At 47.7% G+C, this 57,671-nt stretch carries 52 protein-coding genes (2 of these 52 cut by a window edge); 24 read left to right on the forward strand and 28 right to left on the reverse strand.

The features are described 5' to 3' along the window. A protein-coding gene (locus K2Y22_04945) for an aminotransferase class I/II-fold pyridoxal phosphate-dependent enzyme (GenBank protein MBX9877784.1) crosses the window boundary here: on the reverse strand, window positions 1-230 show its start. Its footprint begins 946 nt before the window's first position; only the first 230 of its 1,176 coding nucleotides appear in the window; its start codon is at window positions 228-230; the stop codon falls past the left edge of the window. A gap of 231 nt (window positions 231-461) precedes the next feature. Here K2Y22_04945 and K2Y22_04950 point away from each other — a divergent pair, with 231 nt between their 5' ends. From K2Y22_04950 to K2Y22_04965, 4 genes are read left to right on the forward strand one after another with little or no spacing between them, the layout of a single operon-like run. Next, entirely contained in the window at window positions 462-1,766 is a 1,305-nt protein-coding gene (locus K2Y22_04950) for a galactokinase (protein ID MBX9877785.1), read from the forward strand. Further along, window positions 1,759-2,757: a galactose-1-phosphate uridylyltransferase gene (gene galT, locus K2Y22_04955; GenBank protein MBX9877786.1), complete on the forward strand. Its 999-nt coding sequence runs from the start codon at window positions 1,759-1,761 to the stop codon at window positions 2,755-2,757. Before K2Y22_04950 ends, galT begins: the two co-directional genes overlap by 8 nt. Continuing rightward, window positions 2,754-3,494 carry a hypothetical protein gene (locus tag K2Y22_04960; protein MBX9877787.1) on the forward strand — a complete coding sequence of 247 codons (741 nt, stop codon included), beginning with the start codon at window positions 2,754-2,756 and terminating at the stop codon, window positions 3,492-3,494. The genes galT and K2Y22_04960 overlap by 4 nt, the downstream gene beginning before the upstream one ends. Before the next feature lie 4 nt (window positions 3,495-3,498). Further along, on the forward strand, window positions 3,499-4,572 hold the full coding sequence (locus K2Y22_04965; GenBank protein MBX9877788.1) for an aminotransferase class I/II-fold pyridoxal phosphate-dependent enzyme: 1,074 nt from the start codon (window positions 3,499-3,501) through the stop codon (window positions 4,570-4,572). Here the strand turns inward: K2Y22_04965 and K2Y22_04970 are convergent. The 3 genes from K2Y22_04970 to K2Y22_04980 are packed head-to-tail and all read right to left on the reverse strand — an operon-like array spanning window position 4,569 to window position 6,898. Continuing rightward, entirely contained in the window at window positions 4,569-5,180 is a 612-nt protein-coding gene (locus tag K2Y22_04970; GenBank protein MBX9877789.1) for a hypothetical protein, read from the reverse strand. The genes K2Y22_04965 and K2Y22_04970 overlap by 4 nt on opposite strands. Before the next feature lie 53 nt (window positions 5,181-5,233). After that, window positions 5,234-5,827 carry a hypothetical protein gene (locus tag K2Y22_04975; GenBank protein ID MBX9877790.1) on the reverse strand — a complete coding sequence of 198 codons (594 nt, stop codon included), beginning with the start codon at window positions 5,825-5,827 and terminating at the stop codon, window positions 5,234-5,236. Between the two features lie 3 nt (window positions 5,828-5,830). Continuing rightward, window positions 5,831-6,898 carry a hypothetical protein gene (locus K2Y22_04980; protein ID MBX9877791.1) on the reverse strand — a complete coding sequence of 356 codons (1,068 nt, stop codon included), beginning with the start codon at window positions 6,896-6,898 and terminating at the stop codon, window positions 5,831-5,833. A gap of 71 nt (window positions 6,899-6,969) precedes the next feature. Here K2Y22_04980 and lepB point away from each other — a divergent pair, with 71 nt between their 5' ends. Then, window positions 6,970-7,668 carry a signal peptidase I gene (gene lepB / locus K2Y22_04985; protein ID MBX9877792.1) on the forward strand — a complete coding sequence of 233 codons (699 nt, stop codon included), beginning with the start codon at window positions 6,970-6,972 and terminating at the stop codon, window positions 7,666-7,668. Here lepB and K2Y22_04990 read toward each other — a convergent pair. The 3 genes from K2Y22_04990 to K2Y22_05000 all read right to left on the reverse strand — a co-directional run bounded on the left by K2Y22_04990 (window position 7,662) and on the right by K2Y22_05000 (window position 10,544). After that, window positions 7,662-9,323 carry a glycosyltransferase family 39 protein gene (locus tag K2Y22_04990; GenBank protein ID MBX9877793.1) on the reverse strand — a complete coding sequence of 554 codons (1,662 nt, stop codon included), beginning with the start codon at window positions 9,321-9,323 and terminating at the stop codon, window positions 7,662-7,664. The genes lepB and K2Y22_04990 overlap by 7 nt on opposite strands. Window positions 9,324-9,391: 68 nt before the next feature. Next, window positions 9,392-10,180, reverse strand: coding sequence for a DUF4163 domain-containing protein (locus K2Y22_04995; GenBank protein MBX9877794.1), 789 nt, complete (start codon window positions 10,178-10,180; stop codon window positions 9,392-9,394). Between the two features lie 7 nt (window positions 10,181-10,187). Further along, window positions 10,188-10,544, reverse strand: coding sequence for an arsenate reductase family protein (locus tag K2Y22_05000; GenBank protein ID MBX9877795.1), 357 nt, complete (start codon window positions 10,542-10,544; stop codon window positions 10,188-10,190). Between the two features lie 131 nt (window positions 10,545-10,675). Here K2Y22_05000 and K2Y22_05005 point away from each other — a divergent pair, with 131 nt between their 5' ends. Continuing rightward, complete coding sequence (locus K2Y22_05005; GenBank protein ID MBX9877796.1) at window positions 10,676-11,458, forward strand: ion transporter; 783 nt, start codon at window positions 10,676-10,678, stop codon at window positions 11,456-11,458. A 25-nt stretch (window positions 11,459-11,483) separates the two neighbouring features. Here K2Y22_05005 and K2Y22_05010 read toward each other — a convergent pair whose 3' ends face one another. Beyond that, complete coding sequence (locus tag K2Y22_05010) at window positions 11,484-12,635, reverse strand: SpoIID/LytB domain-containing protein (GenBank protein ID MBX9877797.1); 1,152 nt, start codon at window positions 12,633-12,635, stop codon at window positions 11,484-11,486. Then, complete coding sequence (locus tag K2Y22_05015; GenBank protein ID MBX9877798.1) at window positions 12,632-13,558, reverse strand: hypothetical protein; 927 nt, start codon at window positions 13,556-13,558, stop codon at window positions 12,632-12,634. The genes K2Y22_05010 and K2Y22_05015 overlap by 4 nt, the downstream gene beginning before the upstream one ends. Before the next feature lie 60 nt (window positions 13,559-13,618). Here K2Y22_05015 and K2Y22_05020 point away from each other — a divergent pair, with 60 nt between their 5' ends. From K2Y22_05020 to K2Y22_05030, 3 genes are read left to right on the forward strand one after another with little or no spacing between them, the layout of a single operon-like run. Then, window positions 13,619-14,236, forward strand: coding sequence for an AMMECR1 domain-containing protein (locus tag K2Y22_05020; protein MBX9877799.1), 618 nt, complete (start codon window positions 13,619-13,621; stop codon window positions 14,234-14,236). Further along, window positions 14,223-19,229 (forward strand): hypothetical protein, encoded by a 5,007-nt coding sequence (locus K2Y22_05025; GenBank protein MBX9877800.1) that lies wholly within the window; start codon window positions 14,223-14,225, stop codon window positions 19,227-19,229. Before K2Y22_05020 ends, K2Y22_05025 begins: the two co-directional genes overlap by 14 nt. Further along, the gene (locus K2Y22_05030; GenBank protein MBX9877801.1) at window positions 19,226-19,915 is read left to right on the forward strand and encodes a VanW family protein; all 690 of its coding nucleotides are present in this window, start codon (window positions 19,226-19,228) and stop codon (window positions 19,913-19,915) included. Before K2Y22_05025 ends, K2Y22_05030 begins: the two co-directional genes overlap by 4 nt. Here the strand turns inward: K2Y22_05030 and K2Y22_05035 are convergent. Continuing rightward, window positions 19,859-21,301 carry a hypothetical protein gene (locus tag K2Y22_05035; protein MBX9877802.1) on the reverse strand — a complete coding sequence of 481 codons (1,443 nt, stop codon included), beginning with the start codon at window positions 21,299-21,301 and terminating at the stop codon, window positions 19,859-19,861. The genes K2Y22_05030 and K2Y22_05035 overlap by 57 nt on opposite strands. Continuing rightward, window positions 21,288-22,286, reverse strand: coding sequence for a hypothetical protein (locus tag K2Y22_05040; protein ID MBX9877803.1), 999 nt, complete (start codon window positions 22,284-22,286; stop codon window positions 21,288-21,290). The genes K2Y22_05035 and K2Y22_05040 overlap by 14 nt, the downstream gene beginning before the upstream one ends. Before the next feature lie 172 nt (window positions 22,287-22,458). On the opposite strand from K2Y22_05040, the gene K2Y22_05045 reads away from it, so the two are divergent. The 12 genes from K2Y22_05045 to K2Y22_05100 all read left to right on the forward strand — a co-directional run bounded on the left by K2Y22_05045 (window position 22,459) and on the right by K2Y22_05100 (window position 32,257). Further along, on the forward strand, window positions 22,459-23,232 hold the full coding sequence (locus tag K2Y22_05045) for a hypothetical protein (GenBank protein ID MBX9877804.1): 774 nt from the start codon (window positions 22,459-22,461) through the stop codon (window positions 23,230-23,232). Continuing rightward, the gene (locus K2Y22_05050) at window positions 23,229-23,738 is read left to right on the forward strand and encodes a CAP domain-containing protein (protein ID MBX9877805.1); all 510 of its coding nucleotides are present in this window, start codon (window positions 23,229-23,231) and stop codon (window positions 23,736-23,738) included. The genes K2Y22_05045 and K2Y22_05050 overlap by 4 nt, the downstream gene beginning before the upstream one ends. A gap of 124 nt (window positions 23,739-23,862) precedes the next feature. Further along, window positions 23,863-25,203, forward strand: coding sequence for a phenylacetate--CoA ligase (locus tag K2Y22_05055; GenBank protein MBX9877806.1), 1,341 nt, complete (start codon window positions 23,863-23,865; stop codon window positions 25,201-25,203). Continuing rightward, window positions 25,200-25,640, forward strand: a complete 441-nt coding sequence (locus K2Y22_05060; protein ID MBX9877807.1) for a hypothetical protein — start codon at window positions 25,200-25,202, stop codon at window positions 25,638-25,640. Before K2Y22_05055 ends, K2Y22_05060 begins: the two co-directional genes overlap by 4 nt. Before the next feature lie 24 nt (window positions 25,641-25,664). Then, window positions 25,665-25,988 (forward strand): EthD family reductase, encoded by a 324-nt coding sequence (locus K2Y22_05065; protein ID MBX9877808.1) that lies wholly within the window; start codon window positions 25,665-25,667, stop codon window positions 25,986-25,988. Between the two features lie 128 nt (window positions 25,989-26,116). Continuing rightward, window positions 26,117-27,073, forward strand: coding sequence for an enoyl-CoA hydratase/isomerase family protein (locus K2Y22_05070; protein MBX9877809.1), 957 nt, complete (start codon window positions 26,117-26,119; stop codon window positions 27,071-27,073). A 19-nt stretch (window positions 27,074-27,092) separates the two neighbouring features. Further along, window positions 27,093-27,866 carry an enoyl-CoA hydratase/isomerase family protein gene (locus K2Y22_05075; GenBank protein MBX9877810.1) on the forward strand — a complete coding sequence of 258 codons (774 nt, stop codon included), beginning with the start codon at window positions 27,093-27,095 and terminating at the stop codon, window positions 27,864-27,866. Window positions 27,867-27,884: 18 nt separating this feature from the next. After that, window positions 27,885-28,682, forward strand: a complete 798-nt coding sequence (locus K2Y22_05080) for an enoyl-CoA hydratase/isomerase family protein (protein ID MBX9877811.1) — start codon at window positions 27,885-27,887, stop codon at window positions 28,680-28,682. 121 nt (window positions 28,683-28,803) lie between these two features. Next, the gene (locus K2Y22_05085) at window positions 28,804-29,397 is read left to right on the forward strand and encodes a tetratricopeptide repeat protein (protein MBX9877812.1); all 594 of its coding nucleotides are present in this window, start codon (window positions 28,804-28,806) and stop codon (window positions 29,395-29,397) included. A 26-nt stretch (window positions 29,398-29,423) separates the two neighbouring features. Next, entirely contained in the window at window positions 29,424-29,984 is a 561-nt protein-coding gene (locus tag K2Y22_05090) for a hypothetical protein (protein ID MBX9877813.1), read from the forward strand. 16 nt (window positions 29,985-30,000) lie between these two features. Then, the gene (locus K2Y22_05095) at window positions 30,001-31,749 is read left to right on the forward strand and encodes a VWA domain-containing protein (GenBank protein ID MBX9877814.1); all 1,749 of its coding nucleotides are present in this window, start codon (window positions 30,001-30,003) and stop codon (window positions 31,747-31,749) included. 25 nt (window positions 31,750-31,774) lie between these two features. Beyond that, window positions 31,775-32,257: a hypothetical protein gene (locus K2Y22_05100; protein MBX9877815.1), complete on the forward strand. Its 483-nt coding sequence runs from the start codon at window positions 31,775-31,777 to the stop codon at window positions 32,255-32,257. Here the strand turns inward: K2Y22_05100 and K2Y22_05105 are convergent. Genes K2Y22_05105 through K2Y22_05120 form a run of 4 tightly spaced genes read right to left on the reverse strand, consistent with a single transcriptional unit; the run spans window position 32,254 to window position 36,838 of the window. Further along, complete coding sequence (locus K2Y22_05105; GenBank protein ID MBX9877816.1) at window positions 32,254-33,291, reverse strand: tetratricopeptide repeat protein; 1,038 nt, start codon at window positions 33,289-33,291, stop codon at window positions 32,254-32,256. The genes K2Y22_05100 and K2Y22_05105 overlap by 4 nt on opposite strands. Then, entirely contained in the window at window positions 33,284-33,535 is a 252-nt protein-coding gene (locus tag K2Y22_05110; protein ID MBX9877817.1) for a hypothetical protein, read from the reverse strand. The genes K2Y22_05105 and K2Y22_05110 overlap by 8 nt, the downstream gene beginning before the upstream one ends. Window positions 33,536-33,573: 38 nt before the next feature. Next, window positions 33,574-35,631, reverse strand: a complete 2,058-nt coding sequence (ligA, locus tag K2Y22_05115) for an NAD-dependent DNA ligase LigA (protein MBX9877818.1) — start codon at window positions 35,629-35,631, stop codon at window positions 33,574-33,576. Window positions 35,632-35,641: 10 nt separating this feature from the next. Further along, window positions 35,642-36,838 (reverse strand): acetyl-CoA C-acetyltransferase, encoded by a 1,197-nt coding sequence (locus K2Y22_05120; GenBank protein MBX9877819.1) that lies wholly within the window; start codon window positions 36,836-36,838, stop codon window positions 35,642-35,644. Window positions 36,839-37,040: 202 nt separating this feature from the next. Between K2Y22_05120 and K2Y22_05125 the strand changes: the two genes are divergently transcribed. Together K2Y22_05125 and K2Y22_05130 are read left to right on the forward strand one after the other, a co-directional pair. Beyond that, window positions 37,041-37,601 (forward strand): RDD family protein, encoded by a 561-nt coding sequence (locus tag K2Y22_05125; protein MBX9877820.1) that lies wholly within the window; start codon window positions 37,041-37,043, stop codon window positions 37,599-37,601. A 153-nt stretch (window positions 37,602-37,754) separates the two neighbouring features. Then, on the forward strand, window positions 37,755-39,221 hold the full coding sequence (locus K2Y22_05130) for an SCP2 sterol-binding domain-containing protein (GenBank protein ID MBX9877821.1): 1,467 nt from the start codon (window positions 37,755-37,757) through the stop codon (window positions 39,219-39,221). A 52-nt stretch (window positions 39,222-39,273) separates the two neighbouring features. On the opposite strand, the gene ribE is transcribed toward K2Y22_05130, so the two are convergent. From ribE to K2Y22_05195, 13 genes are all read right to left on the reverse strand, one after another. After that, window positions 39,274-39,759, reverse strand: a complete 486-nt coding sequence (gene ribE / locus K2Y22_05135; protein MBX9877822.1) for a 6,7-dimethyl-8-ribityllumazine synthase — start codon at window positions 39,757-39,759, stop codon at window positions 39,274-39,276. Between the two features lie 2 nt (window positions 39,760-39,761). Continuing rightward, window positions 39,762-41,072: a bifunctional 3,4-dihydroxy-2-butanone-4-phosphate synthase/GTP cyclohydrolase II gene (locus K2Y22_05140; GenBank protein ID MBX9877823.1), complete on the reverse strand. Its 1,311-nt coding sequence runs from the start codon at window positions 41,070-41,072 to the stop codon at window positions 39,762-39,764. 16 nt (window positions 41,073-41,088) lie between these two features. Continuing rightward, window positions 41,089-41,760: a riboflavin synthase gene (locus tag K2Y22_05145; GenBank protein ID MBX9877824.1), complete on the reverse strand. Its 672-nt coding sequence runs from the start codon at window positions 41,758-41,760 to the stop codon at window positions 41,089-41,091. A gap of 201 nt (window positions 41,761-41,961) precedes the next feature. Then, a complete protein-coding gene (locus K2Y22_05150; GenBank protein MBX9877825.1) occupies window positions 41,962-42,513 on the reverse strand; it encodes a hypothetical protein in 552 nt (183 codons plus the stop codon). Continuing rightward, window positions 42,513-42,857, reverse strand: coding sequence for a hypothetical protein (locus K2Y22_05155; protein ID MBX9877826.1), 345 nt, complete (start codon window positions 42,855-42,857; stop codon window positions 42,513-42,515). Before K2Y22_05155 ends, K2Y22_05150 begins: the two co-directional genes overlap by 1 nt. Before the next feature lie 5 nt (window positions 42,858-42,862). Then, window positions 42,863-45,526 carry an ATP-binding protein gene (locus tag K2Y22_05160; protein MBX9877827.1) on the reverse strand — a complete coding sequence of 888 codons (2,664 nt, stop codon included), beginning with the start codon at window positions 45,524-45,526 and terminating at the stop codon, window positions 42,863-42,865. A gap of 21 nt (window positions 45,527-45,547) precedes the next feature. Continuing rightward, window positions 45,548-45,934, reverse strand: coding sequence for a hypothetical protein (locus tag K2Y22_05165; protein MBX9877828.1), 387 nt, complete (start codon window positions 45,932-45,934; stop codon window positions 45,548-45,550). Then, on the reverse strand, window positions 45,934-46,566 hold the full coding sequence (locus tag K2Y22_05170) for a DUF2225 domain-containing protein (GenBank protein MBX9877829.1): 633 nt from the start codon (window positions 46,564-46,566) through the stop codon (window positions 45,934-45,936). Before K2Y22_05170 ends, K2Y22_05165 begins: the two co-directional genes overlap by 1 nt. A gap of 26 nt (window positions 46,567-46,592) precedes the next feature. Beyond that, window positions 46,593-49,847 carry a hypothetical protein gene (locus K2Y22_05175; GenBank protein ID MBX9877830.1) on the reverse strand — a complete coding sequence of 1,085 codons (3,255 nt, stop codon included), beginning with the start codon at window positions 49,845-49,847 and terminating at the stop codon, window positions 46,593-46,595. 30 nt (window positions 49,848-49,877) lie between these two features. Next, window positions 49,878-52,655: a hypothetical protein gene (locus tag K2Y22_05180; GenBank protein MBX9877831.1), complete on the reverse strand. Its 2,778-nt coding sequence runs from the start codon at window positions 52,653-52,655 to the stop codon at window positions 49,878-49,880. 6 nt (window positions 52,656-52,661) lie between these two features. After that, the gene (locus K2Y22_05185) at window positions 52,662-54,575 is read right to left on the reverse strand and encodes a hypothetical protein (protein ID MBX9877832.1); all 1,914 of its coding nucleotides are present in this window, start codon (window positions 54,573-54,575) and stop codon (window positions 52,662-52,664) included. A gap of 17 nt (window positions 54,576-54,592) precedes the next feature. Next, on the reverse strand, window positions 54,593-55,252 hold the full coding sequence (locus K2Y22_05190) for a hypothetical protein (protein MBX9877833.1): 660 nt from the start codon (window positions 55,250-55,252) through the stop codon (window positions 54,593-54,595). Window positions 55,253-55,300: 48 nt separating this feature from the next. Continuing rightward, a complete protein-coding gene (locus tag K2Y22_05195) occupies window positions 55,301-56,362 on the reverse strand; it encodes a hypothetical protein (GenBank protein ID MBX9877834.1) in 1,062 nt (353 codons plus the stop codon). A gap of 339 nt (window positions 56,363-56,701) precedes the next feature. Between K2Y22_05195 and K2Y22_05200 the strand changes: the two genes are divergently transcribed. Next, window positions 56,702-57,671 carry the 5' portion of a tetratricopeptide repeat protein gene (locus tag K2Y22_05200; protein ID MBX9877835.1) on the forward strand. 830 nt of this gene lie beyond the right edge of the window, so 970 of the gene's 1,800 nt are visible here — the first part of the coding sequence; the start codon lies at window positions 56,702-56,704; the stop codon falls past the right edge of the window.

The raw sequence follows: 57,671 nt of genomic DNA on the forward strand, positions 1-57,671 counted from the left end.
GCCTCACGCAAAAGCTTGTCACCCCAGGTGATGGCATATTGATTGACGTCGTCGTTAATAGCTTGGCAAGCGGCTTTCTTCAATTCGGGAGGAGCCGGGAAGTCAGGAAGACCTTGCGCTAAATTGACCGCTTGATACTTTGCGGCCAAACGCGACATTTCGCGGATAACGGATTCGGAAAACTGACTTGCTTTAGCGGAGCTTCTCTTCAGCTCGACGATTGGATTCATGACGACACTCACTGCTTGACAAAGGGCGTAAACAAGCCACTGCGGCTTGTAGGACTATAGTTAAGCACGCGCCACCATCTTTGTCATTTCAATCGAAACTGGGTCAATTGCAGGGGAGCAATGCCTGCCATCTCTGCGCGTTAAAACCAGATAATAGCCATTGGCCGGCACTTTGCGATAATACGCAGCGTCCGATGGTATCCATGTCAGAAGCCCTCGAGGAAACGCGCTGTGGATTTAGCCAGACTCCAGGAAACCTTCATCGATCTCTTTGGAGAAACGCCACGTTTTTTCCGCGCACCCGGACGCATCAATCTTATTGGCGAACACACCGATTACAATGACGGTTTTGTTCTGCCGGCAGCCATCGACAAACAAACAGTGGTGGCAGCCTGTCCGCGCAACGATCGCAAAGTCATTGTTCACTCACTAAACTTCGATCAAACCGTCGAATTTGATTTAAACGAGGCGCCTGGCAAACGCAAGAAAGCAAGCAACCCAAGCTGGCAAGGATACGTTGAAGGTACTGCTCGCGTTCTGGAAGCGGAAGGCTTCAAGCTGACAGGCGCAAATATGCTTGTCCTAAGTGATATCACATTGGGTGCCGGACTATCATCATCAGCGGCATTGGAACTGGCAATTGGTTTTGCCCTGACACAAATTTCCGGACACAGCATCGACAAGCTGAAGCTGGCACAGATAGGCCAACGTGCCGAGCACGAATATGCAGGCACTCGCTGCGGCATTATGGACCAGTATGTTTCAGCTTTTGGCAAAGCAGATCATGCACTTTTGTTAGATTGTCGTTCAATGACTTCTAAGTCCGTCCCTATAGATACGACAGCATTCTCGATAGTTGTTTGCGAATCCAAAGTCGGACACGAACTGGCAGTATCCGAATACAACAAGCGCCGCGCCGAATGTGAACGTGCTGTGCAAATCCTCCACAAGTTTGACCCTGATTTCACATCACTTCGCGATGTACCTGTTGAGATGTTCGAAAAACTCGCACCACATTTACCGGAAGCCATTCGCCGCCGCGTCAAACACGTGGTCACGGAAAACGAACGCACAAGAGAAGCAGCATTGGCTCTCAAAAAAGGCGACATAACCAAAGTTGGCGAATTGATGTATTTGTCACACAAGTCATTGAAAGATGACTACGCTGTCTCTTGCCGCGAACTTGATTTGCTTGTCGATATCGCCCGATCCATTGACGGCACTTTCGGTGCAAGAATGACCGGGGGCGGCTTCGGCGGCTGTACAGTCAACATCGTCGAAAAAGATCTCGTTGAATACTTTAAGCAAACACTTGGACGTCGCTATCGCGAAGAGACAGGAATAATCCCGTCGCTTCATGTAGTCAACGCCAGTAGCGGCATATCGGAGATAAAAGATCTAACCGAGCGCAAGAAGACATTTTCTCTGGGCATGAGACAAAAGAGAACAACCCTTCCTGACGGGCGATATCTCCTTTATTACAGCTTCGATAGCGAAAAAGAAAAAGGCGGGTCGTCAGAGACTACGCATGTCTGAATTACGCTGGAATCCTCTTTTAGGTGAGTGGGTCGCAACGGCCACGCACCGGCAGGATCGCACATTCCTGCCGCCCAAAGACTTTTGCCCCTTATGCCCGACAAAGAAAAATGGTTTCCCCACGGAAATCCCTGAAAAGACTTATGACATTGTCGTCTTTGAGAATCGCTTTCCGAGTTTGAAACGCATGCCCGGTTTGCCGGCTGTTGAAGACAGCGACCTTTACCCAGTCGAACCCGGTCAAGGCTTATGCGAGGTCATTCTTTATTCACCTGATCACAACACATCGTTGGCAGAAGAACCCATCTCACAAATCGAGAAGCTCGTAAGAGTATGGACCGACAGGTTCTTCAAAGCCAGCTCACTTTCCTTTGTCGATTATGTTTTTATCTTTGAAAACAAAGGCGAGGAAATAGGTGTCACTATCCACCACCCACATGGACAGCTTTACGGCTATCCGTTTATTCCACCAAAAATCAAACAAGAATTAGATCAATGTCGACAACACATGAATCGTTTGGGGACATGTCTCATCTGTGACATCATCAAGGAAGAATTTGCCAACGGACAAAGAATCATTGATCAAAACAAGCACTTTGTAGCTTACATTCCCTTCTTCGCACGTTGGCCGTACGAAGTTCACATTGCCTCAAAAAAGCATCTGCAAGCGCTCACCGATTTAAGTGATGTCGAGCAAAAGGCTCTGGCTAAAATACTTAAGTCAATAACCTCTGCTTACGACAAACTGTTTGATAAGAGTTTCCCTTACATGATGGTCCTTCATCAGCGGCCGACAGACGGGGACAATTACGACTATTATCATTTCCATATTGAGTTTTACCCACCAATGCGTGCTGCAAACAAGCTAAAATACTTGGCCGGAAGCGAAACAGGAGCCGGTGTCTTTATTAACGATACCTTGGCTGAAGATAAGGCCAAAGAGCTGCGCAAACGAGTTCGAAAACCAAGCAAAGTAGGAGCATCGAAGTGAGCCTGAATACCCCCAGCGAATTTGTCCTCGAAGGCATAGCTTTTTTCGGCAGAACACTGAATGAATACTTGGGCATGTTTGCCATTACGCTTGATGAATTGAAAGGCAAGAAAATCCTTGATTGTCCATCAGGACCCGCCTCATTTGTGGCTGAAGCGACAAGACTGGGAATAGATGCCATCGGTTGTGATCCGCTCTACAAACAAGACTATCAACGGTTGGCAGACAAAGCACGCAATGACATTATTCGCTCACTGGACAGAACAGCCAAAACACCTGAGCTTTTCTACAGGCAAACTGACGAAGAAATCAATGCTTTCAGAGACGAAAAACTAAAAGCAGCAGAAATCTTTGCCGCCGATTACACAGAAGGATTTAAAAGTGGCCGTTATCTTAATGCTGCTCTTCCAGCGCTTCCATTTGCCGGCAAGAGTTTTGATATTACCTTGAGCGGCAATTTGCTCTTCCTCTACACAGAGCATAAATATGGCGGAATCATAGACGACTCCGTATTTGACTATGACTTTCATCTCAACGCAATAAAGGAACTTATTCGCGTAACCAAGAAAGAAATTCGCTTGTACCCGATTGAAATGCCCAAAGTCGGCATGCATCAGTTTATCGAACGCCTCGTCCCAGATTTGAAAGCTCTAGGCGTCGACTCAAAAATTCAGCGTGGCACATATAGAGACATCCGCGGTGCCGATCATGTGCTGGTCTTGAATCTAGAGGGTTAAGAGAATGAAAGGACTTAACTGGCACGACGATTTAACGCCTGCAGAGGAATTTGAAGAACTTGCAGCATATTGCCGCAAGCACAATATTGAGTCGGACATTTACGGTGAAGGTAAATTCCTCAACGACTTTGAAGAAGAAATAGCCAAATTTCTCGGCCTGGATGCAGCCGTATTTATGCCCAGCGGTACTATGGCTCAACAAATAGCCCTACGGATTTGGGCAGAAAGACTCAAGATAAAAACAGTCGCCCTGCACGAAACAAGCCACGTTGAAGCAAACGAAAAGCGTGGTTATTCTTACCTGCACGGCTTGCAAACTATAACATTGGGCGGCATGAACTCAGCAATTCTTGCCAAACACTTAGACGAAATAAAAGAGCCTGTAAGCACTTTGCTTATTGAATTACCGATGCGCGCACTGGGAGGACTCTTACCGACCTGGGATGAACTTTTAGAACTGTTGAACTTAGCGAGATCTAGAAAAATCAAAGTTCATCTAGATGGCGCACGCATTTGGGAAGCCAGTACCTTTTACGATAAATCCTGCGCCGACATTTGTCAGCTATTCGACTCAGTCTATGTCTCTTTCTATAAAGGAATAGGCGGCATGACCGGCTCCATGTTGCTTGGACCAAATGACTTTATTGAAGAGTCTCGTATTTGGCTCAGACGCCACGGCGGCAATCTCCATACAATGACGCCCTATGTTGTCTCTGCAAAACTCAATTTCGAAAAGCGCATCAACAAAATGCACAAATACCGCAATCGTGCCATATCACTTGCCAAAGCACTCAAGGATATTCCTGGTCTTGAAACAAAGCCGGATCCGCCACAAGTGAACATGTTCCATGTTTTTATTAATGCCTCACTTGATCAACTGCAAAAGGCGCACGAAACGCTTATGAAAGAAGACAACTTCAGGCTTTGCACGCGCTTTGCGGAAACACAAATCCCGAATTGGACGCGTACGGAGATTGCTGTCGGCGATCAGGCTCTATCTCTTTCCAACGAAGAAATCGTTGAGAAATACCGAAAGCTAATAGCTCTTGCCGGTAATCAATTAAAAGTGCCTGTCTAATCCAAGAAGTACGATTTGCCGCTGGCAATCTTTTTCATAGATTTAGCCAATTGACGACGGGCATTATCAAACCCTGCGACATCTTCATACATCGTATGAGCAGCATCTTGTACTTGATCGTCATCACAAGTACTGCCTTTGGCAATGGCTTTTAGTCTCGGCACATCCGCTTGCAAGTCGCCGGCGATGCGTTGCATTTCTTTGACGTCGAAACTGCTTTCACCATCAACCATAGAGGCAACATTATTCACTTCTGTTTGCAGGAGACTGGTCAACTTCTCAATTTGGTAAAGGTATAGATCAAGCCATTCTTTGCGTGGCGGCAAAACACCTGTCGAACCTGGCGCTATCGGTGTAAATAACTGGTCATCAAGAAAAGCTCTGTCAAGAATGTCCGGATCGCTATCTGATCCCTCAATGCGATTTACTTCATTAGCTAATCCTGCAAGCGATCTCTTCAAATTATGAGAGACCCTGCCAAGATCATTTACTGAGTTAACAAGAGTATTGGTGGCACCAGGCGCGACACCACTAACCTTTTCAGCAGACGCAGGTAATGCCGTCAAAGCGACTATGGAAGACAACAAAATGAATCTATTCACTCTCACGCCTGTTACCTCAAAAGCTACGACATGAGAATTGTATCACCGAAGTTCGCTAACTATTTCCCATCCACCATGGTGCTGAGCGATCTTGGTTGACCTTCTACATCCAAAAATTGCGACAGTCGCTTTTGTTCTTCGTCGTGAGCAAGTGCACGCATGGCATCCATGGTCGCGCGATTTTTATCTTCCAGTGCACGCCACCATAACTCACTACCATCCATTAGTGATTCCTGAATCCAGAGAATGTGCAGTTTTTCCGGTTGAGCGGCAAATGATTTGGCTTGGTCGGAAGCCTGCCACCATTTTTGGGCAAATTCAGCGCGCTTGGAATATGGCACGTAAGTAGACATATCCTTTGCCATATTCTGCTTAGACTCTTTCAGGAATTGCGCTTCGGCTATCGCAAACTGCACCTTGTCATCCAGGGATGTTTGTCCATAGGGCGACTTAAAAATTCGCGGTAGCTCGCCGAAATACCAGCCGTCCTCCATTACTCTTTCATGTTTGCCGGCTTCTGCCCGTACTTCGTCAAAGGTTGGATCGACCAAAATACTGTGCGGCGGCGGCGCATGAAACTCCGCACAACCACCAAGGCAAATTGCGCTTATCGAAAAGATTGAGAGCACCAATGAATGTATTTTGAAGTTCATCGCTTACCAGCCGTTAATGGCTTTTACGTCGTTCCAGTAAGGACTTGTTGCCAGCTGCTTTTTGAAGGACTCAACAAATTGCTTTTTGGTAACAGGGTCCTTCTCGCCTTCAAACGTCAGGTCGCGTTTAGGCCACACCTCATCTAAAAATTCCCAGGCTGACTTTCCATTGCCGCTGTAAATAAGCTCAAGCATATTCGTGGGCAAATCAAACGGCATGGTTATCTTATCGCTGTCACGACTTTCACCCTCACCAGCGTCGCCTTCTTTAGGCGGCTGCATCGCCGTCTTAGTTTCGGCAATTATTTTCTTCATGTAAGCTGCGGTCGGTACCGGAGCTTTCATCAGGTCCGTAGCTAAACGAAGCTTACCGTCTTTGATACGTAGAATGACTTTTATACGAGGCGAAGTCGCTGAAGAGAAATTCCAATTGGAAAAGGTATCTTCAACTCCAATTCCCTCAATGCTGCCGTCGCCGCCAATATCAATGAATTCAATCGAATCATTGCCGGTTTCAATCTTAGCCAGCTTCTTGAAGTTCGACCCTAATGAAAATATCGAATACTCATAAAGGCATTTAGCACCACAATTAGCCCGCTCAATGATTATCTCCGGACTACCGCTACCAAATGCGCTAAAGCCGGGAGCCAAAACTTTCAATGGCGCAGGTATCTTTGAAGCGAAGTCTCCAATTGAACCAACGCCTAATTTACGTGGCGGGAAGAAAGTTTTTGAAACTACAACCGGAGCGATGACTGTGAAATAGGTTGAATTGGGCCAATACTCATCCGGAAGACCTTGAGCCAAAACTTTGTTACCACGCTTCAATTTGTAAGCGCCGACATTCCAACATTTTCCCACTTGCGGCACAAAGACATATTCGCCGATGGTTATCTTCTTGTGAGACCGTTTGACACTGTCTTTCGAAACAATGGCAAAGGCGGTGTCATCCTTGGTTGGCTTTCCAGGGACTGTTAATACATTGACAGCTTGTGCTGGGTATGCCAAAGAAGCCGCTGCCAGGGCAGCAAATAGCTGCCTTGAAAACCAGACCCGTCCTATTGTCATCATGATTCATGCGCTCAAAAGAGGAAACGCATATTATTGTATATTAGTTCTTCGTCCGCGCCGGGAGCGATAACATGCAAGAGAACGAAGCAAAAACAAAAAGCACATCGAGTGAATGGATCAAAGAAACCTTAAAGACACTAGCTTTGACGCTTGTCTTATTCGTCGTCATTCGCGGCACAATAGCCGAAGCAAGATATATTCCATCAAGTTCAATGGAACCAACGCTGCAAATATCCGACCGCTTGATTATCGAAAAACTGTCAGGACTTTTCCAACAGCCGATTAAACGCGGCGATATTGTTGTGTTCTATCCTCCGGCAATTGAACTCGGGGGCAAGGACTTAAGTTATGATCCCCTCTCCTTGCTTGGTAGGTTGACGGGCTTTCCATTTCTACCTTGCGAGAAAGCTTTGATTAAGCGTGTCGTCGGGCTTCCTGGAGATCACATTCTTATTGAACATGGTGTCGGCGTTTACATTAATGGGCAACTTTTGGACGAATCCGCATATATTAAAGAAGTACCAGGCTATGACCTCAAGACTTTGTCTGACATTGGTAATCCCTATTTCCACCCATTTCCCAACAACATGAACCCAATCACGGTACCGGAAGGCTGTCTATTCGTAATGGGCGACAATCGCAACAACAGCGCTGATAGTCATGTCTGGGGATTTCTCGATCAAAAGCGCGTCATAGGCAGAGCATGTTTGCTCTTCTGGCGCCCATTTTTAGAGCCAAAGTATTCAACCTACACAAGCTCGGTTCACTGAATTTGACCGGTTTGAGCAAATTCGCGACTCTCCATTTCGAAGAGAGTCCATTTACCTTCTTTCGAAATCGGCTTGTAAGTGCTACCCACAAACCAATGCATTTTCTTGAGCATTTCTTTTGGCACAAGGACAAAATGCTTTTCATGATTGCTTGATGTAAACGTTGCGCAGGCATCTTCATCTTGTAGTCGCTTAACAGGCTTATGCAATATGTAGGGCATCGTCGGCTCTTCCGCCATGAAGATTGCCACGCTGGCATGCTCACCACGTGTCAGCTCAACAAGTCTGTTAAAACCAACTTGCTTATGGTTGTACATCGAGGTTAATGCACCCGGTACATAGAATGCACAACCGAAAAGTAGGGCACCGGCGGTTGATAGAGAAACCCATCGTATTCTACTTTCCTGCGACAGGCTCCTTGCAAATTGCAGAAATACAAATCCTGCCAATAGCCATAAAAACATCACCACGAAAATCGGCCAATGTGCAAAAACAATTCCTTTTAAATAGCTGGACAATTTGCCTTGCACGACAAAAACAACGGCAAGAGCAATAAGAGCAGCACCTTGAACCACCAGCATTGCTTTCGATTTTGCTGCACGTGCAAGATATTCAATTTGGATAGCAGCCATAATGGCAAATCCTGGACATGCAGGAATTATGTACCAAGGCAATTTTGTCTTGATGCAGGTAAACATTCCAAAGATGGCAACGAACCAAAAAACTGACAATCTGAACAGACCATCCATACCATCAACACCAGAGAGCTTGAAAGTTCTTTTTATTGAATCAAAAGAAAAGAGCGGCAAAATGCACCAAGGAGCAAAACCGCCGAAAAATACCGGGATGTAAAAGTACCAAGGCATTTGGTGATTAACGGTGCCAACCATGCGTCCAAAATTCTGTTCGATAAAGAACTTCTGTAGAAATTTCCCTTCCGTCGCTATGCCTGCAGCTGCATACCAAGGCACAGCGATCAGAGTCACCAAAGCCAATCCCAGAAAAGGTTTGGCTCTCAGACAAAGACGAATTGTTTCTTTGACTGAACGTGTGCCTATTAGCAATGCCGGCAAGATAACAACGGCGCTCAGGATAAGAGCAATTGGCCCCTTACACAAAAGTCCCAGTCCAGCTGCCAAATAGCCAATAAATAAATCGCGATTACTTTCTTTGATGAGTCCCTTCCATAAAAACAACGTGGTGGCAGTGACAAGAAGTGTCAATGTGGTATCGGTCAAGCAAATATGTGAGCCAATTGCCACAAGAGGCAAACTCAAGAAAATGAGCCCGGCAAGAAAGGCAGTTGATTGTGACACCAAACCACGGCAACCCCAATAAATACAGAGCGCGGTGAAAATTCCTGAAAGTGCAGCCGGTAATCTGCCGACAAATGGCGATATCCCAAGCAACTTATATGCGCCGCAGACCATCCAGAAAAACAAAATAGGCTTATCAAGCCAGGGTTCATAATTATTGAGCGGCAGTAAATACTTGCCTGTTTCAACCATCTCACGGGCTGATTCCAGAAAGAAACTGTCAGTCGGATCAAGAGGTCCAAAGCCACCCAAAAACGGCAAATACGCCACCAGCCCTAAGACAGCGAGGATGGACGCGTAGGCAAAGCCCGGCACCTTAACTTTTTCTGATGTCATCATTAGCATGTAATGTTACAGCGGAATTAGTGCGATTCCAAGCGTAATTCTCTAAGGTTTTAGGTCCCTTCTTAAAGTTGAGACACAGCACTCTGAGGACTAATTACACTCCTAATCAAGCCATAGGGAACACCTACAGGTTTCTGAATTGGCTCAGCATGAATTGATGCTTGCGCGTCATTGAAATAGAAGCCCATTTCCTTGTCCAGAAAGACGAAATTCTGAAAATTGTCTGGCGTAGGAGCAGTGCCTTCTGCAATGATGTCCGGATTTGGATACTTAAGCATCTTCTTTATTTTTAGAGCTGTCTGCTTGGAGACAATCTGCAAAAACTTTTTCTGATCAGTAGTCAAATTAGTAAGTGTAATAGCAATTGGCGGATTCAATTGTGTGTTGAATACAAAATAGTTATTCACCGGATGTGCAGCCCCGTAGTAGTAGCTGCAAGTGGCAAAACTAACGCTGACAATATCGTCGGTTGATTTGTGCACTTCAAATGACGCAGTAATACTGCTGCCATCTTTTTGCTTTTTTGCCTCTATGCAAATAGGCAAATCATCCGAAACAAAATCAGAATAGTCTTTTGCAGCAGCTTTTGCTTGCCTAATAAGCTCAGCCTGCATTGCACTATTCAACTTATTAACCAAATCAATCTGTGGTCCGGAAAAATATGGATAATTAAATTTGACGGAAAAGCCTAATGGCGGGTTCGGCAAAACGAATTGCTTTTTCACAAAAGTAATGGCGCCTTTAGCGGGTGTTGCTTTGGCGACAATCGGCTTTGCCGGCTCAGCAGCGCTAGAACCGGCAACTGAAAACAGACACAATGCGACTAGAGCTACTCTGACAAAAGTATTCACGATTCACCTATTTAAGAAGTTTTTTGATATTTTCCGTTGGTCGACCAAGCACAGCCTTTGATCCACGCTCAACAATAGGACGTTGAATTAAATCAGGATGCTTCACCATCAACGCAATTAATTCCTTGTCCGACTTTTCGGCCTTAGCCAATTTTAGTTCGCGATAAATCGGTTCAGTCGTGCGCAACAACTCACTAGCCGGTATTCCCATCTTTTTCAAGAGATCTTGCAGCTTATTAGCAGTTAGCGGCTTGATGTAATAGTTGATTTTGTTGTAATCCACACCACTTTCACGCAAAAGCTTGTCCGCCTCGCGACACTTAGTACAAGTAGGCTTTTCGTATACGGTTATCTTTTCCTTCACGACGTAAGTCCTCCGGTATCCCCTGATAATAGCATCTGCCACCCCCTTATCGATACGCACAGACAATCCAGGGTACAAGTACCTAGGAGGCTGCGCTATGCAGTCAGTGTCGCATAATTTCGGGTCTTGCCGTGGCTTCACTCAGACAGAAACTGTACAGACAACTGTCCATCACGGCATGGCCGGATGAGGGCTTGTCGCCGCTTAACAAAATCATTGCGGCCATCATTATCGTTAGTATTGTCATTGTTACTTTAGCTACCGAGCCGACAATTTATGAGCCTTGGCAGCATCAGATTATTGCGGCAGACATAACAATCGGTGTCCTATTTGTCATCGAGTACGTATTGAGACTCTGGGTAGCCGGTGAAGATCCTGAATACAAAGGATTTTTCGGCAGGGTGAAATATGCTTTTACACTTCGCGCCTTACTGGATCTACTTGCCGTTTTGCCTTTCTTCTTAGGTTTTGTCGGCGGAGACATATTTTTGCTGCGACTCTTCAGATTAGTTCGCATCTACACATTGGCAAAGCTTGGTGACTTTTCAATTGCCATAAGACATATTCGCGATGCAATTAAAGAAAGATACATGGAATTATTTCTCGCCTTCATGCTGGCAATGATGGTGCTGCTTGTCTCGTCCACGGTGATGTTCTTGGTTGAAGGTCCTGTCCAGCCAGAAAAATTCGGCAGCATTCCACGTGCGATGTGGTGGGGCATAGCGACACTTACAACAATTGGCTATGGCGACATTTATCCTCATTCAGCTTTGGGCAAGTTCTGCTGCTCTATAACCTGTCTGGCTGCAATTGGCTTAATTGCCATGCCTACAGGCATCATGGCGGCAGCCTTTAGCGACGCCTTTCAAAGGCACAAGAAAACGCTCGAATCCCGGCATAATAATAATCACTGACATTTAGCTTGCACGTCTGGATTAACTACCACATCGCAACAGAGCGTGACTCTTGCACATTAGTGCCCGGGAAATAGTATTGCAGAATGTCCTTATAGGTTTTTCCCTGATGAGCGAGCTCAGCTGAGCCCCATTGGCAGAGTCCCACACCATGACCGGCGCCAGTAGAGAACACTTGCAAGTCACCATTGGGTAAAGTACCTAGTTTGTATTTGGTGCCTGGTGCTTTGTCCCAGCCTGCGGATTGGCCTAAAAGGATCCAGAATTGATAGCCGGATAGCACGCGTCCATCAGGCAGCTTAACCTTTACTGGGCGTCCGGCATCGTCATAATCCAAAATAGCCGGCAAACCTTCGCCGAATGCTTTGGCTGCCACATCTTTGGAAATGCGTCTGACGGTCAATTTACTAAATGGTGATTTCACGCAGTAATCACAGTTGACTTGCTTTAAATATGGTGGCACTGCTGATTTGTTGGAGAAGACGACCTCACCACCGCTTGTCCCACCTGCACATGTTGAGTGATAGAAGACAGCGACAGGACGATTCTCGTGCATGAGCAGTTGTCCCCAAACACTGTGTACCGCTTCGCGTACTTCTTTGCGATTATTGCTCGAACCTAAATACAATTCCCGCTGCGTCGAGTCACCCAATACCATCGAAGGCAAGTGTCTGGCTAATCGTGTTTGGGTAAGCACTGCCTGCGCTTTCAATGCTTCCACAGGCCAATTGGCAGGAGTTTCACTGGAGACAACGCCAATTACATAGTCTTTGACGGCGACAACATTGCGTACTCTTATGGATTGTTTCGGCTGTATAGACATTTCCACATCACCTGGATATGTCCGCTTATCGATGCTATCAATTCCCAACGCAATACCTGAGGCTTGACCGTCGAATACAATTCTCGGCGCCACAACAATTGCTTGAGGAGATCCTTGTTTTGTAAGTTCCAATTGACCGGCTTTTCCCGTAAGCAAATATTTTCCAGGTGGCAAAGATCGCTGCATTGGCATCTTGATGCGCGCAGGACCATAAAGAAAAATCTGTTTGACCGGTTGATGCGCCTCGAACAAGTCCACTTTTACCTTATCCGGCGTTGCCGCCAAAGCAATCTGCCCCATTGCGAAAAATAGAGCGTTGAAAATTGCTATTAGCAAATAAGTTTTGCACTTCATGTAGGCCAATCACTTGCCAGCAGAAATTTGTGTGCCTGTGGTACAGCCGCGTCTTGGCTTGTACCTGATGAAGCTCTTAAGCAAAATGAATACCGCGGCTTATCGAAGGGGAAATAGCCGATTATCCAAGACTGAAATGTGTTGCCGTGTGGGGCGGTGCCTGTTTTGGCAGCTATGTGCAATTTATTTTCCGGATCGAGATTTTTGGCAGTGCCGTTTTCACGAGCAATAATCATGCCTTGTTTCAAAATCTTCCAGGTGTTGTTGGATAACTGCAAGTGCGTCCTGCCTGGTTTATCGGGTGGCGACTCAGCACTGTGCAACAGAGGCAAATCACCTTCCGCACCAATTAAGGCCGCCATGCGCAAGAGTTGAAGTGCATGTGGTTTAAATGAATCGTTCAATCCCAATACATATGATTGCGGACTGCCCTCTGCTTTTTGCGGGAATGGACCTGAGGCTATGCCACAAGCAGGTTCATTTAAAAGAAACGCTTTGGCATGCTCTAAAAACAAATCGGGGCTAATTGACTGGGCTGCTTGAGCGAAGTAAACATTGCAAGACATGCCGATGGCATGAATGAGATCCAAGCGACCGTGCGGTTTCTGACAATGATATGTCTGCGAATTTACAACAACGCTGCCCGTGCAATCAAAAGTTGTTTCCGGACTCAGCAAATGATCTTCAGAAATTGCGCAAGCAGCCACCAACTTCATTAAAGAGCCCGGAAGTCCTGGCGCCATAGACATGCCTGTGGGAAATCCGACTTGACCAGTTTTTAAATCCGCCCAAAAAAAGCTTGGCTTGGTTGCTACAACTGCCGCCCGGGCAGGCTGGGCAACCGGAAAAGCACCGCCAAGACTAAAAAGCGACTTTAAGAATTGCCGCCGACCTGTAGAATGAGGTGCATCAGTAGGTGCCAAAACCAAATACCCGAAAGCCAAACCCTGACCATCATGACCGTTACCAGTTTATCCCGTTTAATGCGCCCAAGTCTACGCCAGTTGTTTAAACTCGGCATCTTAAGCCTGGCTCTTTGTTCACCGGCTTTTGCTGTTCACCAGGAATCCAAAGCTGAGAGCCTGCCGGAGATTGCCAAAAAGACCCTTGCCTTCCATTTTTCCAAGCCGAAAGGCGAGTCGCTCGCGCAATTCGCCAACAGCTTCTACGTACCGCCCGAGTATCGCCGGGCAAAAGGTCTGTTTATAACCTTGTCTTACAAGGGAGAAACGCGTGCCTGCTGGGGGTCGCTTGAGCCACGCTATGAAAATCTCGTCCAGGCAACCGTTTATACGACTGTCCAAGCTCTGAAGTGTGAATATCGCCATAAGCCAATTGGCTACAGCGAGTGGCAACGCCTCAAACCCCAAGTCACAATTGTGAACAACCTTGAACCAATTGTGGGGGGAGCCAGAGGGCTCTCCAGCCAGAATCCCTTGCGGGATGGGCTCTTCGTAAGGTCGGGCGGTAAGACTGGTGTTTTGCTGCCGGGAGAAGTTCGTGATGCTTATTATCAATTAGTTAAATGTAAGCTGAAGGCGGGCATTAACCCAAAAGAACAGTGTCAAATCTGGCGAGTGAAGGCTGATGTCATCCGATAAGAATCTCCTGGTTTCTTGGGAGTTTTTGCTCGTAAAACTAGTGTTGTTTGCCATGCTATTTGTCGCCTTCGACAAACCGTGCGGTTCGGTCATTGGCAAAATCGCCCTCGAGCAAAAGAATTTCGATCTCTATTCATACGACATTGGTGCACAAAAAGTTTACGCATTAGCCGTTGGACCCAGAGGCAAATCGAGCGACGAGCGCGGTGTGTGGATAAAGTCGGATGGTACTTTCGTCTTGCCGCATTTGCCTGTCGGCGAATACACAATTAAATTGCGCGCTCCGGGATTTGCCAGCGAATACATCAACGGCGTTTTTGTTGACGAAGGAAAAGTCACCAAACTCAAATCGCCAATTACACTGGATTTATTGGAACCATCGGTTACATTAGCCTCCAACACAAGAGTTTATACGACCAAAGAAAAACCAAAGCTGTGGATTAATGCTTATGGTGGCACATTGGCTTCCGTTGATGTTTACAAAGCAGACTTTCTTCAGTTCATGAATCAGTGTGCTAAAAATTCCATCGAGGTCAATTCAAGCCTCGATATCTACAAACCAAGCGACAGTACGGAATTGAATTTACAAGGCACGCCGGTTGCCACGATGACGCGCCAACTGGAGCTTGATACATCGGACTGGTCATATGCCGACTTCCAGCTAAGTAATACGCTGCCACCAGGCGATTATGTAGCAAAAGTCAAACTGAAATCACAGCGCGGCGAAAAATCTTCCTGGGATGTGCTCTGGTTTTCTGTCACCGACTTAGGACTCATCGTTAAACAGGCACCGGACAAAACAGTAATACGCGCCATTGATTTAAACACCTTGGGACCACGTAAGGGAGTTGCCCTTAGCATGTTTGATCGCAGAGCAGGCAGCTCCAGAACACTGGGTCAAGCAACAACTGACAGCAATGGCTTTGCCACGATAGGGAGCGGAAAGAATCTGCCGTCCAATTTAACCGGCTCTGTTCTAATAAGCGGAGTGCAAGGAAATGATAGAGCCTATTCCGATGCGTCTTGGTGGCAAGGACGAGCCGGACAATATCGCACTTACTTCTATACGGAGCGGCCTATCTATAGACTCGGCCAAACTGTTTCCTTCAAAGGCATTGCTCGCAAATTCGACGAAACAGGGTTCCACAATCCCAAAGGCGGATTGCCCGTAACTGTCACAATTGAAGATCCGGACAATCAGAAAGTCGCCGAACAACGCCTGCGCACTAACGAACACGGCACATTCAACGGCACATTTGATGTACCTGCTGATGGACATACAGGCGCATATCAAGTGACTGTGAAGTATCCGGATGACACATCCACTTACAACAGTTTTGAAGTTGCTCAATATCGCAAACCGGAATACCAAGTCGAGGTGACACCAGTCACGCCACGAGTCATTGCCGGTTCAACACTGAAAGCACGTATCAAGGCAACCTATTACTTTGGCGCGCCTGTTGCATCAGCCAAAGTGAAGTACTCTGTTTACGCAGGTAATGACTGGCAAGCCAGAGAAAATCTTCTGCCGCGCCCGGAATACTATGACTTCTTTGATGACTGGGGCGATGATGCGGATTATTCGTATGCATCTGATTTCGTTTGTGAAGGATATGCCCAAACTGATGACGCCGGCGAAGCAGTCATTGAATTTAAGACCAAAGACCTAAAGCCACCGACAGACGGTCCATATAGCAACGATTATCAAGACAAAAAATACAAGATCGAAGCAGAAGTTACAGACTTGAGCCGCATTGCTGTCGTTGGCAACGGAAGCGCTTCTGTTGTCGCTGGTGATTACGCCTTATTTGTTAAATCAGACAGCTATGTCGCAAAATCAGGCGAACCGATTAGCGTTAACATCAATGCCATCAACTACGATGGACAACCTGCAACAAACAAGCAAGTAGATATAAGACTCATGCGCTGGGTTTGGGATCAGACAGCAAGCACTTATCGCGGTGTCGACCTATCTGATCATGCCACTGCCACAACCAACGACAAGGGCGTGGCAACAGTCAGCTTAAAAACACAAGATTCATATCCGACAGAGACTTATTACATAACAGCCCAGAGCAAAGATTCCAGCGGACATACTATTTATGACAACGAAAGTATTTGGATAGCAAGCTCCAATTATCCTTATGCACTTTCTGAAAAGGATGCGAATGTCGAGCCACTTTCGTTGAAACTGGACAAGCCGGTCTATAAGCCTGGCGACACTGCCCGCGTGATGATAAGCACACCAACAACAGGCAAGGAAGGCTCAGAAGCAATAGTATCTGTTGAGGGCAAGCGTCTCTACAATTACCGAGTAGTTCCGCTTAAAGCAACAGCCACACTGGTTGAAATTCCAATCACAGAAGAATATGCGCCAAACGCTTTCGTTGCCTGTACTTTCGTTGACAAAAAGCATCAATTTTACAATCAATCGCAAATTCTCAAAGTTTCCCCTGACGACAATTTCTTGAACGTCAGCATTACTACCGACAAACCAAAATACAAGCCGGGCGAATCAGTTCAATACACGATTAAAGCTCTTGATTCACATGGTAAGCCTTCCGCCAACACAGAAGTTTCTCTAGGTGTAGTTGACGAAAGCATTTATGCCATTCGCCCAGAGGCGGCCGAAGACATTCGTAAATTCTTTTACCGCATGCAAGAAAATTGGGTTAACACAGTTTGCTCATTCCCTCATAGTTATTCCGGTGGTCCGGATAAAGTTGAGCCGCGCATGCGCAAAGACTTCAGGGACACTGCAGCCTGGCTGCCGGATCTAGTAACAAACAAAGACGGCATTGCCATTGCCTCAGTTAAGCTGCCGGACAATCTCACAACCTGGCGAGCAACTGCTCGAGCTATCGGCATGGCAACAACTGTTGGCGACACGATAAACAAAATAATTTCCACCCAAGACTTAATAGTCCGCCTGGCATTACCGCGCTTCTTCACAGAGGGTGACGAAGGCTACATCACTGCCATTGTGCACAATTACACTGACGCTGCGGAAAACATTGATCTGTCTTTAACGGCCACAAAGCAATACAAGTTAGCTAAACCGACCGAACAAAGACTTTTGGTGAAAGCAGACAAAGCCGAGCGCTATTCGTGGCCGATAACCGTCGTCGGCTCCGGAGACAGTTTAGTGAGCATTATTGCTCGCGGCAAGAAAACAGGAGACGCAATGGAAATGCATCTGCCTGTGAGATCATTAGGCATAAAAGCTGCCTTGTGTCAGTCCAAAATAATTACCAACGAAAGTCAATCGGCATTTTTGCCCGTGTCACCTGATAATCCAGCGGCCAAAGACATTAAATGGCAACTAGCACTTGCCGCTTCGTCAATTGGTCCTGTTCTGGGAAGCTTCAATTCACTTATAGATTATCCATATGGTTGTACCGAGCAAACCATGAGTCGACTTGTTCCTTCAATAGTAGCAATGAAGCTAAATAAGGAATTAGGTCAAACGATGACATCCAGCGACAAAGAACGCTTCCGTGTCGTCTATAACAAATCCATACAAAAGCTTGCTGAACATAGACATGCAGACGGCGGTTGGGGCTGGTGGAAATTCGACGATAGCGATCCCTCCATGACTTCATATGTTATGGAAGGGCTCATGCTTCTCAAAGAGGCTGGCTACAAAGTAGAGGATACCTGGCTCAGCGAGGGCAAAGCTTGGCTTTCTAAAAATGCTAAAGATCTCTTCAAGCAATTAAGCGATCCCAAACAAGTTGATGTTTATGGCTTGACACGCCAGAGAAGAATAGACTTAACGCGGATGCTTTATGTGCTGAGCAAAAATGGTCAAGCCGTACCGAATAATGTTCGTAGTTGGTATCACAAGAATCTCGAAACAATGCAGCCGGAAGAGCTGACATATCTCACGCTAGCCATCGGCAACAATCAGTTGTCCAAGCCGTTTTACGACCGCTTAATTGCGCTGGCCAACAATAATGATGGTATGACTGATTGGGATCATACAAGAGCGCTTTTGAACAAAATAAAAATCAAATCCGACGAAGACGACTACACATACCAGTTTACAGGCGTGGAGACAACTGCCGTAGCTCTGCAGACGGTTCTTGCTTGCGAACCACAAAACAGTGCTCGCATTGAGTCAATTAAGCGCTGGCTGTTGCTGCAGCACGATAAAGACGGCTGGGAAAACACAAAAACAACCGCCAAGGTATTTCTAGTTCTACTACAAGAAGAGATTCTCGCACGCAAGTCAGGCACTGCCGGTACTAATTACACCGTCAGCGTTAATAGCGGGCAAACGCCGACATCTGCCGAACTCATCGCTCTGCACAAACTGCTTACATTTACTGATGAGAATCGCTATGACGAAGACACGGTAATTTCGGAAAATATCCCTGCGGGCACGCGCATACCATCAACTGCCGTCGAGTTGAAAAAGCAAGGACCAGGCAGACTTTATTACACCAACTTGATTACATACACGCGCAAATTACACCCAGGCGACACCATCAATGAAAAATCACTACCTGCCAATTTGGCTATTAAACGCTCTTTCTTCCGTTTAAAACCAACGTCCATTGCCAGCGATGGCACGACACACTTCAATCTGGATCCAATATCAAATAATGTCATTAAGGCTGGTGAAACTGTTTTGATGAAAGTAAGTGTCAACTCACCGGTTGCCTTGCCTTACGTAATACTTGAAGCAGCACTTCCTAGCGGCGCGGAAGTAGTCTCTGATGACCCACGAGCCGACCTCATTGATCAAGGAAGTTCAAACAGATCCGTGGAAACCGATTGGGGCACCTGGTGGTGGTCGCACCAAGACATCCTGGACGACAAAGTTGTTTTCTTTGCCAAAAGCATGCCGGCCGGCAAATGCGAATTTCAGACGCTTGTTCGCATGGAGCTGCCCGGCAAATTCCAAATCAATCCAATGAGTTTGCACGGAATGTACACAGACCACGTACGGGCTCTGTCAAGTTTAGATTCCATAACCGTAAAAGAATGAAGAAGCCATTCATTAGATTTGCCGCTCTTGTCGCAATTCCTATTGCGCTTGCTGCCTATTTTTTGACCAGCCATCCGTTTACGCAAGAACTTGGAAGTCAGACGATTTACATTGGTGAACTATCGCCTCAACAAATCAACAATGTTCAGGTTGCCGCCAAGTCCATCAATGATGTAGTTCTAAAGCCCGGCGAAGAATTTTCCTTCAACAAGACAGTTGGTCCACGTACATTCAAGCGTGGTTACGATGCCGCTCCTTCCTATTTAAATTCCGATAGCCCGGCAACTTTCGGTGGCGGCATTTGTGTCGTTTCATCAGCAGTTTATCAACTGGCATTAAGCGCAGGCTTTCCAATTATCGAGCGCCTGCCACATCAAAAAACAGTACGCTCAGTATTGCCCGGGCTGGACGCCACAGTTTGGTACGGCAAGGCTGACCTGCGTTTCCAAAACAACCTCAAGACACCTATTCAATTGAAGGCGGAAGTCGATCACAATGACGTGACGCTGAAGATTTTGGGCTCGCAACCAAAAGAGGATGTGACTGTGCGCAGGCTGGTTACCAGAGAAACAGCCGATCAAATTCAAGTCGAGGTCTTTCGGCAGATTAAGGACAAAACGACTTTGGTCTCAAGAGACCTCTATGCGCTTGCTCCTCGCCATGCGTATCAGCATCATAATCACTAAAGGTGCAACTGCGACGATAACACCGGCGGCTATAAGCACTTCCACCTTCGTTGCGGCAACAGCCTCATTGCCTTTATTGACGAGTTCTCCAGCCAAGGTGCCTACAGCAACCATCTGAGCCGGCGCCAAAAGCAAATAGCCTAACGAGCCTGATGTGGACCTAAATGCCACGGGTCCAAGAATTGCAAGCAATATTGCACCGACCATGGTGGCATCAAAGAGTCCGGCTGCGGGTTCTGCATGCAAGAAGAAGTTAGCAGCCAATGGAGCAAAAGTTCCAGCCATTAGAAACAACGCTAATTTAAGCCATCTATCTGTTGCATCGCGCAAGCTAATTGCCAGGACAATGGAAATCGCAAATCCAGCGTAGATTACCGCTCCAACGTATGGATGCAAGATATTCACGCCAGTGACATTAGCGACATAGTCAACCACATAACATTGCAACAGTGCTCTTACAACAAAAAACAAGCCTACACAAAGAGCGACTCCACCCGGTCGAGCAACCAAAGTAGTAATTGCGGCTATGACAAAACCAAGCGTGCCAAAAAGACGAGAGGCAACGACTGTCACACCGGCAATAAGCACTGCCATTGAGAGAAATTGAAAGATTACTGCAGGATCGTTTATTTTGTCTTTGGCTCTATCCTCAAAGTCGCGGAACATATGACTGACAAACATGCTGCCGCCAACCAGCCAGGCATAGTTGCCCGCATTAGTTAAAAGCAAGAGCTTAGTGCAGGCAATGAGCATAACCAATCCGCCCGTTGCCGACATAATAATGCGTTTCAAATACCATTTATCATCAGACATAAATGGGTTTTGAAACAACCTAAGTAGAATTATCGACGAAAACGCAGCAAGCAAAACACCTTCAAAGGTGGATGCATTTCCGGAAGGTAACCCGGTTAGGATCCAGAATAGACCGGCAAGCCAGGCAAGCGGCGGCAAAATATCCTGAAAGTCAGGATCATCGGGAATATACACCATCTCAGAAACTTTCCAGGTAATGAGTCCCAAGCAAGCAGCAACGAGATTATCCCTAGATGTGTCGGCAGGTGCATAGAGCGAATAAGACACAGCAGCTCCAAGCATAGCCAGTCCACGCAAAGGCGCAGGTAGTTTAATTACTGAAAGCAACCACGGAACTGCCACCGCCAAAAGAAAGCTCGGCAAAAACGGCATCACGGCAACGCCCCATTTTTCTCCGACTAAAAAAAGAACACAATAACCTATGGCAATAGCCGCGACAAAGGCTGCCGATCGTCCGGTAACGGTAAAACCGAGCTGCTTGTATATGCCCTGCTTAAAGAAGGGAAAGTAGAATGCCACCAAGCATGTGATACCAAAAAACAATAGCACTTGTTGCAGATTATTTGCTAACACTTTCGATTTCCTTTTCCGAGTCTATCGTCTTGTCACTAGAAATTGAACTTTCAGCCGGCTGGATATCAACTGCTGGAACCACAGTCTCCGCTGGAGTCGATTCGGTTGGCGTGGTTGAGTCCGACACCACACCCGGCGTCGTCACTGGCGGCGTAGAACCGGATGCCACCACAGCACCTGTATTTACCTGCTTAACCAGCTCGACAATATAGTCGTAAATTTTACGAGGCGGATTAACCGTAACGGTCTTCATGAAGCCCATGGCATCAACTGTAACCTCGGCTGTTGTTTCGCCCTTTTCGTCCAGATACATAATTGTTGATCTTGGCTCAACCCAACAAACATCGGCTTTCAACTCAATGCCCTTTATCTTGCTGACATTTAGTTTTCCTTCCGGTGTTTGCATAAAGTCGAAACAAATGCGCTTATTAAATCGCACTCGTTCAATTCTATTTTCGTTAACTTCCTCACTATAGATATCAGCAAGAGCCAATTCATAATGATCACCGTCAACTGTTTTGAAAGACGACAGACCGACAGCACCGGCTTTCTTCAACATTTTAGACGCCTCTTCTCCAAGAGTGTCCACGCCAATTGACTTGTAACAAGAAGAAAGATCGGAAAGCCCCGCCTGCACCTCAGGTGTATCCGGTGTCATTTTCCCATAGGCCGACAAACTATCCTGATAACAGGTTCCTGCTTCCTGCCATTTCTGTCGCAGGCGATGGCAGTCACCAAGATGCTTCAAGCAGCCAGCCAGCATTATTCGTTCTTTGAAATTGTCCGCAGCATCTTGGGACGTCTGCTTGAGCATTTCCACAACCTTATTCCAGTTGCGTGCTGCTTTTGAATACTTGCCTGCATCAAAAGCCTGCTGCCCAGCATCGACCATCTTTTGCCAAAAAGATGTGTCTTCTGCCCATGCGGCACTACTATTTAGGCTAAGAACCAATGCGCCGGCTACCAAAAGAACTTGCTTGTTCATACCAAATCCTCTTTCACCCCTACATTATTCCCCCAGGGAGTACCAAATGGGCGAACGACCGATAAAAACTTCTTCTTTCGTCATTTCCCTCTATCACTGTAAAATCAGCTGTATGTTAGCTCGATTTTTCATAGTTGCCATATGTGGACTGCTCTTTGTAGCAGCCGCTTTCATGCTGCCGACCGTCGAGTTCCCACAATCGGCAGCCGACTTATTCTTGCAAAAAATCCGGGAAGGCAATAGAAAGGCAGCAGTCGAGATGTTTGGCGACAACACCTGCCATTGCCCCCCGCGCGGCGGCTACGAAACCTACCTAAGATACGATATGCATGACCCAACACTTGCCTTTCTCATAGGCAAGCCTTTTGCCTTCACAACAGGCACAGTCACACCGGTCAACGCTGAAATTCCTTATGTCTTCCCTTGGGATAAGCCGTCCACTTGTTACGTTGATGTAGAGCTTAGTTTTCCCAACGAGAAACCTTACCTTCTGCCCATGGAAATGGCTTTTGGGATTCCGATGACAGAGGATCAATTCAATGACTTCACTGTTAACCCAAACAAAAACGGATGGAAAGCGTTTGCCTTACGCCTACGTCCTTCTATTGCGCCCGGATTGATACCAACTAAGCCAAGACAATTCAAAACACAAAGCAAGGACCAATTGGAAAATCTTTTGAGCCCGGAGATGATTCCATTTCTCCGAGCTACAGATGCCGGCGATGTCATTCTCAAAGACAAAAGCAAAATGCCGCTGGCAGAGATTGAGGCAAAATTGCCGCGCTTGGAGAAAGCAAGTTTGCGCCTTCGCGTGGTTAAAAGCGGTCAGCTAAAGCCATGGAAGATTAACAAATTCCGGTTTGAAAAAGCCTCTATTATCGATAGTGGAACCACACCAAAAGAATCTACAATAGAATTCCCTCTCAATTCGAAGTTTGACCTATGAGATTTAAATCTACAGTGATCGCCCTAGCTATTGGTTTTGCTTTCTGTCCGGCATTTGGACAGGAAACGGAAACCAAGGAAATAATGTTCCAGCCGGCAGATTCCAACTTGCAAGCGGTAAGAGACCAAATTGTCAACCTCGTTAACAGCGAAAGAGCAAAAGAAACCACATCAGCTATTCAATTGAATGCAAATTTGACGCGCGTGGCTCAAACATTTGCCGATGATATGGTCGCCAGACACTTTTTCAACCATGTCGACCCGGATGGCAACACCTGCAAAGAAAGGGCAAGGAAGCTAAAACTAGCCAGCCCTCAGGCTGAAAGCATCCTGGCAGGGGTTTTGACTGGAGAAGAAGCAGTCGAGGAATTCATGTCAGATCCGCCCAGAGCCCAGAATTCCAGCCGGGCCAACATTCTCAACCCTGAATTCCGATTTCTAGGCGTGGGAGTAGCCAAAAAACCCAGCGGGACGCTTGTTGTGGTCCTAGAGTTTTCCAAAAAATAGTACAGCGGGATCAATTGATCAGTTCTCGGAGTAAGAACCTGACAAAACACTTTCCGAGAGGATATGATTTCTCTTCGTGTGAGTAAGCCATGTCTTTGAAGTGCCTGTAAAGTCAGAAGTTTTCATGTGGAATCAACAGCTCGAGTGTATATCACGTAGCGAGCTTGCGCTTTTGCAACTTGAGCGCCTAAAGCAAGTCGTAGAGCGCGTCTACAACAATGTGCCTTTTTACAGAGAACGACTTGACAAAGAAGGCCTAAAGCCGGAGTCAATCAAAACGCTTGACGATTTGCGCCGCCTGCCATTTACGGTTAAAGCAGACTTGCGCTCTAACTACCCATTTGGCTTATTCTCCACTGACGTCAAAGATATATCTCGTCTACATGCTTCATCGGGTACTAAAGGCAAACCAACGGTTGTCGGTTACACCAAAAACGACCTGGATATTTGGGCAGAAGCTTGTGCTCGATCTCTTGCGGCAGCTGGCGTGCATCCACATGACATTTTGCACAATGCCTACGGATACGGACTTTTCACCGGCGGGCTTGGTGTTCATTACGGCGCGGAAAGACTTGGCGCAGTTGTTGTGCCGGCTTCCGGCGGCAAAACTCAACAGCAAATAAAACTGCTGCAGGATTTTTCACCGCGCATTCTTAGTTGCACCCCATCGTATGCACTCAATCTTGCCTACACAATGGAAGAAATGGACATTTCGCCGCAATCTCTAAAGTTGGAGATTGGCATCTTTGGCGCCGAACCGTGGAGCCAGCAAATGCGCGAGCAGATTGAAAAGCGCTTGCATATACAAGCGCTGGACATTTACGGGCTCAGTGAAGTTATGGGTCCAGGCGTGTCAGTTGAATGCTTGGAGGGTAAACAGAGGGACGGCAATTGCGGCTTACACGTTTGGGAAGATTTCTTCTTGCCTGAAATAGTTGATGCCAAAACCGGTGAGGTCTTGCCGTACGGTGAAGAAGGCGAGCTGGTGTTTACCAACTTGGCAAAAGAAGGTATTCCACTGTTACGTTATCGCACCGGTGACATTTCGCGTCTCAATGCTGAGCCTTGCTCATGTGGTCGTACAATGATCCGCATGCAACGAGTTCGTGCACGGCTGGATGACATGCTTATTATTCGCGGCGTCAATTTATATCCTTCCGAAGTTGAGCAATTACTTTTGCAAATAGAGGGATTGTCGCCGAATTACCAGCTAATAGTAGAAAGAGAAAAGGCTCTCGATACACTGGAAATTCATATCGAAGTCACAGAAGATTTAATTGGCCGTTGGGGTAATTTTGAAAAAGGCCAATTGGAGATGACAACACTTTCACACCATATAACAGTTTTGCTCAAAGAAAATCTCGGTCTTACAGCCGGTGTCAAACTGATGCCGCCAAAATCAGTACCGAGAAGCGAGGGCAAAGCAATTAGGGTAGTCGACAAAAGGAGGCAAGACAGGTTATGAAAGCAGGGCTCAAAGTTGGCCAAATTGCTGAAGTAGAAATCATCGTATCGCCGGATATGCGTGCAGCATTTGAAGAACAGACAGCGCATGATCTCTACGCCACATCACAACTCGTTCAGCATATGGAATGGGTTGCCCGCAAAACGATTCTTCCTTTCCTTGAGCCTAATGAAGAGAGCATGGGCAATCACCTAGAAGTCTCACATATGCGACCAACGCTCACCGGCATGAAAGTCAAGTTCAGGGCTACCGTTAAAGAAATTTTGAACAATAAAGTATTTTGTGAAATTGAAGCATCTACTTCCATGGGCAAAATTGCCCGAGGACAGGTAACCCAAGCCATTGTTGAAAAAGAATGGCTTTTGAAAAAGAAAAAAGAAATGTCCTTGATTGATCATCTGGTGCAAGACTCCAGCAAACCTTCAGTCAAAGCATAAACATACAAAACAAAGGAGCAATAAATGCATAAGTTAGTCGCACTCTACAAGAAACCTGAAAACGCCCAGGATTTCGACAACCATTATTTCAATGTCCACATGCCGTTAGCCAACAAGATGCCGGGCTTGCGCAAAGCAGAAATTTCCAAAATTCTCGGCACCCCACAAGGCGATGCGGACTATCATTTGCTAGCTGAACTCTACTTTGACGATCTCGACGCTATCAAAGCAGCTCTTGGGTCGCCTGAGGGCAGAGAAGCAGGCAAGGACTTGATGGGTTTTGCCGGCAAATTGGTTTCACTCTACTTCGCAAAAGTAGAAGACAAAGTTCCAGCAGCAATTAAGTAACGAAGCGGAACAAGCGTTGCGATGAGCAATGTGCATTGTAGCGTACTGCGGCTGCCGGATGGCAAGCAAGGAGACAACCCTGTGAGTTGTCGGGGCAACCGCAAAAAAGGAAATCGGAGCGTTTACATATGATAAACACAGCAGCAATTCTGGCAGGTATGCCGGTTGAGTCATTCAAGTTCCAGCGCATAATCTATGAGAAAAAAGGTTATGTGGCAACGATCACCATAAACAGACCGAATGTATTGAACTGCTTCGATATGGTTACTCTTATCGAAATGGGACAGGCAATTCAAGATGCAAGTTTCGATGACAACATAGCAGTAGTTGTGTTTACCGGAGCCGGTGAACGTGCGTTCTGCACGGGCGCTGATCTGGATGAGCAAGAAAGCTTCCTCAAGAAGCCAAACAACTACTACAAGTGGATGTACACGTTTATCGAAATGCACGATCGCTTGCGCAACATCGGCAAGCCGACAATTGCTCGCTTGAACGGCATTGTTGCCGGCGGTGGTAATGAGCTTAATATGGCTTGCGACTTAGCAATAGCTGCCGAGCACGTGAATATCCGCCAAGTGGGTGCGGCCCGCGGTAGCGTCGCTGCCGGTGGGGCTACACAGTTCCTTCCGCTCCTAATAGGAGATCGTCGAGCAAGACAGATGCTTCTTACTTGCGAGCCGATTGATGCGGAAACAGCTCTTGACTGGGGCTTGATTAACGAAGTGGTACCGCAGTCTCAACTGGATTCCGCTGTTGCGAAATTGGCTGAAAAACTCTACAACAAGCTGCCTGAGTGTACGCGCTACACCAAACAGCAACTAAACTTCTGGCGTGATTTGTCCTGGAGCACAACAATTGGTCATGCCCGCGATTGGTTGAGCCTGCATGCCGGCTCTTACGAAGTTGGACAAGGCTTGTCTGCCTTTGGCAACAAAGAAGAAATGCCCTATCCCAAAATTCGCTGCAAAGCCGCAGGCGATCAACAAATGTTTTCCGCAAGCACAGAGCTAACCAATTGCCCGAGCTGCAAAGCCGAGCAGCCAACAACATTTAAGTTCTGCGGACAGTGCGGATCTAAATTCTAAGGAGAACGTAATGATGACCATGACCTACAAAACAATTTTGACGGAAGTCGAAGGCAATATCGCCATCATTCGCCTGAATCGTCCAAAAGCATTGAATGCGCTTTCCCACGAACTAATGGGTGAGCTTGTCGAAGCCCTGACTCAATTTGATCGAGATGACAATGTCCGCTGCATCATTTTGACAGGCAGCGACAGAGCATTTGCCGCCGGCGCCGACATCAAAGAGATGGCCGATGAAACTACAGTGAGCATCATGCTCAAGGATCAATTCGCCACCTGGGACCGCGTGCGTTTCACCAAGAAACCAATTATTGCTGCCGTTGCCGGTTATGCCTTGGGCGGCGGCTGCGAGTTGGCGATGACTTGCGACATCATCATTGCTGCTGAGTCGGCTCAATTTGGACAGCCGGAAATAAACATCGGTGTCATACCAGGAGCCGGCGGTACACAGCGCCTCACAAGAGCAGTAGGCAAATACAAAGCCATGGAAATGATCCTTACAGGTAGACCAATTACAGCAAGCGAAGCTCTGCAAATTGGTCTTGTTAATAAGGTAGTGACCAGCGAACTGTTACTTGACGAAGCAAAAGCCCTTGCACAAGAAATTGCGAAGAAATCCCCGATTGCAGTACGCTTAGCCAAAGAAGCCATCCTCAAGGTATTCGATACATCAATTACCGAAGGTCTGGAATTCGAACGCAAGAACTTCTACATGCTCTTCTCTTCAGAAGATCAAAAAGAAGGGATGCAAGCATTCATTGAAAAACGTGCAGCCGCTTTTACCGGCCGCTAACCAAGGAGAATTGTAAAAATGTCCGACGAAAACATTTTGCTCGTAGAAAGAAAAGACGGTGTAGCAACTATCACCTTGAATCGTCCAGATAAACTCAATTCCTTCAACGACGAATTGACATTCAAATTGCAAGATGCGTTGAAGGAAGTGGAAAGAGATGATGCTATTCGCAGCATCATTATTACGGGAGCCGGCCGTGGTTTTTGCGCCGGACAAGACTTGCAAAATCGCAACTTCGGAGAAGGACAAGGTAAGCGCGCATCCTTGGGTGACTCTATACGCCGCCGCTACAACCCGATCGTCTTGAAGTTACGCCGCATGGAAAAACCGATCATCGCCGCAGTGAATGGAGTAGCAGCAGGCGCAGGGATGAGTTTGGCTTTAGCTTGCGATTTCCGCGTCGTTGCCGATAACGCTTCCTTCATCCAATCTTTCACCAAGGTTGGCCTTATACCGGATTCAGGATCGACGTTCGTTCTGCCGCGAATGATCGGCACCACAAAAGCACTTGAGCTTATGTATTCAGCTGAAAAACTAGATGCTCAGACAGCTTTCAACCTGGGCCTCATAAATAAACTTGTAAGTCCCGATACAGTTATTGCTGAAGCCCTGGAGTTTGCGCTCAAATTGGCTAAAGGTCCCAGCAAGGCCTTCGGGCTGACCAAGCGGGCCATCAACAAAGCAATTTTCCCTGACCTGGAAGAGCTTTTGGAGTATGAGGCACAATTACAAGAAGTTGCCGGACGTAGCGACGATTTTGAGGAAGGCGTGAAAGCCTTTATTGAGAAACGCCCGCCTGTTTATTCAGGCAAATAAACACTATCTCTGAGAATTTCATTATCTGAAAACCTGCTCAGATAGCGGGTTTTCCCGTTATTTTGTTTTTCCTTCCGGGCAGGTACAAAATGACAAGATGAACGCCTAATGCCCAAGGTCGTTGAAAGCCATGAAAAACTCTCTCGCAGCTGCATGCGCAGCCCTCGCGCTTGCAATACAATTTACACAAGTTTCCGTCGCCTCGAACATCAAAAATTCTGGCATATTGGTGTCCCAAGGCTATTCCCAACTTACGCACGGAGCGCCAACTAGCGCCTGCAAAACCTTTATACAGGTTTTACAGGTAGAACCAAATAACATGACGGCCAGGCGCTATCTGGCGCATGCCTTGACCCAGTGTGGACAGTATCAACAGGCTATTGTCCAATTTCAACAACTAGCAAAATGTGTGTCCCTCGAAGCAGTGGATTTATCACAATTAGCCACTGCTTACCTACAACTCGGAAATCATCAGTTAGCTTTGAACTGCTACAGCCAAGCCCTCAAGCTCAGCCCCTCGTTTGGTCCAGCCTTGGTCGGTTTGATAAAGACCCACCTAGCTCTATCCGACAAAATACAAGCACGCGCAATTTGTCAAACCGCTATCACACAAGCAAGTGATAGAGTCTCAAAAGAACAAATCCGCCAACTGCTAGAGCAAACAAATGAAAAGGACAAGGAAGCGCAAGTTCAAGGTGAAACTGAGCCCGGATAGTCGCTCACTTCATAAGGGCCCATTGTATGCGTCCTTTCACAGGTTTCACCATGAAGGCAAGAAATACTAGTAGAAAAATGCGCGGCAGCTATATTGCCGATTTCGGACCCGCACTATTTATCCTGGTCATAAGTGTTTTCTTTCCACTGACCAATATGGTGTCCATGAGTCTACGTACAGCTCTGGTCAATAATGCCGTACAGCAAACAGCAGCTGCGGCATCTCGCTGCAAAACATTCGCGAATTCTGTTGGTTCAACAGATCTATCCTCACAAGCGCTTGCATCCTCGACCTTTAGTTCACTCGCCTCGAAGATTGGCGGATTTTCCTCAACTAATGTGCAAACTTCAATCATCATTACCAACATTGCCAGCGGCACATCAACTGTACAAACCACAAAGTTGGCAGCACCAGCAGACACAAATGTAAACGTCTATGCCATTCGAGTAACAGCAACGGGAACAGTCAATCCTCTAGTCTCCTGCGATGCCGGCAAATTCGGCAATATTCCTGGACTAACTACACCATTTACCATTACCAGCACTGCCAGCAGCTACTCCGAATGCACCCAAGGACTTAATCAATAGGACGGAGGTCACGAAAATGAGTACTACAAATAGATCTCGCCGCACCAGAGGACAGTCGATCATGTCCCTGGGCGTGGTGCTCATCATTGTTGCTGTAGTTGTGCTTGGGCTACTCTCCGTCGAGGTAAATAGACTTGTCTTAGCGAAGCAACAACTTCAATCGGCAGCGGATGCAGCAGCTCTTGCCGGAGCGGCAACTCTTGCCAGTTCAGACAATCTCGACCCTATGGATGCGCAGGATCAAGCCTCCAGTACCGCCCTAAACACGTTTCAAAAAAATCAGGTGCTCGGGCGTTCACTTTCAACTGCCACAATTGGAGGAGGTGGCGGCTCCGATTACATCGACATCAATTTCCTTGATCCCCACAACAACAACGCAATTGTTGCTCCTGGCGACCCAAAAGGAAAGGTAGTCCAAGTTACTGCCAATATGGCCTTTCGTCCCCTATTTGCCTTTTTAGGTACTTATAGCTATCCGCTGGCAGCAATTTCCAACGGTGGTGTTCCCAATTTAGATGTGGTTCTCTGCTTTGATGTTTCAGGCTCAATTGACGACCAAACGCCGGTGACATTCATTCGCCGGCGTTGGTCAAACAACAAAATTGTCTACGATATTCCTTCCACCCGATCCGGTTCACCAGTACAACCTCAAGCCAAAGGTCCACTCTATGACATCATCGGTCCGCCGGCAACCGGAACTCGCTCCAATGGTGTTTACCCACAGCACTTATCGCTGACAAACCAATCTGATGTGCGCTGGCCGCTGGTATTTAGTGAACAATCAGGCGTCACAGGTTCAGCAGTTGGACTTAGAGGCACCCCTAATGTCGGCAAACCACCAGGCAATTGCCCACCAGGAACAGCCGGCATTGGCAATCAATACACTTATACGGATGTCGTTGTTAACATTGACGGCAAAAACACATTCGGCGGGTTGGACATTGATGGATACAATTTTCCAGACGTGGCAACTCTTGTGGAGGCATCGCGCGGCAATTTAGAAAACAATACAAATTACGTCAACTCAAAAGCCAACACCTCGCTACCTAACATCCAGCCTAAAGCAGGCTATCAAGCAAAATATTTCGAAATGGCGGCTAAGGAACTTCACCCGCTAGTTGATGCTCAAGAAGCAGCTGCGGATTTCTTCACCATCATGAACACGAATACTGATGGTCACTTTGGTCTCGTAGCATTTGCAGATGCGGCCGGCAGCAGCGCAACAAGTACGCAAAGTCTCTACAATGTAGATTCAAACTACACCACGGCAGGTACAGGCAATTTTGCTACTCCGCAAATTGTTCTTGATCCCACAGCAACCAATACTAATTATGATTCTGTTATTGAAGTTCTTCCCAATACTAGAGCCACCACAGGCACTAATATTGGCGATGCGCTTGATGAAGCAGTAACACAAATTAAAAATCGCAGCAGAGCCGGATCTAAAAAGGCAATTGTGCTCTTTACTGATGGACAACCAACAGTCGGACAGCCACTCTCTTCCGACCCTTGGACCAATGCTCGTAAGGCTGCACAAAACGCCAATGCTCAAGGCATCCCTGTATACACAATTGGACTTGCCCAAAACTCAGAGATTATTCCCGGTGAAGTAGCCATTCTTAACGATACCAATTCCAGCTCATCCAACGGCGGGATAGCCGCAATTGCCGGTAATGGTGGCAAATTCTTCTTGGTCACCAAGACCTCTGATCTGCGCAAAACATTTGAGAATATTGCTCGCCAACTAGTGCAATTGGTCAAGTAGATTGAACTGAGAGGCACTAAGCAAAATGTTAGTTCGCAAAACACTCAGCAGGCAAACGAAGATAAGATCCGCGCACGGCTCTAATCTTGCAGAATTAGGGGCGATCATAACCATAATGACCATGGTCGTCCTTTTCTGCATAAATGCCGCCGTTGTTCTGATGGCCGGCAATATTAACGACAGAGCTTGCCGCGATGCAGCGCGCGCCGCCGCCCAAGCAAGCACGCAGACATCCGCCCAGGCGCAAGCGCAAGCAGCATTGAAATCATATACATCTTCCAATAGCTTCGTGGGTAGCCCGACATTATTATCAAGCGACTTTGTCTATCAGGATTTTGCGGGTAATCCGCCGCCGGACACTTCGCCATTTGTTTCGGTGACGACTACTCTGACCGCCAAAATCCCAGCACCAGCCTTCTGGGGAATGACTTTTGGCTCCTCAGGCAATATAGACATGAAGCAGACTTACTCTTTCCCCATAGTCAAGACGCAGCTCTATTTGAACTAAAACCCAGACCCTGTAGGCATCTCTTGCTCGTTGGGCATACTAATTTGTCCCTGTCCTTGCCCCTGGTTATAACTCTGTTGCGGTTCAGGCACGCGTATTTGTTGCTGCAACGCCAAAAGCTTATCTTTCGCCTTGGGCAGTTCCTTGTCATCCGGCAAAGCCAATCTGATGTAAGCACTGTATTCATTTATTGCAGAAGATATGTGGCTTTCCAACTCAAATAATTTCGCTAAGTTCAAATGTGCCTGCGCGGAATTTGGATTTACTGCCAGTGCTTTCTTCCAACACTCCATTGCGCCTTGATGATTTCCTTTGGAAACATCAGCAATACCAAGATTGATTAACACTTCTTCCAAATTTAGTCCGTGCGCGCGCAACTCGCCTTCACGCTCCAGCATCCTGTTGTACTGAACAGCAGCTCCGCTCCAATTATGCTGCCGCATATACAGCCAGGTAAGCGCCATCCAGGCATCCATATAAGTCCAAGGTTGATCCCCAAGCGCATGAATATAATTGGACGTTGCTGAATCTAAATAGTTCTGCTTTTCCATCAACTGCCCATAAAGAAAGAAAACTCTTGCGTTTGGCCCTTCAAGATCGCTAAGAGCCATTGCTAGTTCTCTGTCGGCCTCGTTGTAGCGCTCATTACGAATGAGAACTTCCCCTAATTCCGCATGCGCTTCACCGCAAGGTCCCATCGTTTGTTCAATACATTTTTTATAGGCTTCAATAGCCTTCATATCCATTTTCTTTTTCTTGTAGCACTGACCGAGCTGAAAATAGGCTTTTGGATTGTAGTTGTTGCGAGCAAAATAAATAGCCTGTAAAAAGGCGTCTATGGCGCCGTCATAATCACCTATCTTCATAGCTTGCTCACCTGCCATAAAGTTTGCCTGCGAAGGCTCAACCGTGTTTTTGCCTTTCGGTTGATCAAGTTTGAATTTGGCACTTGCTTCCGGAATGCCGAAAATGCCGCCGGCAAAAACAACTGTGCAAAATATTGTGGTGAAAATCTTGACGCGGCCGCTACTCAATTTTGTTAGCCTCAACTTCAATCTGCACAAAACCCATCAAATAAAGCAAGGTAGCCACAGCTAAATAGAGCAGTCCTGCTTGCCAAACATCTATATGCGGCAAACTGGAGACATTTGTAACAACAACGTTCCAAGTCCATGTGATAAACGCTATCGGCAAGACTACAACCAAGCCAAAAACGCCCATTATCAAAATGGTAAATAATATTGCAGCGGCTAAAGGGTGGAATTGATAGACTTTCATAAGCATTTGCCTCAGGCTTCGGGCGTCAGCTTGGGCTCTTAGTCGGAGAGCATATCCTTGAATGCAGCTTCGTCTATTACCGTTATACCCAATTCCTCGGCGCGTGCCAATTTTGAGCCTGGGTTGGCTCCAACAAGCACAAAGCTTGTCTTTTTCGAGACTGATGAGGCTGTTTTTCCGCCATTTATCTTAATTAAACGCTCAATGGTGTCCCGGTCGTCCGACAGGGTGCCTGTTATTACAAACGTTTGCCCCTCTAACCTGTTGCTTAATTTTTGTCTTTCAGAGGCATTGCCTTCCATTTTGACGCCGGCTGCCTTTAGCCGTTTGATTAAATTCCGGCTGGCATCTTGTGCAAAATAATGGACAATTGCCTCACCGATTTTTTGTCCGATGCCTTCCGTTTGAGCCAAATCTTCAACCGTGGCGGAAGTCAATTCGTCAATGGAAATAAATCGCTCAGCCAATAATTCGGCAACTGAGGCTCCAACGTGGGGTATACCTAGTGAATAAACAAAACTGGCGAATGGTCTTGTTTTAGAAGCCTCAATGTTTGTTAAAACGGTAAGCACATTTTTCTTAACAGCACCTTCCTTGGTGAGCATCGACTCAACTGAGGAAAGTTTCTTTTCGTTGAGATAGTAAAGATCCGCAGGATCGCCTATGAGCTCAGACTCAAGCAATTGCTCCACTAAAGATTCGCCCATGCCTTCGATATCCATGGCGTCACGACTGACAAAATGCTCAATGCGGCGTCTGCGTTGAGCCGGACAAGCAAAGCCATTCGGACAGCGAATTACAACTTCGCCTTCTGTTTTCACAAGTTTTGTGTGACAAACTGGACACTTAGTTGGATAAATAACTTCAACGGCCGTCGTTGGTCTTTTATTCAAGCGCACGGAAATAATTTCAGGAATAATATCGCCGGCCTTGCGCACGACAATGGTGTCACCTTCGCGAACATCAAGTCGTTTTATCTGATCGTAGTTATGCAAAGAAGCCCGCTTAACAGTTGTGCCGGCCAATTGCACCGGCTTCAAATTTGCAACTGGGGTAACTGCACCGGTACGTCCCACTTCGTAGGAGATTTCTTCAATAACAGTATCTGCTTCTTCCGGCGGATATTTGAAGGCAACGGCCCAACGAGGGCTGTGCGATGTTGCTCCCAATTGATTCCAAAGACGGCGGTCATCGAGTTTTACAACGACTCCGTCAGTTTGATAATCAAGTTGATGACGTCGTTCATGCCAGTACCGACAAAATTCCTTAACGCCGTCAATGCCTTTTACTCTCTTTCTATTCTTGTTGACAGGCAATCCATACGCGGCAAGCATTTCGAGCGATTCTTCATGACTTTGCGGCTCTTTCAATGTCTTATCCGTGACATAGGCAAAATATGTCCACAGGGAAAGCTTGCGCTTTGCAGTCACGCGTGGATTCTTTTGACGCAAGGAACCTGCGGCGGCATTTCTCGGATTGGCAAAAGTGGCATCACCTGTTTCTTCCAACTGCTTGTTCAACGCGGCAAATCCTGACACAGGCATATAAACTTCACCGCGCACTTCAAGCATATCCGGAATGGGGAAATCTTTTGTTGCCGAAAGAGACTGCGGCAAGTCGGCAATTGTCTTCAAATTGAGAGTAACGTCTTCGCCGACTTCACCATTGCCCCTAGTAGCACCATCGACAAATTTGCCTTTCTTGTAAGTCAATCCAATAGATAGTCCGTCAATTTTTAGTTCACAGACATAGGCAAGAGAATCCGCATGTTTGGGATCTAAATCCAGACCCTTAACAATGCGCTCCTGCCATTTATCCAATTCCTCAAAGGACATGGCATTAGCCAGGCTCATCATCGGCACACGATGCTTTACTTCACCAAATTCTGTGCTGGGGGCACCAGCCACCTTTTGGGTCGGGCTATCCGGAGTCGAAAGCTCCGGAAACTTTTGCTCAAGATTTTGCAGCTCTCGAAAAATCTGGTCAAATTGCCCGTCGCTAATTTCAGGCTTATCGAGCACGTAATAACAAAAGTTATAGTGCTCGATTTGACGCTTCAATTCATCAACGCGCTCGCGTGCTTGATTTAAGTTCATGGACGAGGTTTTAGTTAAGTCCTTCTCTTGAAAGAATTACGCAGTCACCTTGTGCGGTACCGGAGCAAATGGCCGCAGCACCCAATTTGGAACCGCGACGCTCCATTTCACGAGCCAGAGTCAAAAGAATCCTGGCACCGGAAGCACCGATTGGATGACCCAAAGCAATTGCTCCGCCATTCACGTTGACTTTGGATTCGTCGATGCCGAGCATCTTCATTGATGTCAGAGCAACGGAAGCAAACGCCTCATTTATTTCAACCAAGTCGAGATCAGACGCCTTCAGTCCGGCTTTATCAAGCGCTTTCTTGGTAGATAGAGCGGGCACTGTAGCCAGATAAGGAACATCTTGACCGATGGAGGCGTGGCTGACGATTTTAGCAATTGGTTTGAGTCCCAATTCTTTCGCTTTGTCGTGACTCATGATCAAAAGAACAGCAGCACCGTCATTGATACCAGGGGCATTGCCGGCGGTAACTGATCCGTCTTTCGTGAAGACCGGCTTCAATTTTTCCAGCGCTTCAATTGTGGTATCAGCACGCGGACCCTCATCATTCTCAATGGTCTTTGTCTGCCCTTTGCCGGCAGGCACCGACACAGGCAGAATTTCCTTGGCAAAAACGCCACCTTGAACAGCCTTGACTGCAAGTTGGTGACTGCGCAAAGCCCACGCATCTTGTTCCTTGCGCGACACTTTCAATTCGTCGGCAACATTGGCACCATGCACAGCCATGTGCACGGAAGCAACGGGACATTCCAATCCGTCAGCGAGCATGGCGTCTTTGAAATTAACATGCCCCATACGTTTGCCGAATCGCGCAGCATTTGCTTCAACAATATAAGGAGCTTGGCTCATGGACTCCATGCCACCAGCAACAATAATTTCACCGTCTCCGGCACGAATGCGCAAATCACCTATTGTTACAGCGCGCATACCAGAGGCGCAAACTTTGTTGACCGTCGTTGATTCACAAGTATTGGGCAGACCAGCTTTCAAAAGAGCTTGTCTTGATGGAATTTGTCCACAACCGGCTTGCACAACTTGACCAAGGATAACTTCGTCGACTTGCTCGCCTTTTATTTTGTTGCGTTCCAAAATAGCCTTGATAAGCGGATGTGCGAGATCAACAGCCGATACCGAACTCAATGCTCCACCCAATTTTCCAAATGGTGTACGCAAACCATCGACAATTACAGTCTCAACCATGATTCAAAACCTCAATAGAATCCTATGACGCTTCGCGTTGCCAACATGGCAAACCCGAAGCAACAACACGTTTATCCTACCGCCATTAGGATTTTCCTGCTTTACTTGAGGTTCTCTTTCCAGCTCATTTAATTTCTTTTATTTAGTCCTTGATTTATGATAGTCAGTAGGTCTCGCGTCATCGGCAAGCGAAGGAATTCGGATGAACTCATCATTTCCCCAGGGCAACCAACCTGCGCCCGACTCAAACGCGGCTCCCCAAATAGACTCAGGCAGGCGCGTTGTCGCCCTGGTTATAGATGTCGCCGCCAGCTACCTTTTGGGAATAGTCCTTTCCTTAGTCCCTTTTATCAGCCAGTTCCTGCCGTCCCAGGCAGTAATGATTGTCTTCTTGTTAGTTCGGGATGCTCTTTTTGAAGGGCGCGGAATCGGCAAAAACTTGATGGGCTTACGCGTGGTCGATGCCGCCACGGGTAGAAGTCCGACTATTTTGCAGTCAGTACAAAGAAACCTCATATTTTTTGCGCCATATGTTGTCCTCTACATGATGGGCATTGTTTTGCGCTTCGTGCCCATCCCTTGGCTTAACCAGGGCATTTTGGACATAGTAAACCTCGTGGGTATGGTTTACGTGGCAATTGTCATCCCAATTGAGGGATGGCGCGTCTGGCACAGCGAAGACGGCCAACGCATAGGCGATGAAATAGCCGGGACAAAGCTTGTCGAATCCAATATGGACTTCTCCAATGCGATGCCGCGCTAACAAATTGGAATCTTCTAACGTCTCTAAATCGTTGACGAAGCTCAGCGGAGCGCAGGATTGCGACAGAGCAATCCAGAGCGAGAGCGCGGATAAGCCGAATGGCTAGCGAAGGCGCAGTGAAACGCAGCCGGAGCGTTATATAATAGGTCCCTTATGGTGAAAACAGCTTTTGTCTGGGGCCCAATATCCAGCTTTTCTGGACCGCTCATCTCCTCGTTATTAAACAAGGGATGGCATGTTCACGTTGCTTGCAAGTCGGCGTTCAACCTCTTGGGTATGTCGCCTTTGGATTTGCCGTCGGCAGCCCAGTCCGCTCTTGAGAAATCATTGGGCGGTCATGAACAATTCCGCACCTTCTCCGAGCGCTTACGCTTTTTCCCACCAGGCGAAGTCGATAAGAACGTTGACTATGATGCGCTGATTTTTTGCCCCTTGCCACCAAACTTTGACGAAGCAAGAGCACCACGCGCACCATGGGCTGCCGGTGAACTAGGCAATGTCTGCAAACTTCTGCGGGGCGTACCGGCATTTCTTGTTTCTTCTATCTGGGGCGGTGTACAAAACGATTATGTCGTGCCGGAAGAAATTGAATTTGCCAGACGCAAACCGCAAAGCCAATGGGAAAACGTTTGCCAGCAATATGAAATCCGTTTGCTCAACGAGATAGGCGGATTGGAAACCAATTGGCATTTGATTAGACTGCCGCTTTTGACAGGCACCACTACAACCGGCGCCGTGCAAAATTTCAGCGGTCTCCTGGGCTTTCTTCAGTCAGTAACCGAAGTTGAACGCCATCCGGAAGCAGGCAAAGTTTTCAAACTCAATTACAATCCTGATTCCACGCTGTGGTTTATGCCTGTTGATTCAGTAGTACAAATTTTCACGCAAGTGATTGAAGACAGCTATCCACCGCGCATTTTGAATTTGGTGTCACCACAAACATTGCTTAACCAAGAATGGGTTGAGTCCTTGGGCGGGGCGCTTTGCTATCCCAAAGCGGAAGCCGCGATTGCTGATCCTTATCGCTTGCCGAGCATAATACGTCATCTCTTGCTCGACGAAGTGCAGGTAACGACAAGAAATCTTTTTGAATTACTCGGACGCTATCAAATTTCGCCGGCTTCTATTGATCAAAACTATTTCGAGAAACAAATCCACTTTGGAAAAACGCACAACTGGGGTCATTCATTCCCGGTTGATAAAAAGCGTCTCGAACCGACATTTTCCGAGGAATTTGCTCATCACTACTTCGAAGAATTCATGCCTATCGCTTTTGGCTCGGAATTACTCGAAGAAGCAACCAAAGGCGAAATATCAATCGGCTTTATTGTTGACGGACCCAAACAATTAGCGTGGGTTTTGAGATCAACAAATGGTCGCGCAACTGTTGAACGCTTGGATCACGGCGCCATCCGACCAAAAGTCAGCATACACTTTTCAACAAGCGTGTTGATGCGCCTTATTCTGCAAAAGACAACACTAGAAAAAGCCATGATGCTGCGCGAAGTGCGCACCGAAGGACCAATGATAGACGCATTGCGAGTAGCATCCGTATTTGGACGCTTCCTCAAAGAGTACCCATACTACGGCCGCAAAATCGAAGCAGAAAGCTTGCGCTAGATCCTCGCACTGGCCGCTCGTAGGGGCGCATTGCATGCGCCCGTGCATGGACTTATCTAGCACCAACCGGCGTACGAATAGCCTTCAGCAAATTGATCATTTCAATAGCCGTCATTGCAGCATCAGCGCCTTTGTTGCCGGCTTTGGTGCCTGCTCTTTCCACAGCTTGTTCGATGGTGTCTGTCGTCAACACGCCAAAGATGGTCGGCACAGACGATTCCAGTCCAACTTGTCCGATACCCTTTGCTGCTTCACCAGCAACATAATCAAAGTGCGGTGTTGCCCCGCGAATTACACAACCCAAACAAATTACCGCATCGTATCTACCGGAAAACGCTGCTTGTTTGGCAACCAATGGAATTTCGTAAGCACCCGGACACCACATGATTTCAATAGACGCTTCATCAGCACCGTGGCGCTTTAATGTATCAATACAAGCACCTAAAAGTTTGCTGGTGATGAACTCGTTAAAACGACTTATGACAATTGCGTAGCGTTGTCCTTCTGCAATTAGGTTGCCCGAATATTCCTTAGCCACAGTTATTTCTCCTTGTTTTGAGCTTGCGTATGAGCATCAAGCCCTTCCAGCCAGTGCCCCATTTTTTCCTTTTTGGTCAGCAAATAATTGATGTTGTGACTATTGCACGCTGCCGGCATAGCCACTCTTCCAGTAATTTGCAAACCATAACCTTCAAGTCCGACAATTTTGCGTGGATTGTTTGTAATGATACGCACTGATGATAATCCGAGATCGTACATCATCTGCGCACCGACACCGTAATCACGCAAGTCAGGTTTAAAACCTAATGATTCATTTGCTTGAATGGTGTCCTGTCCTTGATCTTGGAGAGCATACGCTTTGATTTTGTTGATCAAGCCGATGCCTCTACCTTCCTGACGCAGGTAAACCAAAACACCCTCTTCTTCTGTGGCAATCATTGCCATGGCCGCTTCCAATTGAGGCCCGCAATCACAGCGCAAGCTGGCGAAGACATCACCTGTAAGACACTCGCTATGCACTCGCACCAGAACGTCTTTTTTGCCTGCAACATTACCTTTTACAAAGGCAATGTGACCTCGCCCGTCCAATTGGTTGCGATAAGCGTACATCTTAAATTGACCATAAGCAGATGGAAATTCCGCTTCCGCTTCACGCACAACAAAACGCTCACGCTCCAGGCGATAGGCAATTAACTGAGCAATGTTGATTACCTTTAGATTATTGCGCTCGGCAAACTCAAACAACTGCGGCACGCGCGACATGCTGCCGTCATCATTGATTATTTCGCAGATAACACCAGCGGGCTTAAGTCCGGCCATGCGCGCTAGGTCAACAGCAGCTTCTGTGTGTCCGGCGCGCTTCAATACACCGCCTTCTTTTGCAATGAGCGGAGAAATGTGTCCTGGTCGTCTTAAATCAGACGGCACAGACGCATCATCAACGGCAACACGAATTGTCGTCGCTCTATCAAAAGCGCTTATGCCTGTGGTGACACCGTATTTAGTATCGGCATCGATTGTCACAGTGAAAGCAGTACCCTGACTTTCGGTATTGCGCTCAACCATCATGCCTAATTGCATCGCATCGGCTCGTTCTTGAGTAAGAGCCAAACACACCCAGCCACGAGCTTTGGTGATCATGAAGTTGATCATCTCAGGCGTGCACAGCTCTGCTGCACAAATCAAATCGCCTTCATTCTCGCGACCTTCGTCGTCGGCAACTACAACCATGCGTCCGGCTTTGATATCAGCAATTGCTTCTTCAACTGTACTGAATCGTGACTGCAAGTTATTATCGGCCAATACGTTAGCGGCTTTTTTAGCTATAGATGCGGGGTTGAAATCAAGCATGAGTTTGAATCCGTGTTTAAGTGTAACCATGTTCAGAAAGGACCGCTAGATCCAATCCGGTTTTATTGCCGACTTTTAAAGGTTGAGCAATATGAGGCTGCAACCAATTAGCAGCGTATTTAGCAATGAGATCTATTTCGATGTTCACCTTATCTCCCACTTGCAATTTGCCGAGTATTGTTACTTCAAGTGTGTGAGGAATCAGCATGACGCTAAAAACAAATCCGTTGTCCATGTTGCAAGCAAATACCGTAAGGCTAACACCGTCGATGGCAACTGAGCCCTTCTCGATAAAGTATGGTCTGTGCGCATCATCGAGTGCAAACGTGATGATGTTGGTGATGCCTTCTTTCTTGATGGAGACTACCTTGGCCAATGTGTCGACGTGACCACTTACCAAATGTCCGCCTAATCGATCAGACAACTTGAGGGCTCTCTCTAAGTTGACCTTATCGCCTTGCTTCAAATCACCAAGCTTTGTCTTGCGCAGAGTCTCCTGACCGACTTCGACTTCAAACCATTGCTTGTCCTCTAAGACAGAGGTCAGGCAAGTACCGGTAACGCTCACCGAATCGCCCCTTTTGAGGTCAGTTGTAACCTTAGCCGCCCCTATCCGGAAGCGCTTGCCCTCGCCGGAGCCTGCTACGGCAACAATCGTGCCTACTTCTTCTACAATGCCCGAAAACATGGCTAGTCTCTTTTGTAACGCTCCGGTTTCGGCTTTGCCTCCACCTTCGCTTGCCTGCCGGCATCCCCGCTTCGTTCGGCTGCGACCGCTTCACCAGCGCTCTTGCCTCACTTCGTGTGTCTGCTTTCGGCTCCTCTTCTCTAATATCGGAGCAATTGTACCGGTTTTTAAGAGGAAATACCTTGAAAACTTCTCTTTAATTTATCTCTCTTTAATATCGGCGACCACATGCTCGCCAGTGGCGCTTTTGACGCCGATAAGCAGCTTCAGGTTAAAAGGCTGCGGACCAGAAGGACCAGACTCATCGGCCGAATTGACAGCTACCTCGCCCTTTACGGTAACGGGAACGAGTCCGTTTTCATCGGGATCTCCGGCACTGACATCAGCTATGTGAACAGCTGCAACTTGCCGGCGAGCCTTTAGTCCCTCCAAGGTCGCAGCCATCTCTAGATTGTCTTTGGGCAAGTCGCCGTTGGACTGCATCTTCTTAACTACCTGGCTGCCCAGCTCGCCACCTAATAGTTTTTTGGTGTTGTCTTCATAGTTGATATAACTCGAGTCGACCAGATGTGTCGCTACCTGATAAACAAACTGCTCAATAGTTTGCTTGTTACCTTCAGGACCCTCTACTTTCGGATTCGGTCTAGTGGCAATAAGCAGCACGTTAAAGAACAAGCTGACGCCTAAAGCTATTGGCACACCCCACTTCTTTGCCAGCTCTTTTGGATCAATTGTCTTAATGCGCCAGTACACTAGTTAAACTCCACACTGCCTAAGATCCAATTCTTACCTTGTCTATAGAACGTAAGCGTCGCCGCTAATTCTTCTGTTTGACCATCGGGAGCAATTGCTCGTTGCGTGCCCACTATTCTAACTTTTGCATCGGTCTTTGTAAGCTTTAAAACTTTGGCGTCGGTTATATCAGCTGCTTCTCCCCAGCCCATATCTTGCCATTGCCAGGAAAAAACATTTTGAGCATCAAGCTTGGCGATTTCAATCATGCGTTGATTGCTTACGGTCTGCAACGCGAGCCAGACCAAGACAAAAAAGCCGCAGAAGAAAACGAACCATTTATTTATGGAAAAAAGCTTTTCCATTAACTTCAGCCTTCCATTTGCAGAGCCAAGTAATAAACTGCCTGCCGGCAAGCATCCGTGTGACTTATGCTGGGATTCTTCGCCTTTATTTCGCGAATCATTTCTAGGCGCCTCGGAATATCATGAATAGGTTCTGATGTGCAACACCAGTAGTCCATGTGACTGGGCACCAACCTAATAGTCCCGTGCACGCCGCCTACTATTAAAAGAGCCTGACTATCGCGTCGTTTCTGTTCATCGCGGGCGAAATTTTCCACAGCCATTACTTCAGCGTCTGTAAGACGCAACACATCTTTCAACAACCGCAAATCACTAGGATCTTGGCGCAAAAGAATTTTCATGTGTGAGTTTTTCACAACGGAATCAGCTTGCTCTGCCTGTTTGAAAAAGTCTTTCAACTGTTGCGTAATACAAACAAGCATCATACCGTAGTGACGAGCACGTCTGGACAGGTCATCCAACAGTCGAGCGCCTGCCTTGAATCGCATCAGTGTTGCAGCCTCATCAATGATGGCTCCAAATCTAATTCCACGCGCTTTACTTTCCGCCGCTTTCCGTCGTATGAATTCCGCCAAAATAAACATGGCTATTCTTTCCAAGCGAGGTTCGTTGACTTCACGCGTATCAAATACTATTAGGTGTTTTTCGGTATCGATATTTGTATAACCATCGACCAATCCGCCGAAGGCTCCTGTCTTTGTGAACAGAGACAAGCCGCGAGCAAACTGCTGCAATCTTTCTCTCTGTACCGGATCAACTTCATCATTGGCCGCTTGAGCTGTCACACGCGCCAAATCCGACATTGTCGGCACAGTGTTGCGGAACCCTGCATCCATGTAAGCCACTCGAATTAAGCCGTCTAAAAGTGATTTTTCCTCGACGTTCAATTCCTCGCGACCTTCCGGCGAAAGCATGATATCCAGCAGTTGCAAGAGCACGCTTATCTTGTCACCTGAAGGTTCACCGGGTTTGTCTTCCGGTCCCAAATCAAATGGGTTCAATATCAAACCAGCACTTGGTCCCAGGTCTACATAGGCGCACATTTCCGGTCCAAGTAATTCAGTAATGAATCTATAGGCACCAAATCTGTCCACTGTTTTGTCAATCAAGACAAATCGCGTATCAAGAGTCAACATGCGCAGAATCATCATAGACACGGCGAATGATTTACCGGCTCCAGTTGTTCCGACAACGAACATATTGTTAGCGTCTTTGCCTGCTCCTCGGAAAAATGGATTTAAAAGCACCGGTTCACCTGAGGCAATCGCAAAGCCAAATGGAACACCATCAGGTGTGCCGCATTCAGCCGTAAAGAATGGCCAGAACGTGCCAACTACCGGTGCCATCATACGATTGACTATTGCTAGTTTGTCTACACCAACGGCAAGTGTCGACTGCCAAGCGTCTAATTGCAACATTTGCGCTCTATCAAGCAAGGCACCTTTATTCTTAAACACACGACGAATTTCATCCATGTTGTGTGCTAGCTGTTCCGGCTTATGCGCATACGTGTTGACGTAGATACCTACATCGAAAGCTTTATTTGCGCTGCGTAGAAAATCGTGAATAGCAGAAGCAGCGGTACGTGTCGACTCCATGCCTTCTATATCAGGCGTAGCCATTTGAGCAGATGACATCAACCCATACTTAACATCATTCTTGAGTTTCTTACGTACTTGATCTTGATCACAGGTATGAATAAACATGGACAACGTGTATTCAACTTGCAATGTCAGCAAATCAACGAGCCAACCCATCCAAGTTTCATGTGGCGGCTCTTGCAAGTACATTGTGCCAACGTAGCGACCGTCCAGCCAAACATGCTCGTCTGCAATTCGCAAAGCAGATCTAGCCAAGCAAGATGCCTCAGAAATGTCAGGACGTGAAGGTGGAGCCTCGTTGTCGCGCGAAGCTAATGACGGATTGAGATCTGCGTAAATTAGGTTCCTTACGTCCTTGCGCTTCATTGCCTCTGGACGCAAATTTGATAAACGCAACTGTTCAGCAACTGTACGCACCAGTCTGTTGAGATTTTCCACGTACTCTTCATGCTTCTGCAAGGAGCGCCTGCCGCTCCAAGGCTTAGTCATATTTTGAGTGTCGGGAGGCTGATAACTCACAACAACAATGAATTCTCTATCCGGGACGAATTGCACGTCCTGCACGCGACGAAACCACTTGTCCGTATAGTCTGCGTACCATTTGAGATAATCGTTTTTGGTTTTTATCTGCGATTGAAAGCGCGACAGATACTCATCTACGGACAGATGTCGCGACCTAATAATTACCTGAATGTCCGTCTCGCAAGAATTGGCTAAAGCCGCAAAATTGCGGGCCAACTGTTCACGGTCTGCTTCATCAAATAACAATGCGTTGATGCCTTTGCATGACAGATACTTGCGCATACTACCGTCGGCAAGAATTACCAGACCTTCGTCATTATCATCACCAGGAATGGCGTGAATGAATGTAATATCCTGCCAGCTAGCGGCACCTCTTTGATCTTGCGGCGGTCCTGATTCACCATCAGTTGAAGCTCCTGGAAGTCCGCCAGGCAGCATTTCACGAATCATTTGCGGCAAGCCGCCTATAATAGCGCTGAAAAAATCACCCTGCGGCACATTGCGCAAGGACTGTCCATCTCCTGAATCTTTCAAGTTTCCCGCCATTTATCTCGCTACCCTCAATACCTACTGTTCTACCGCTATGTACGTCTCCTGTGTTTTCTTACCCGGTTCAACGATAGAGGCATCCAAATAAACAATTGCCGGTTCGCTCTTCGGCATATACTGGCGCGGCTGAATACCCAAGAGAAAGGCTAGCCTATTGCGCCACCAGACCATTGGTTTCATGGTAGGGGCTGCTACAAATACCGCAGCACCGCAGAGAATGCCTATGCCAACCCATGCGCCTAGCGGCACATTCGCGATTTTCAAGTCGGGCATCCAAGCAGCAACTTGCGAGCCGAAATAAAATGCTAAGGCGATAGCGACCACCATCACAGTCCATTGCAATAGGGTAAAACCGCGAATCTTAAGCGGTCTATTCATAACAATGACTTTGTGCACCACGGACATTAAGCACTAACCTCCGCTACAAAATCAATAGCCTGGCTATCATTAGCATCGCTCAAGCGCATTAGCTTTCTAGCCATTATAGCGAAATGAGAGGGCAGCCTGCCGACTATTTTCGAGAAGTATTCACGACTGGCGGCAAACTCGCCGGCACGTCTCAGTATCTCTGCTACCAAGTACTCGACTTCGGCTCTTTTATCAGCCGGACAAGAGCCGTCAACCATGGACTTGCTGAAGGCATCAGCTGCCAAACGTCTATATTCCGCAGCTTGCACCAGTGCATTTCTGTCATCTGCACACCAAGCGGCATAGAGATACAAATAAGCTACGTTGTAAAAACTACGCCCTTCTTTCTCGGCATTTATTGCTGCTTGACGAAACTGCAAATGAGCAGTCGTTACCGGCGCAGTTAAATATGCAGGCTCTTCGATCACTTCGAATGATGTCGACCAGTCTGCTCGTCCACAGCTCGGACAAGTAATGACGAAGTATTCTTCATATTGAGGAATTACACCTTTAAAAAACTGCCGCAATTCGCTGTTTCTGTAACCGATATCGATAACAGCAGGCAACTGCCGGGAGTTGAATTTAACTCCACAAATTGGACACTTCACTCCAATGTCAGCAACGTACATTGTCTACGTTGTTCCTTTCTCAAGTATTAACCTGTCTCTTCGTCTTCCTGGTTCGCTTTGGCAATATTTTGCTGATTTATTCTTTTGTCGTCTTGATTTTGCGGAGAATCAGCGATGTTTCCGAAATTATCACTTGGTGCGGCGCCTGCATTCGTATTTGCTGCCCCTGGCGGCATACCCTGACTTTGAAGCAACGAAGACTCGTCTTGGCTAAAGCCACCGGAGCTTCTCGGTCCGCTAAACTCAGCACTTTGTGGCGCTGAGCTCTTCAATATTCTGTCGATTACTGAAGAACCTCCGGCAGCGGCTCCTGGCATTGCCGAGGCAATGTTCGGTGTGCCACCGGCATTAGCTAAAGGATTTGATGGAGGAATATTCGATTGCAATCCTCCTTGTGAAACAGCGCCGGCATTGTTTATCGTAGTCGATGAATTTTCCGCAACAGTTTGATTGGTCACATTTTCTTGAACAACCTGAGGGCTGCTATCTGTGGTGACATGAGACTGCTCGACTCCTCCGGCAATATATTGTGTTTCCGGCCTAGCATATTGAGACTGATCGAATACAGGTTGTTGTTCCATAAATGCAGGCTGAGCTTCCGAAACAACCGGAGTTGAGATTTCTTGCGGCACCATCTGCACAGATTCGGTCTGGATATTCTGCACTTCCGTTTGCATGTTCTGTATTTCAGTCTGCGTAGTCTGCGTTTCTGTTTGCGTATTTTGAATCTCAGTAGTGTGCACAACTTCGGGCGGCTGACTGAAATTGGCTGATACCGATGGATCAAACACTGGTGGAGGGTTGTATGCGATATCGCTAGAGAAACCACTCGACTGTCCTGCGGCAGCATCCGTTGGGAATTGCACACCACCTGCTCCAAATCCTGCTTCGGGAGGACCTGGTATTATGTTGGAACTTACGCTTGCATCCATTTGATTGGCACCACCAAAAGTATTTGCGGTGTGCGATCCTTCGTGGACATTCATTCCCAAATTGGCATTTATACCACCTTGGTGCAATTGCGCAGTATCGGGTTGACCACCATGCAATTGTTGATTAGCAGATACGTTGCTGCCACCAAAAGTCGTGTCACCGGCCGATATAGGCGATCCTGGCGGCGGGTTAAGTCCTGCAGCTTGCCCTTGGGCGATTGCATTGTGACTTTGACTGCTTTGGCTATTGGACAAAGAGCTTGATTGAGCACCCGTGATTCCCGGCTGCTGAGAGCCTTGCCCACCTGTAGATCCAGGAGTACTGGCACCACCCTGACCAACAGCTCCGTGCGAACCACTTTGTCCGGCAGCTCCATGTCCACCGGCAGTTCCTACGCCACCAAATGCCGGCGGCATATTTTGAGTGCCACCAGCCGGCCCAACACCTCCAGGTCCTGCCCCTGAAAATTGTGACGAACCAGCCTGAGCAGTTCCCGGCGGCGGTGCCACGTGAGCACCAGCACCCTGCGGTCCAGCCGTGGCTTGCGATCCTGCCGGCGAGCCAAATGGTGAAGTTCCACCTGCTCCTCCGTGTCCGGCACCAATGCCACCACTACCACCAGCAGCACCTCCGTGACCTGTAGCGCCGCTTCCTAAAGGACCACCACCGAGCGTCAACCCTGCTGACTGTCCAGCAGCGGCCCCAGCCGGTGCTCCTGCGCCTGGCTGACCTCCAGGTGCGCCCGGTCCACCGGCAGCATGACCACCAGCTTCTTTATGAGCTGCTGTAATGGCAGCGCCTTGCGCGCCTACTCCAGCTTTAGCTCCCAGAGCGGCAGCATTACCTGCAGCATGTGAACCTGCTTCTTGCGCAGCGGATGCTGCTTCGCGTCCTGCTGCCGCGACAAGTCCCAAGAAGTTAAACGCGTGTTGCACTGAATAAATTGCCAGAACATTCAACGCCGTCATAATGACTGTTCCTGTTGTACAAACGTTGCGGAAACAAGCCATCAAAAGAATAGTTGTGTTCCAGAAAAGTGCCCAGAAACAAATAATCAGCACGCCTTCAATCCAACTTCCGAGTGCTTTCCTAAAGGTATCAATCGGCCATACCCAAAGTGCGGCCACAATCGGTCCCATCAAGAATAAATAGTGCAGATAGGCTAACTGAAATGCGCACATGACGTTCCATGTACCTGCAAGTCCGACGTTAGCTATGTTGACAGCGACACGCGAAATATTCATCAAGACAGGTGTTGTTTCATCAGCTAAATCATTGACATTGCTGCCACCCTTACATGGATCCGGCCCGTAAATGTCATAGGACTCTCTTTCATGATCAGTCCAAGCTTGCAAATCTCCTGCGCCCTTTCCGGATGGTTGGGTTTTACGGAAGATACCGTTATCGTTGGAATCTTTCGGTCTAATCGGGAAAGCGCGCTTCTCTGCACACTCTGCATCCTTGTACATATTACTGTGGAATATTCGCTGGTAATTGTCTCGAATAGTAAGCGCCATAGAGTTCGAAACATCGATTCCGTAGTTAACAACAAGATATGTTGCCGGAATAAAGAAAATCGCCACTATAGAGCGAATGATACCGTCAAAAGGATTGACGTCACCAAACAGCGGTGAACCTTGAGCAATAATTGCTTTTACTTGCGCAAGGACTGCACCAGGCAAAAGAAGCAGTACTGCCATCGGCACAAACAGCTTGTCGCGAATAGTATTCCAACGGTTGCCTGCTTGAGTCGTGAAGTTAGGCAAATATTTTTCAGCGTATTCAATTGCAGAAGCCGATTGGTTACGCGCAAGGTTGGCTGCGCTGTTTGCTGCCGATTGCGTCTGAATCATACCCATAGCATTTATAACCCAGATTACCTTTTCCGGGTCAAACAATTGTTCGAGCATGATGTTTTGATCGTATCTATGCAGAATCTGATACTGCGTATCAGAGATAGGCAAACCAAATGTTATTAATGGATTGCGTTGAATACCTTGGTCTCTCATTGTAGGAACAATGGAAACAGCTTCCTTGACGAAAACCGGCCAAACTTGTACGGGTCCTGTCAAATTGTGTTTGACTTTTCCTGGTCCTTTTGATTCTTCCTCAACTACAACATCTTCTCCGCCATATTTGGTAGGAGCGAAGCTCTTGGCGTTTTTCATACGCTTATAGAAGTCTTCTCTAATATCGCTGGCGGTTCCAGGATTAGAGTCATTTTTGTCGGAGCTGGCACCAGGTCCACCGGCCTCATTTTGCGCGAATGCCAAAGGCACCACTGACAAAAAGCAGAAGGCTAATGTGAACAATACTAGTAATTTTTTGACGTTCATTTGGCTAAACATTTGTAGTACTGGTACTCCTGTGTAAGGACATTAAATGCCCTTTCCTTTGTCTCCACCTTTGTCGCCTGGTGGTGGCGGTGCAGAAGGTGGCGGTGGTGCTGAAGGGGGTGAAGGTGGTGCCGAAGGTGGTGATGGCGGCGATGGTGGTGTCGGAGGTGATGGTGGCGCATCAGGACCACCTGAAGTCCCTCCGCCTGAGCTTGGCGGAGGTGATGACGGCGAGACAGTCCCAGAAACAGATCCACTAACACTTGCGGATCCGCCGGACCCTGCTGTTCCAGCGGATGGGATATTTGCCGAACCAGGAAACAATCCTTGCTGTTGACCGGCCCGTAAAGCATCCCCAGCCTGACCGAGTCCGGCTGCTGTGGGTTGAGACAAATTAGCAGAAAGACCGGCCGGCATTCCCGGGTGTGCATTAGCCGTTGCGGTGGATGTAGCAGCGCCGCCAGTGCCTGCGCCCGGCGGTGGTCCTGATACCGGTGGTCCATTTGGATTACTGTTTTGCGCAGAAAGCCCTGTCTGTTGTCCAACTCCTGATGCAAGTGGAGAGGCTCCTTGTGAAGATGGAGGTTGTGCTGTCGAGGGTTGTCCGACTGCCGCCGGGCTTATGCCTGTTAGCGGAGGTTGTCCGACAGTCGGAGTAGCGGCACTGCTTGCGGTGGCGGGTGAACCTTGCGGCATGAATTGCGGCGGCTGTGTCCCGCCGGCTCCGCCTGAACCGGTTCCACCACCCTGCATATTGAGTCCGCCGCCCACACCTGAGCCTTGCTGCAGACCAAGAGCCTGGTTGGGTATGTTGATACCACTGCCCATGGCACTGCCAACTTGCGACATTTGTTGACTGGCTTGCTGCATAGGCTGGCTAAGTGCTTGAATCTGCGCTTGCGGTACACCCATAGCTTGAGCTTGCTGTTGAAACTGCTGCGTTGCACCGGCGCCCATTTGACCGCCTTTACTAATGGCGGCAGAAGCGACACTTCCAGGATCAAACTGAAACGGGTTAAAAGGAACGACCAGCATAAGACCCAAGAAACAGGTCAATACCATCATTTCCCATTGATCGGCATAATTGATACCACCGGTATCTTGCAACCAGAGTAATCGCTGCGTCATCACAGCCATAATTACAATCCAGTAAAAACGCCAGAGAGAAACGTTAATTACAGCGTTTACCCAACTGCTGAACACTTGCCTGAAAAGCTGAGACGCCCCTTGCATAGATGGCCAAGCAAAAAAGCATGCGGACAAAGGCCCAAGCAGGAAAAGATAGCAAATAAATACCATTTGATAAGCAGTAAGAGCGATAAGCGCATAGGCCATTCCATACTCAACGGAGTTAAACCAGAGCTGCATCATTTGAGAAAGCCACTTCTGCTTTTCTTGTTTTGTTTTCTTTTCCAAGTCGTCGTTAGCCTTACCTTGGCCTTCCCCACCGCCGGCCGGTTGAGCGATGTTGCTTAAAACCTCGTTGAAGAAGCCGGCGTTGCCACCGCCGCCGCCGCCACCGCCACCACCACCTGAAGAGCCGCTGCTGCCGCCACCACCTGGTTCAATGACGTTCAAGTGATTATCTATTGGCGGGTTAAAGGACTGCTCCTTAGACCACATAAAAATGGTCTGAGTGTTGGCCCAAGGTTTTACTGATTCGGATAAGCTGTTGCCTATGTCTATCGAATAACTAACAATCAACTGTGTAGCCGGAATGAGGAAAATAGCTATAGTTGCACGCAAAATGCCCTCAAATGGCATTGTTACCTGGCTTTCGAAAAAGCCTTTATAAACAAAACTCTGAATTTGCGTGAGAACAGCACCAGGAAGAAGAAAGAGAAGTGCCATCGGCAGGAACACTTCATGGTACATCTTCATAACCATCCACACAGCTTGCGAATTGGTTTTAGGATCTTGGTCCGGCGTACAAGCTGACCCTGAACCTTCGTTGGCAACATTTATAAGCACATCATCGCGAATGCGATGGAGGGCATTGTTGAAGCTTGCTTCAGCAGCACCGGCTGAACTGTTGGCAGCTGACGCGCCCTGGATTTGCCCTGTATTCGTGGCCAACCAAGTCATGTGCTCAGGATCAAAGAGCAATTCTAAAAAGCGCTGGTTATTTTCTCTATCGATAATTTGAAACTGCGTATCAGTAAGAGGCAGTCCGTTAACAGGAGCTATATTTACTCCAAGAGAATGTTGCGGCATCTTATACGTGCCAAGTGCTGTATCAAATAATTCTTCGTCACGCTTTGTAGCAACTTCATCAAACGGCAAAGTCCACAATTTCGGCTGCGTGTAACATGCAGGCAATGGGCAAGGCGGTTGCGGTTGGTGATACCACTCTGCCGTAGGCAACCAATGTCCGACACCGTCACAATGCACGTGGCAAATATCGTAGGCTAAAACAACACGCTTACCTGGCCCAACTGATTCTCTTTTTTTCGGTCCACTGGAAGCGCCTCCGCCTCCACCGCCGCCTTCTCCACCTTCGGAGCCTTCAGCAGCACCGGCGCCACCACCACCAATTTCAACGACCAGGTCATGCCCGTCCGGATTATCAGGAATTTTCTTACCTGTCGGTCCGGCGTATTTAGCGTAAGGAAAGCGTTTGAAATACTTTTTGCGAATATCCCAGGCTGCTACATCGTTAGCATCTTCCGGCTTGACGGCGCCACCTGAACTTGGAACAGAGCTGCCGCCGCCACCTTGAGCAAAGGCTTCGCTAATTATGCCCAAAGCAAAAACAAAAGCTATCAGCGCCACAAGCGCCGACGACCATATTTTACGAGTTGCTTTGTTTCTCAACTGCATTAGCTATTAGCGCCTCAAGGGAATGTTTTTGCCACCTGCATCAGAGAGGTAGACGGAGATTCGATCATTCCAAGGATGACCGAAGATAGTAATGGTGCCCGACACTTCCTTGCTGGGAGCAACAAGCGTCGTTTCAAAATCAGCGCGTACCGCTGCATCTGAAAGCTTCCTGTTGTTTTCCATAATGGAAATCGCATCAGGATCAAAAGTAAGGTTTTCACTGCCGGTATTGCGAATAGCCACTTTCAAAATCGACTTACGCGGTGTGACATTTAAATTGCGCAATTCAAATGCAATGCAATCATTGCCGCCACTACTAAGTCTCAAATCCGGCACTTGAGCCACAGGCTTAACTGCTTGCGCGACGGGAGCCTGCACCAAGTCTCCAGGCAAAGGCTTGCCTGCAACTTTACCCTTTTTCGCATCCGGCTTTTTAGCTTCTGCTTTTTTCGGTTGTGCCGGCGGTAAGGCTTTAGGTTGTGCGTTCAATTCCTGCACTTCTTCATGCTTGCTGCTGCCAAATCCAAGCAGTCCCAAAATTCCACCACCACTGCTGGACGATGACATGTCATTTTTGGCTTGCGCCAAAGCTTGTCTTTCTGCTTGAGCCAGAGAATCAATTGAAGGAGCAACGCCTGAGACACGAGCAATCACAGTACGAGCTGCTGCTGCGCCGGCAGTTGCTGCCAATTCATTTTGCGCAACTTTTAGATCATCACGAGCAGATTCTGCTGCTTGTTGCGCTTGCGACATGTCTGCTGCAGCTCTTTGCTGCTCAGCGGCCGACTCGGCAACTTCTGTTTCTTGTTTGCGGGCAGCAACAGTTTGTTGAGCCAGAGCAAATTTGTTGTACGCATAGAGATACCGGTAATAATCCTGAGCAACATCAGACAAAATCTTGCGCACCGAGACTGCGACCTTTTTATCAAGTGCAACCGGCTTATACAGTTGCTCTATTTGGCGAGCCGACAGTGTTATGGACCCTCTGGATGATTCTGGAGGCATGCCGACATCAAGCTTACTCAAGCTCAGAGCGATATCCTTGTCCCTTGCTTCTGATTGCAATTGCGGAGACATGGACAAAGCACCTTTGAGCAGTGTCTTCAAATCATCGCGCTGCTTGGTGGCAGATCTAGCCTCCATGCCTGTCGGAGTAATCGGCGTAAAGTCCTGCAATTTCTTTTTCGGTTTTGCTTCTTCGTCCCCACCATTAGATTGATTAACCGCGCCCCCGGAGGCAAAAGGACTGCCGGCCGGTCGCGCATCTCCACCTTGCATAAAAGGGTTAGGTGCTGCATTACCATAAGGATTTGCATAGGGATTCATGTAAGGATTAGCATATGGGTTCATATATGCTTCCGGTGGCGCACCGTAAGGCACAGTCTGCGCTTGCGTTGACAGTGACACCGCAGGCGGTGGCGGAATCAAACCACCCGGAGCCGGGGGCGCCGGTGGCACCGAAGAGCCGTAACCACCATAAGAAGCAGCAGGCGACGGCGGCACACTACCAGGACTCGACGGCACACCAGATGACTGAGGAGTTGACTGCGGGGCCATGAAAGGGAAAAACGGCAAAGCCGGAGCGCTGGCTTGCTGGTTGCCGCTGACCACTTGATCGGCAGGCGGCGCAAAAGGAGCACTGGATACAACCGGCAGTCCACTTGACTGACCGCCTTGAGCGGCATCTTCAGCTGCTACCAAAGGTTGCGCAACCATGTTCTTCGCTTTTAACTTCTGCAAAATCTTCGGATCGACTTTGGGGCGCAAGCCGCCCAAGACCGAACCCGATTCAGATGAAGCGGATGATGACGGCGCCTCGTCACTTGAATGCGAGCACGCCGTAAGCAGAGCCGTCAAGCTGAGCGCAAAGACTGCATTAATGGTCAAAGCGTTGGCTTTTGGTTGCATTTTATCTTTCATCTACTCCAATCTTGGCGTTAATGGGCATTCAAGAGACGTCCGCGTACGCTGGCGTCTGTACGAGCACTACTGCCACTACTTCCGATACCACTACCGGAGCCATATCCACCGCTATAGCTTTGAGCTTGAGCAGGTTTTGCACCACCAAGCAGGCGTCCTCTGACATTGCCCGCACCGCTTCCCGGTCCGGCGCCGGAGCCAGGCTTAGGCGTCATCATTTTCCCTAAAACACCTTGCGTTACGCCCGGCAAAGGACCTTTCGGACCCATTCCACGCGCTGGAATATTACTTTCACGTCCGAAGCCTGACTTCGGCAATGCCATTGGATTGCCCATCATCGGACTATCCGTGCGATAGCCTTGATTAGGTCCACCCAATTGAACTGGAGCCGATGCGGCACCACCGGGATCACCCATAGCGCCGGCACCACCGCCACCATACCCACCACCAGCACCTTCCGGTCCGGGTGGTAAATCAACGTAGCCTGGAGCTTGCGGCGCTTCACGAAAATCTTTTACGATAGGCCTCTCATCAATTATTTGATATTCACGCGGCGCAGTATACCAACGACTCTTCTGAATCATGTTGTCTTTGACGCGCTGTTGTGCGTCCGCATCATTTACTGATGCCAACAAAGACAACCCTGCGCTCAAACTTAGTAAAACCAATTTCTTCATTACCTAACTCCTTAGTACCTTGGGCCAATGCGCCTCGTGCGGAAAAAACTAAAATCCCATCGGCATCATGTTCATCGGACCTTTCATTATTTTGCCGAGACCCTTGCCGAAATTAGAAGGCTTGCCGGCTGGACGATATTTGTAGTTAACGTCATCTTCCGGCAAAGAAAGATCTTGTGTAGAACTCTGTGTGACGACAACCGGCGATGGAGCATCAGGTGACTGCTGCCCATTCCGGTCGTTAAGCCTTGGTTCGTTACCCAATGCTCTCATGTCTTTGTCTCCGGCGCCGGAGTATCTTGGCCGGTCACCATATTGAGAATTACCCGATTGCTGGCGATATGAATCACCGCCAACCGGAATTTGCTGATATTGATTGGTCGTACCGCCACCGGCACCGACTGGAATACGCTGATAAGAATTCGTTGTGCCGCCGCCGGAGCCGACTGGAATACGCTGATAACTTCCACCACCGGCTGCGTCAGTACGCACCTTATATCCTTGTCCGCCACCGGAGCCACCGGCATTCATTGAAGAGGCGCCACTATCGGGATCCATGAATGATCCCGAAGGCATAGCTTCTCCGCCGCCTGGCATTAACCCAGGTACAGCCTGTCCACCAACCGGTATTTTCTGCGACATGCCGTAGATGCTGGCTGGACGTCCTTCCATTGGCACGTGTCCATAACTCTGGTGATAGGTGACTCCACCTGAGCCACCGCCGCCACCTTCTTTCTTGTCTTTCAACCAAGAGCCACCAGTACTGGAGCTAATCGGCAAATCCAATCTGTCAGGAAATGGCGGAAATAAAGCCGGTGGAATTGGTTCATCGCAAGATATAGGTTCTACGGAAACATCAATTTTTGGTCCTGCCGGAGCACGCATCAGTTGCATGCGTCCACCACCTTGCGGTTGCGGCGGTGGCTGATACACAGGATGTCTTTGGAGTTGTGTTTGATCTGAATATTGATTATCGCCTGGAGTGTGCACGAATTTGCCCATATTGGTTGGCGGCAACTGTGCGAAAACCGCACTGCAAGACGACATTGCTGCTAAGCAAGTTAATGCCTGAAAAAGAGGCGCTTTATAAATACGCGTACAAAATCTCACTTGTGCCCTCCTAGAGAGCGATTTTGGTGAATGAGAAGTGACAACGCCAGTTGTTTTTTAGGTGGTAAGAAATGCCCGGAAATAGGCGCCGACCGCTCAATCTCTTGTATTCCCAGTCTATCAGATGAGACCGCTCTAAACCTCCCTTTCGAGCAGTAGACTGGCTTTTGCAGCAAAGTGACTAATTTTTAATCGGTTATCCACAATTGTCAATAGGGCTCTTGAGGAATTCTTGAAAACGGTTAGCTGCATAACATTTTTGTGCCCAAAAAACTTTGGCGCGCTTCGTTATTTCAATACATGGAATATGAAAATCAACATACGTTTAGAATGTGGTTTATGAACCAAGTCCGATTGACCATCAGTTGTATCGTTGTCGCCTCATTGGCTCAGAGTCTGACTTTTGTCAGTCCGTTGCCTGCTGAATCAGCGCGCCGGCGCGGCGGCGGAGGTGGTGGTGGCGTTTATTTGCAAACACCAAATCCACAAACGCCTGACGAGCACAACAACAGAGGAGTCGAATTAGGCAACAAAGGACTCTGGCAAGACGCCATTCGTGAACATGAATTGGCATTGGGAGCTGAGCCGGACAACCAAACATTTCGTACCAATTTATCGGCAGCTCAACTTAGATATGGTGACACGCTCTTTAACAAAAAGGATTTTTATCACGCAGCTATTCAATATCGCGGCGCGCTGTATGTAGATCCAGGCAATGGTCCGGCCGATCAACACCTTGATGAAGCCTTGCGCCAAGCAAACATCAACGCTGACGATCCAAAAGTACGAGCAAGAATTGCAGATGAAGCGGAAATTTCAGGCAACTACGAAACAGCAATTGTCGAATATCGCAAATGTATAAAAATGGTCGACGACGGCTACAATCACTACCGCCTAGGACAAGTGCTTTCCAAAGCAGGCAAAGTTGTTGAAGGCTACAAAGAATTGCGAACATCCGTTAGTCGTGAATGGCCCGTCGATCAAAAAAATACTTTGTCTGATGCTCACCGCCAACTAGCTGATACATTGAAAGACCATGCTTTCCGAGCTAAAGAAGGCGGCGAAGGCACAGTCGGCATGAAACGTCTTTTGAATTCCGGTATTGAATATAGACGAGCGGTAACTATTAATCCGGCAAATGCATCCGCCATCCATGGCTTAATCGAAGTTGCCAGAGAAGCAGTGGCGATTAAGCCGAATTCTTTTGATAATCACTTGATGCTGGCTGGCGCCTATCAGTTAGGTGGCGATTTCGATCACGCCAAGCAAGAATACGAGACTTGCTATCGACTGGGTCCGAATAATCCGG

The organism is Candidatus Obscuribacterales bacterium (genome assembly GCA_019744775.1).
In the GTDB taxonomy this organism is placed as follows: Bacteria; Cyanobacteriota; Vampirovibrionia; order Obscuribacterales; family Obscuribacteraceae; genus SBAT01.

Bases quoted from the DNA above. Each gene is read 5' to 3' on its own strand.
- galT (MBX9877786.1), top strand. From the start codon at position 1,759: ATGTCTGAATTACGCTGGAATCCTCTTTTAGGTGAGTGGGTCGCAACG.
- K2Y22_04965 (MBX9877788.1), top strand. From the start codon at position 3,499: ATGAAAGGACTTAACTGGCACGACGATTTAACGCCTGCAGAGGAATTT.
- K2Y22_04975 (MBX9877790.1), bottom strand. From the start codon at position 5,827: ATGAACTTCAAAATACATTCATTGGTGCTCTCAATCTTTTCGATAAGC.
- K2Y22_04980 (MBX9877791.1), bottom strand. From the start codon at position 6,898: ATGATGACAATAGGACGGGTCTGGTTTTCAAGGCAGCTATTTGCTGCC.
- lepB (MBX9877792.1), top strand. From the start codon at position 6,970: ATGCAAGAGAACGAAGCAAAAACAAAAAGCACATCGAGTGAATGGATC.
- K2Y22_04990 (MBX9877793.1), bottom strand. From the start codon at position 9,323: ATGATGACATCAGAAAAAGTTAAGGTGCCGGGCTTTGCCTACGCGTCC.
- K2Y22_05010 (MBX9877797.1), bottom strand. From the start codon at position 12,635: ATGAAGTGCAAAACTTATTTGCTAATAGCAATTTTCAACGCTCTATTT.
- K2Y22_05020 (MBX9877799.1), top strand. From the start codon at position 13,619: ATGCGCCCAAGTCTACGCCAGTTGTTTAAACTCGGCATCTTAAGCCTG.
- K2Y22_05025 (MBX9877800.1), top strand. From the start codon at position 14,223: ATGTCATCCGATAAGAATCTCCTGGTTTCTTGGGAGTTTTTGCTCGTA.
- K2Y22_05030 (MBX9877801.1), top strand. From the start codon at position 19,226: ATGAAGAAGCCATTCATTAGATTTGCCGCTCTTGTCGCAATTCCTATT.
- K2Y22_05040 (MBX9877803.1), bottom strand. From the start codon at position 22,286: ATGAACAAGCAAGTTCTTTTGGTAGCCGGCGCATTGGTTCTTAGCCTA.
- K2Y22_05045 (MBX9877804.1), top strand. From the start codon at position 22,459: ATGCTGCCGACCGTCGAGTTCCCACAATCGGCAGCCGACTTATTCTTG.
- K2Y22_05050 (MBX9877805.1), top strand. From the start codon at position 23,229: ATGAGATTTAAATCTACAGTGATCGCCCTAGCTATTGGTTTTGCTTTC.
- K2Y22_05055 (MBX9877806.1), top strand. From the start codon at position 23,863: ATGTGGAATCAACAGCTCGAGTGTATATCACGTAGCGAGCTTGCGCTT.
- K2Y22_05060 (MBX9877807.1), top strand. From the start codon at position 25,200: ATGAAAGCAGGGCTCAAAGTTGGCCAAATTGCTGAAGTAGAAATCATC.
- K2Y22_05065 (MBX9877808.1), top strand. From the start codon at position 25,665: ATGCATAAGTTAGTCGCACTCTACAAGAAACCTGAAAACGCCCAGGAT.
- K2Y22_05070 (MBX9877809.1), top strand. From the start codon at position 26,117: ATGATAAACACAGCAGCAATTCTGGCAGGTATGCCGGTTGAGTCATTC.
- K2Y22_05075 (MBX9877810.1), top strand. From the start codon at position 27,093: ATGACCTACAAAACAATTTTGACGGAAGTCGAAGGCAATATCGCCATC.
- K2Y22_05080 (MBX9877811.1), top strand. From the start codon at position 27,885: ATGTCCGACGAAAACATTTTGCTCGTAGAAAGAAAAGACGGTGTAGCA.
- K2Y22_05090 (MBX9877813.1), top strand. From the start codon at position 29,424: ATGCGTCCTTTCACAGGTTTCACCATGAAGGCAAGAAATACTAGTAGA.
- K2Y22_05095 (MBX9877814.1), top strand. From the start codon at position 30,001: ATGAGTACTACAAATAGATCTCGCCGCACCAGAGGACAGTCGATCATG.
- K2Y22_05100 (MBX9877815.1), top strand. From the start codon at position 31,775: ATGTTAGTTCGCAAAACACTCAGCAGGCAAACGAAGATAAGATCCGCG.
- K2Y22_05110 (MBX9877817.1), bottom strand. From the start codon at position 33,535: ATGAAAGTCTATCAATTCCACCCTTTAGCCGCTGCAATATTATTTACC.
- ligA (MBX9877818.1), bottom strand. From the start codon at position 35,631: ATGAACTTAAATCAAGCACGCGAGCGCGTTGATGAATTGAAGCGTCAA.
- K2Y22_05120 (MBX9877819.1), bottom strand. From the start codon at position 36,838: ATGGTTGAGACTGTAATTGTCGATGGTTTGCGTACACCATTTGGAAAA.
- K2Y22_05125 (MBX9877820.1), top strand. From the start codon at position 37,041: ATGAACTCATCATTTCCCCAGGGCAACCAACCTGCGCCCGACTCAAAC.
- K2Y22_05130 (MBX9877821.1), top strand. From the start codon at position 37,755: ATGGTGAAAACAGCTTTTGTCTGGGGCCCAATATCCAGCTTTTCTGGA.
- K2Y22_05140 (MBX9877823.1), bottom strand. From the start codon at position 41,072: ATGCTTGATTTCAACCCCGCATCTATAGCTAAAAAAGCCGCTAACGTA.
- K2Y22_05145 (MBX9877824.1), bottom strand. From the start codon at position 41,760: ATGTTTTCGGGCATTGTAGAAGAAGTAGGCACGATTGTTGCCGTAGCA.
- K2Y22_05155 (MBX9877826.1), bottom strand. From the start codon at position 42,857: ATGGAAAAGCTTTTTTCCATAAATAAATGGTTCGTTTTCTTCTGCGGC.
- K2Y22_05160 (MBX9877827.1), bottom strand. From the start codon at position 45,526: ATGGCGGGAAACTTGAAAGATTCAGGAGATGGACAGTCCTTGCGCAAT.
- K2Y22_05165 (MBX9877828.1), bottom strand. From the start codon at position 45,934: ATGTCCGTGGTGCACAAAGTCATTGTTATGAATAGACCGCTTAAGATT.
- K2Y22_05170 (MBX9877829.1), bottom strand. From the start codon at position 46,566: ATGTACGTTGCTGACATTGGAGTGAAGTGTCCAATTTGTGGAGTTAAA.
- K2Y22_05175 (MBX9877830.1), bottom strand. From the start codon at position 49,847: ATGTTTAGCCAAATGAACGTCAAAAAATTACTAGTATTGTTCACATTA.
- K2Y22_05180 (MBX9877831.1), bottom strand. From the start codon at position 52,655: ATGCAGTTGAGAAACAAAGCAACTCGTAAAATATGGTCGTCGGCGCTT.
- K2Y22_05185 (MBX9877832.1), bottom strand. From the start codon at position 54,575: ATGAAAGATAAAATGCAACCAAAAGCCAACGCTTTGACCATTAATGCA.
- K2Y22_05190 (MBX9877833.1), bottom strand. From the start codon at position 55,252: ATGAAGAAATTGGTTTTACTAAGTTTGAGCGCAGGGTTGTCTTTGTTG.